The sequence below is a fragment of the Escherichia sp. MOD1-EC6475 genome (assembly GCF_003046645.1).
Taxonomy (GTDB): domain Bacteria; phylum Pseudomonadota; class Gammaproteobacteria; order Enterobacterales; family Enterobacteriaceae; genus Escherichia; species Escherichia ruysiae.
Genome location: NZ_PZKQ01000086.1, coordinates 1 through 44,915, shown reverse-complemented (window position 1 = coordinate 44,915; position 44,915 = coordinate 1). Strand labels below are relative to the sequence as shown.

Annotated in this window: 43 protein-coding genes, 1 tRNA gene and 2 pseudogenes; 23 read left to right on the top strand and 23 right to left on the bottom strand. The window is 51.0% G+C overall.

From position 1 onward, the window contains the following. A pseudogene (locus A7589_RS21770) lies at window positions 1–568 on the top strand (N-acetylneuraminate epimerase); the annotation flags it as partial. Window positions 569–603: 35 nt separating this feature from the next. Then, window positions 604–1,209: pseudogene (locus A7589_RS23750) on the top strand (sialate O-acetylesterase); the annotation flags it as partial. 284 nt (window positions 1,210–1,493) lie between these two features. Here A7589_RS23750 and A7589_RS23745 read toward each other — a convergent pair. From A7589_RS23745 to rlmE, 7 genes are all read right to left on the bottom strand, one after another. Continuing rightward, complete coding sequence (locus A7589_RS23745) at window positions 1,494–1,637, bottom strand: hypothetical protein (RefSeq protein ID WP_423779530.1); 144 nt, start codon at window positions 1,635–1,637, stop codon at window positions 1,494–1,496. Between the two features lie 217 nt (window positions 1,638–1,854). Next, window positions 1,855–1,941 (bottom strand) — tRNA-Leu (locus tag A7589_RS21760). Between the two features lie 12 nt (window positions 1,942–1,953). Then, a complete protein-coding gene (gene secG, locus A7589_RS21755; RefSeq protein ID WP_010355251.1) occupies window positions 1,954–2,292 on the bottom strand; it encodes a preprotein translocase subunit SecG in 339 nt (112 codons plus the stop codon). Window positions 2,293–2,519: 227 nt separating this feature from the next. Beyond that, complete coding sequence (gene glmM, locus A7589_RS21750) at window positions 2,520–3,857, bottom strand: phosphoglucosamine mutase (protein WP_000071137.1); 1,338 nt, start codon at window positions 3,855–3,857, stop codon at window positions 2,520–2,522. Then, window positions 3,850–4,698, bottom strand: a complete 849-nt coding sequence (folP, locus tag A7589_RS21745; RefSeq protein ID WP_000764705.1) for a dihydropteroate synthase — start codon at window positions 4,696–4,698, stop codon at window positions 3,850–3,852. Before folP ends, glmM begins: the two co-directional genes overlap by 8 nt. An 89-nt stretch (window positions 4,699–4,787) precedes the next feature. Then, a complete protein-coding gene (gene ftsH / locus A7589_RS21740; RefSeq protein ID WP_001107477.1) occupies window positions 4,788–6,722 on the bottom strand; it encodes an ATP-dependent zinc metalloprotease FtsH in 1,935 nt (644 codons plus the stop codon). 99 nt (window positions 6,723–6,821) lie between these two features. Then, on the bottom strand, window positions 6,822–7,451 hold the full coding sequence (gene rlmE / locus A7589_RS21735) for a 23S rRNA (uridine(2552)-2'-O)-methyltransferase RlmE (protein WP_000145975.1): 630 nt from the start codon (window positions 7,449–7,451) through the stop codon (window positions 6,822–6,824). Between the two features lie 126 nt (window positions 7,452–7,577). On the opposite strand from rlmE, the gene yhbY reads away from it, so the two are divergent. Further along, window positions 7,578–7,871 carry a ribosome assembly RNA-binding protein YhbY gene (gene yhbY / locus A7589_RS21730; protein WP_001054420.1) on the top strand — a complete coding sequence of 98 codons (294 nt, stop codon included), beginning with the start codon at window positions 7,578–7,580 and terminating at the stop codon, window positions 7,869–7,871. 155 nt (window positions 7,872–8,026) lie between these two features. On the opposite strand, the gene greA is transcribed toward yhbY, so the two are convergent. Next, complete coding sequence (greA, locus tag A7589_RS21725; RefSeq protein WP_001148001.1) at window positions 8,027–8,503, bottom strand: transcription elongation factor GreA; 477 nt, start codon at window positions 8,501–8,503, stop codon at window positions 8,027–8,029. A gap of 246 nt (window positions 8,504–8,749) precedes the next feature. Here greA and dacB point away from each other — a divergent pair, with 246 nt between their 5' ends. After that, the gene (gene dacB / locus A7589_RS21720; RefSeq protein ID WP_001212644.1) at window positions 8,750–10,183 is read left to right on the top strand and encodes a serine-type D-Ala-D-Ala carboxypeptidase; all 1,434 of its coding nucleotides are present in this window, start codon (window positions 8,750–8,752) and stop codon (window positions 10,181–10,183) included. A 174-nt stretch (window positions 10,184–10,357) separates the two neighbouring features. Here the strand turns inward: dacB and cgtA are convergent, their stop codons facing one another. From cgtA to rplU, 4 genes are all read right to left on the bottom strand, one after another. Further along, the gene (cgtA, locus tag A7589_RS21715) at window positions 10,358–11,530 is read right to left on the bottom strand and encodes an Obg family GTPase CgtA (protein WP_000673561.1); all 1,173 of its coding nucleotides are present in this window, start codon (window positions 11,528–11,530) and stop codon (window positions 10,358–10,360) included. A gap of 15 nt (window positions 11,531–11,545) precedes the next feature. Continuing rightward, on the bottom strand, window positions 11,546–12,511 hold the full coding sequence (locus tag A7589_RS21710) for a DMT family transporter (protein WP_000813012.1): 966 nt from the start codon (window positions 12,509–12,511) through the stop codon (window positions 11,546–11,548). A gap of 126 nt (window positions 12,512–12,637) precedes the next feature. Then, window positions 12,638–12,895, bottom strand: a complete 258-nt coding sequence (rpmA, locus tag A7589_RS21705; protein ID WP_000940596.1) for a 50S ribosomal protein L27 — start codon at window positions 12,893–12,895, stop codon at window positions 12,638–12,640. A gap of 20 nt (window positions 12,896–12,915) precedes the next feature. Further along, window positions 12,916–13,227 carry a 50S ribosomal protein L21 gene (rplU, locus tag A7589_RS21700; protein WP_000271401.1) on the bottom strand — a complete coding sequence of 104 codons (312 nt, stop codon included), beginning with the start codon at window positions 13,225–13,227 and terminating at the stop codon, window positions 12,916–12,918. A gap of 258 nt (window positions 13,228–13,485) precedes the next feature. Here rplU and ispB point away from each other — a divergent pair, with 258 nt between their 5' ends. Together ispB and sfsB are read left to right on the top strand one after the other, a co-directional pair. Beyond that, entirely contained in the window at window positions 13,486–14,457 is a 972-nt protein-coding gene (gene ispB / locus A7589_RS21695) for an octaprenyl diphosphate synthase (protein ID WP_108189006.1), read from the top strand. A gap of 226 nt (window positions 14,458–14,683) precedes the next feature. Then, window positions 14,684–14,962 carry a DNA-binding transcriptional regulator SfsB gene (gene sfsB / locus A7589_RS21690; RefSeq protein ID WP_000445413.1) on the top strand — a complete coding sequence of 93 codons (279 nt, stop codon included), beginning with the start codon at window positions 14,684–14,686 and terminating at the stop codon, window positions 14,960–14,962. Window positions 14,963–15,009: 47 nt separating this feature from the next. Here the strand turns inward: sfsB and murA are convergent, their stop codons facing one another. The 7 genes from murA to mlaF form a co-directional block, all read right to left on the bottom strand. Continuing rightward, window positions 15,010–16,269 (bottom strand): UDP-N-acetylglucosamine 1-carboxyvinyltransferase, encoded by a 1,260-nt coding sequence (gene murA / locus A7589_RS21685; RefSeq protein ID WP_016159477.1) that lies wholly within the window; start codon window positions 16,267–16,269, stop codon window positions 15,010–15,012. A gap of 54 nt (window positions 16,270–16,323) precedes the next feature. Beyond that, entirely contained in the window at window positions 16,324–16,578 is a 255-nt protein-coding gene (ibaG, locus tag A7589_RS21680; RefSeq protein ID WP_010346509.1) for a BolA family iron metabolism protein IbaG, read from the bottom strand. Between the two features lie 159 nt (window positions 16,579–16,737). After that, window positions 16,738–17,031, bottom strand: coding sequence for a lipid asymmetry maintenance protein MlaB (gene mlaB / locus A7589_RS21675; RefSeq protein WP_000004491.1), 294 nt, complete (start codon window positions 17,029–17,031; stop codon window positions 16,738–16,740). Further along, window positions 17,031–17,666 carry a phospholipid-binding protein MlaC gene (mlaC, locus tag A7589_RS21670; RefSeq protein ID WP_000476484.1) on the bottom strand — a complete coding sequence of 212 codons (636 nt, stop codon included), beginning with the start codon at window positions 17,664–17,666 and terminating at the stop codon, window positions 17,031–17,033. The genes mlaB and mlaC overlap by 1 nt, the downstream gene beginning before the upstream one ends. Before the next feature lie 18 nt (window positions 17,667–17,684). Next, window positions 17,685–18,236: an outer membrane lipid asymmetry maintenance protein MlaD gene (gene mlaD / locus A7589_RS21665; RefSeq protein WP_016159478.1), complete on the bottom strand. Its 552-nt coding sequence runs from the start codon at window positions 18,234–18,236 to the stop codon at window positions 17,685–17,687. 4 nt (window positions 18,237–18,240) lie between these two features. Continuing rightward, window positions 18,241–19,023, bottom strand: a complete 783-nt coding sequence (gene mlaE / locus A7589_RS21660; protein WP_000925792.1) for a lipid asymmetry maintenance ABC transporter permease subunit MlaE — start codon at window positions 19,021–19,023, stop codon at window positions 18,241–18,243. A 7-nt stretch (window positions 19,024–19,030) separates the two neighbouring features. Then, window positions 19,031–19,840 (bottom strand): phospholipid ABC transporter ATP-binding protein MlaF, encoded by an 810-nt coding sequence (mlaF, locus tag A7589_RS21655; protein WP_000438245.1) that lies wholly within the window; start codon window positions 19,838–19,840, stop codon window positions 19,031–19,033. Between the two features lie 208 nt (window positions 19,841–20,048). Here mlaF and A7589_RS21650 point away from each other — a divergent pair, with 208 nt between their 5' ends. The 12 genes from A7589_RS21650 to yrbL all read left to right on the top strand — a co-directional run bounded on the left by A7589_RS21650 (window position 20,049) and on the right by yrbL (window position 28,867). Next, window positions 20,049–21,026, top strand: coding sequence for a calcium/sodium antiporter (locus A7589_RS21650; protein WP_000922893.1), 978 nt, complete (start codon window positions 20,049–20,051; stop codon window positions 21,024–21,026). Window positions 21,027–21,039: 13 nt separating this feature from the next. After that, complete coding sequence (gene kdsD, locus A7589_RS21645) at window positions 21,040–22,026, top strand: arabinose-5-phosphate isomerase KdsD (protein ID WP_108189005.1); 987 nt, start codon at window positions 21,040–21,042, stop codon at window positions 22,024–22,026. Between the two features lie 20 nt (window positions 22,027–22,046). Continuing rightward, window positions 22,047–22,613 (top strand): 3-deoxy-manno-octulosonate-8-phosphatase KdsC, encoded by a 567-nt coding sequence (gene kdsC / locus A7589_RS21640; protein WP_001030166.1) that lies wholly within the window; start codon window positions 22,047–22,049, stop codon window positions 22,611–22,613. Beyond that, window positions 22,610–23,185: an LPS export ABC transporter periplasmic protein LptC gene (gene lptC, locus A7589_RS21635; RefSeq protein ID WP_000030542.1), complete on the top strand. Its 576-nt coding sequence runs from the start codon at window positions 22,610–22,612 to the stop codon at window positions 23,183–23,185. Before kdsC ends, lptC begins: the two co-directional genes overlap by 4 nt. Beyond that, the gene (lptA, locus tag A7589_RS21630; RefSeq protein WP_000669785.1) at window positions 23,154–23,711 is read left to right on the top strand and encodes a lipopolysaccharide ABC transporter substrate-binding protein LptA; all 558 of its coding nucleotides are present in this window, start codon (window positions 23,154–23,156) and stop codon (window positions 23,709–23,711) included. Before lptC ends, lptA begins: the two co-directional genes overlap by 32 nt. Window positions 23,712–23,717: 6 nt before the next feature. Next, window positions 23,718–24,443, top strand: coding sequence for an LPS export ABC transporter ATP-binding protein (lptB, locus tag A7589_RS21625; protein ID WP_000224099.1), 726 nt, complete (start codon window positions 23,718–23,720; stop codon window positions 24,441–24,443). A gap of 47 nt (window positions 24,444–24,490) precedes the next feature. After that, window positions 24,491–25,924 carry an RNA polymerase factor sigma-54 gene (gene rpoN / locus A7589_RS21620; protein ID WP_021550129.1) on the top strand — a complete coding sequence of 478 codons (1,434 nt, stop codon included), beginning with the start codon at window positions 24,491–24,493 and terminating at the stop codon, window positions 25,922–25,924. A gap of 22 nt (window positions 25,925–25,946) precedes the next feature. Beyond that, complete coding sequence (gene hpf / locus A7589_RS21615) at window positions 25,947–26,234, top strand: ribosome hibernation promoting factor (RefSeq protein ID WP_001176602.1); 288 nt, start codon at window positions 25,947–25,949, stop codon at window positions 26,232–26,234. Window positions 26,235–26,351: 117 nt separating this feature from the next. Further along, window positions 26,352–26,843, top strand: a complete 492-nt coding sequence (gene ptsN / locus A7589_RS21610) for a PTS IIA-like nitrogen regulatory protein PtsN (RefSeq protein ID WP_000183676.1) — start codon at window positions 26,352–26,354, stop codon at window positions 26,841–26,843. Window positions 26,844–26,888: 45 nt separating this feature from the next. After that, window positions 26,889–27,743 (top strand): RNase adapter RapZ, encoded by an 855-nt coding sequence (gene rapZ / locus A7589_RS21605; protein ID WP_000243741.1) that lies wholly within the window; start codon window positions 26,889–26,891, stop codon window positions 27,741–27,743. Further along, complete coding sequence (gene npr, locus A7589_RS21600) at window positions 27,740–28,012, top strand: PTS phosphocarrier protein NPr (protein ID WP_000216792.1); 273 nt, start codon at window positions 27,740–27,742, stop codon at window positions 28,010–28,012. Before rapZ ends, npr begins: the two co-directional genes overlap by 4 nt. Window positions 28,013–28,234: 222 nt before the next feature. Further along, complete coding sequence (gene yrbL, locus A7589_RS21595; RefSeq protein ID WP_000620403.1) at window positions 28,235–28,867, top strand: PhoP regulatory network protein YrbL; 633 nt, start codon at window positions 28,235–28,237, stop codon at window positions 28,865–28,867. Here yrbL and mtgA read toward each other — a convergent pair. The 4 genes from mtgA to mnmL form a co-directional block, all read right to left on the bottom strand. Beyond that, window positions 28,864–29,592 (bottom strand): monofunctional biosynthetic peptidoglycan transglycosylase, encoded by a 729-nt coding sequence (gene mtgA / locus A7589_RS21590; protein WP_000047058.1) that lies wholly within the window; start codon window positions 29,590–29,592, stop codon window positions 28,864–28,866. The two genes, yrbL and mtgA, sit on opposite strands and share 4 nt — an antisense overlap. Continuing rightward, on the bottom strand, window positions 29,589–30,242 hold the full coding sequence (gene elbB, locus A7589_RS21585) for an isoprenoid biosynthesis glyoxalase ElbB (protein WP_010358121.1): 654 nt from the start codon (window positions 30,240–30,242) through the stop codon (window positions 29,589–29,591). The genes mtgA and elbB overlap by 4 nt, the downstream gene beginning before the upstream one ends. A gap of 229 nt (window positions 30,243–30,471) precedes the next feature. Continuing rightward, entirely contained in the window at window positions 30,472–32,808 is a 2,337-nt protein-coding gene (gene arcB / locus A7589_RS21580) for an aerobic respiration two-component sensor histidine kinase ArcB (RefSeq protein ID WP_108189004.1), read from the bottom strand. A 95-nt stretch (window positions 32,809–32,903) separates the two neighbouring features. Continuing rightward, window positions 32,904–33,833 carry a tRNA modification radical SAM protein MnmL/YtqA gene (gene mnmL, locus A7589_RS21575; RefSeq protein ID WP_105282885.1) on the bottom strand — a complete coding sequence of 310 codons (930 nt, stop codon included), beginning with the start codon at window positions 33,831–33,833 and terminating at the stop codon, window positions 32,904–32,906. Window positions 33,834–34,508: 675 nt separating this feature from the next. Between mnmL and gltB the strand changes: the two genes are divergently transcribed. The 5 genes from gltB to A7589_RS21545 all read left to right on the top strand — a co-directional run bounded on the left by gltB (window position 34,509) and on the right by A7589_RS21545 (window position 44,843). After that, window positions 34,509–38,969 carry a glutamate synthase large subunit gene (gltB, locus tag A7589_RS21565; RefSeq protein WP_105282884.1) on the top strand — a complete coding sequence of 1,487 codons (4,461 nt, stop codon included), beginning with the start codon at window positions 34,509–34,511 and terminating at the stop codon, window positions 38,967–38,969. A 12-nt stretch (window positions 38,970–38,981) separates the two neighbouring features. Next, window positions 38,982–40,400: a glutamate synthase subunit GltD gene (gltD, locus tag A7589_RS21560; RefSeq protein ID WP_000081650.1), complete on the top strand. Its 1,419-nt coding sequence runs from the start codon at window positions 38,982–38,984 to the stop codon at window positions 40,398–40,400. 451 nt (window positions 40,401–40,851) lie between these two features. Next, entirely contained in the window at window positions 40,852–41,619 is a 768-nt protein-coding gene (locus A7589_RS21555; protein ID WP_108189003.1) for a DUF1120 domain-containing protein, read from the top strand. A 144-nt stretch (window positions 41,620–41,763) separates the two neighbouring features. Then, window positions 41,764–42,435 carry a fimbria/pilus chaperone family protein gene (locus tag A7589_RS21550; RefSeq protein WP_000477084.1) on the top strand — a complete coding sequence of 224 codons (672 nt, stop codon included), beginning with the start codon at window positions 41,764–41,766 and terminating at the stop codon, window positions 42,433–42,435. A gap of 20 nt (window positions 42,436–42,455) precedes the next feature. After that, window positions 42,456–44,843, top strand: a complete 2,388-nt coding sequence (locus A7589_RS21545; protein WP_000914829.1) for a fimbrial biogenesis usher protein — start codon at window positions 42,456–42,458, stop codon at window positions 44,841–44,843. Window positions 44,844–44,915 lie beyond the last annotated feature (72 nt).

Sequence of the window (44,915 nt, the reverse complement as noted above, 5' to 3'; positions counted from 1 at the left end):
AGTTGGAGTCATTACCAATAAGTTCCTGTTGTCTTTTGATCCCTCTACACAGCAATGGAGTTACGCTGGCGAATCTCCTTGGTACGGCACGGCTGGTGCGGCGGTAGTAAATAATGGTGATAAAACCTGGCTTATTAATGGCGAAGCAAAACCAGGGCTGCGAACTGATGCTGTATTTGAGCTTGATTTCACCGGCAATGGCATAAAATGGAATAAACTTTCTCCCGTCTCCTCACTGGATGGCGTAGCTGGCGGTTTTGCAGGTATTAGCAATGACTCTCTTATATTTGCCGGAGGAGCCGGATTCAAAGGTTCACGGGAAAATTACCAGAACGGTAAGAACTATGCGCATGAAGGTCTGAAAAAATCGTATAGCGCCGATATTCATCTTTGGCATAACGGGAAATGGGAGAAATCTGGCGAACTGTCGCAAGGTCGGGCCTACGGAGTATCATTGCCCTGGAATAATAATTTATTGATTATTGGCGGTGAAACTACGGGTGGCAAAGCTGTGGCGGACTCAGTGTTGCTCTCTGTGAAAGATAATAAAGTTACTGTGCAAAACTAACTTTTCAGGGCTCCAGCAAAGGAGCCCTGCGCTCAATGGCTCATCACCCGTTGTCATTTCAATTACGCATATATATGAACACGATAACATCGCCCGATTATTACTATGTTCTTACCGTTGCCGGTCAATCTAATGCCATGGCATATGGCGAAGGACTCCCGTTACCAGACAGTGAAGATGCGCCTCACTCCAGAATAAAACAACTGGCAAGATTTACACAGACGCATCCCGGTGGCCCGTCATGTCAATTTAATGACATTATTCCACTGACTCACTGCCCACACGATGTTCAGGATATGCGGGATTATCACCATCCTCTGGCAACGAATCATCAAACACAATACGGTACAGTTGGACAGGCACTGCATATTGCGCGGAAATTACTGCCCTTCATTCCTGATAATGCTGGCGTTCTCATCGTTCCTTGTTGCCGTGGCGGATCGGCTTTTACCGCAGGCTGCGAAGGGACATATTCAGAACAACACGGAGCCAGCTATGATGCATGTCGTTGGGGAACGGATACTCCGCTGTATCAGGATTTAGTCAACAGAACGCGAGCTGCTCTGGCGAAGAATCCGCTGAATAAATTCCTCGGCGTATGCTGGATGCAGGGCGAATTTGACTTAATGACGAGTGACTACGCGTTACACCCTCAATATTTTAATAATATGGTTGAAGCTTTTCGGAAGGATTTAAAGCAGTACCGTTCTCAGCTTCTGAATACTAACACTTCCGCTGCTCCGTGGTTCTGCGGCGATACCACCTGGTACTGGAAAGAAAATTATCCTCATGCGTACGAAACTCTTTATGGCAATTATAAAAAGAATGTCTTAGCCAATATTATTTTTGTCGGCTTCCAGCAACAAGACGAACGAGGGCTGACGAACGAGCCTGATGAAGATCCGGATGATTTAAGCACGGGATATTACGGTTCAGCGTACCGAACACCAGAAAACTGGACAACGGCGCTACGAAGCAGCCATTTTAGCTCGGCAGCCCGCCGGGGGATTATTTCCGACAAATTTGCTGACGTTATTTTGCGGTTTTGGCGTGAAGAGTGAGCACTCACAAATTTGAGTTATGCGCATCCATCAATGCTCTGGACTCTGTTGGTAATCTTCCGCCCCTTCAAACTGTATCTACAACAATTATGTAATCACAACCTATGCAACATAGGGCGATTGCGCTTGTAGAAAACAATGATGCAGAAAACATTGTTTAACGCTATTCAGGACGGATCACAGATACAAAAAAAGACGCTTTTCAGCGTCTTTCTTTCGGAATATTGGTACTGAGGATGGGACTCGAACCCACAAGCCCGTTAGGGCACTACCACCTCAAGGTAGCGTGTCTACCAATTCCACCACCTCAGCACAGATACTATCTTAGTTCGGGATATCGCTGGTCGGCTTAGCCGGAGCAGCTGGCTGAGTTTGTTCGGTTTTCACCGGGGCACTCAGATTTTCCCATTCGCTACCTTTATTGGTTTTGTTGCTGTTGATGTTGATGTTACCCAGCACCAGACTGATGATGAAGAACAACGTTGCCAGCACAGCCGTCATACGGGTCATGAAGTTACCAGAACCACTTGAACCAAACAGCGTAGCGGAAGCGCCTGCTCCGAAGGAGGCTCCCATATCAGCGCCTTTACCTTGCTGCAGCATGATCAGACCAACAAGGCCAATTGCTACAATAAGGAAAACTACTAAAAGAGCTTCGTACATAATCAACCTGTTCCTTGCGGAGTTACCGCGTACCAATGCTTCAACCAATAAAGCGAGAAAATTTAATCTTTCCCACTGAAGCGGGTGTGAATACTAACCAAAGCGAATGACCTTCGCAAGGGCAATTTTATTGCATTGTATCAACTGCGGAAAAAAACAGCAAAATCGATGTACATAAGAAAAACAAAGGCGACAATCGCCGCCTTTTTAGCCTGTTAGTTATCGCATTAAACCGCTTTTACCGCATCAGCAATACGGTGTGCAAACTCGGTGACCTGCGCTTCGTCTTCACCTTCGACCATCACGCGAATTAACGGCTCGGTGCCGGATTTACGCAACAGCACACGCCCACGGCTACCCAGCGCCGCTTCAACTTCGGCGGTCACGGCTTTAACTGACTCATGCTCCAGCGGATCGCCGCTGCCTGCGGTATAACGCACGTTAACCAGAATCTGCGGGAACATTTTCATGCCACTGCAAAGGTCGTGCAGGCTCATATGGTTACGCGCCATCGCCGCCAGCACCTGCAAACCAGCAACAATGCCGTCACCGGTAGTGGTTTTATCCAGCAGGATCACATGACCGGAGTTCTCTGCACCGATACGCCAGCCTTTTTCCTGCATTTTTTCCAGTACGTAGCGGTCGCCCACTTTCGCACGCGCAAATGGAATGCCTAACTGTTTCAGCGCCAGTTCCAGCCCCATGTTGCTCATCAATGTACCCACCGCGCCACCACGCAGCTGACCCTGACGAAGGCCTTCACGCGCGATGATATACATGATCTGATCGCCATCGACTTTATTGCCTTCATGGTCAACCATAATCACGCGGTCGCCGTCGCCGTCAAACGCAATGCCGAGATCCGCTTTTTCAGCCAATACGCGTGCCTGTAGCGCACGAACATCAGTTGCCCCCACTTCGGCATTGATGTTTACGCCGTTCGGCTCACAACCGATGGCGATTACGTTCGCTCCCAGCTCGCGCAGCACGTTCGGCGCGATGTGATAAGTCGCGCCATTGGCGCAATCCACCACAATCTTCAGTTCACTGAGGCTAAGTTCGTTCGGGAATGTGGCTTTGCAAAATTCGATATAGCGACCCGCAGCATCAACGATACGGCTGGCTTTACCCAGTTCTGCCGAATCAACGCAGCTGATCTCTTTTTCCATTTCCGCTTCGATGGCCTCTTCTACCGCATCCGGTAGTTTGGTGCCGTCGATAGAGAAGAATTTAATGCCGTTATCGTAGAACGGGTTATGCGATGCGGAAATCACTATCCCGGCCTCTGCGCGGAAGGTACGCGTCAGATAAGCCACTGCCGGTGTTGGCATCGGGCCAGTAAAAAGCGCGGAAAGTCCCGCTGCCGCCAGGCCGGCTTCCAGCGCCGACTCCAGCATATAGCCAGAAATACGCGTGTCTTTACCAATAATGATCTTACGGGAGCCGTGGCGCGCCAGTACTTTACCCGCAGCCCAGCCCAGTTTAAGCACAAAATCAGGGGTGATCGGCGCATCCCCAACACGACCACGAATCCCGTCGGTCCCGAAATATTTACGATTACTCATAGCGTTTGTTTTCCTTTGCAGACAGAGTGGCTTCCACCACTCGCATCGCTTCTACGGTTTCTTTGACGTCATGAACACGAATGATGTGCGCGCCCTGCATCGCAGCAATAACTGCACAGGCCAGACTACCGCTCAGGCGTTCGGACGGCCCCACGTTCAGCAGTTGTCCAATCATCGATTTTCGTGACATACCCACCAACAGCGGCAGGTTGAAATGGTGAAATTCAGCCAGACGCGCCAATAATGAATAGTTATGGTGGAGATTTTTACCGAAACCGAATCCCGGGTCGAGCAACAATTTCTCTTTTGCGATACCCGCCTGCTCACAACGTGCTATTTGCTCAATAAAGTAGCGATTAACTTCGGCAAAGACATCGTCATACTTCGGGGCTTCCTGCATGGTCTTTGGATTTCCCTGCATATGCATCAGGCATACGGGTAAACCAGTTTCCGCAGCCGCTTCCAGAGCGCCAGGTTCGGAAAGGGAGCGGATATCGTTAATGATGTGAGCGCCCACTTTCGCCGATTCACGGATAACTTCCGGTTTGGAGGTATCCACAGAGATCCAGACTTCGAATCGTTGCGCAATTGCCTCAACCACCGGAATAACACGTTGCAACTCTTCTTCAACACTCACTTCCGCTGCACCTGGACGAGTGGACTCTCCACCAACGTCGATAATCGTCGCGCCAGCGTTGATCATCAGATTCGCATGTTTCACTGCATCAATCAGTGAGTTATGCGTACCGCCATCAGAAAAAGAATCTGGCGTGACGTTGAGGATCCCCATCACGTGAGGATGGCTAAGATCCAGTGAAGTGTCCTGGGCAAAGAGTTTCATGGTGTTATCCCTGGTATGAATTGATAAGAAAAAACCCCGGAGCACGCCCCGGGGTTTTCGGTACAAATACAGTCATCTGATACGGGAACTTACTTGTCGCCTAACTGCTCTGACATGGTGTTACCCGGATTTGGCGTACGTGGTTCATCAACCGGACGTGGCGCCTTTGGTGTGCCATTATTGTCAGAATTGTTAGATGCTCCCGACTCATCCCAACCCGCAGGCGGGCGTACATCGCGACGAGCCATCAAGTCATCAATCTGCGGTGCATCTATGGTCTCATATTTCATGAGTGCATCTTTCATCGCATGAAGGATATCCAGGTTGTCGTTCAACAATTGACGCGCACGATTGTAGTTACGTTCAATCAGTGACTTCACTTCCTGGTCGATGATACGCGCGGTTTCATCGGACATATGTTTTGCTTTCGCCACGCTACGACCGAGGAAAACTTCACCTTCTTCTTCCGCATACAGCAGCGGACCGAGTTTTTCAGAGAAGCCCCACTGGGTCACCATGTTACGCGCCAGGTTAGTCGCAACTTTAATATCGTTCGACGCACCGGTAGAAACATGTTCTGGTCCGTAGATGATCTCTTCTGCCAGACGACCGCCGTACAGGGTACTAATCTGGCTTTCCAGTTTCTGTCGGCTGGCGCTGATTGCGTCGCCTTCAGGCAGGAAGAAGGTCACACCCAGCGCACGACCGCGCGGGATAATCGTTACTTTGTGCACCGGATCGTGTTCCGGCACCAGGCGACCGATAATCGCATGACCAGCTTCGTGGTAAGCAGTCGATTCTTTCTGCGCTTCCGTCATCACCATGGAGCGACGTTCCGCACCCATCATGATTTTGTCTTTCGCTTTCTCGAACTCAACCATCGAAACGACACGTTTATTGCCACGCGCGGCGAACAGTGCAGCTTCGTTCACCAGGTTCGCCAGGTCTGCACCGGAGAAGCCTGGTGTGCCACGAGCAATAATTGCCGCATCAACATCTGGCGCCAACGGTACGCGACGCATATGAACTTTCAGGATTTGCTCACGACCACGCACATCTGGCAGACCAACCACAACCTGACGGTCGAAACGACCAGGACGCAGCAGTGCCGGGTCGAGAACGTCCGGACGGTTAGTCGCCGCGATAACGATGATACCTTCGTTACCTTCGAAGCCGTCCATCTCAACCAGCATCTGGTTCAGAGTCTGTTCACGTTCATCATGACCACCACCCAGACCAGCGCCACGCTGGCGGCCTACGGCGTCGATTTCATCGATGAAGATGATGCACGGTGCCGCTTTCTTCGCCTGTTCGAACATGTCACGCACACGAGATGCACCAACACCGACGAACATTTCTACGAAGTCAGAACCGGAGATGGTAAAGAACGGAACTTTCGCTTCACCTGCAATAGCTTTCGCCAGCAGCGTTTTACCCGTACCCGGAGGACCGACCATCAGGACGCCTTTCGGGATCTTACCGCCCAGTTTCTGGAAGCGGCTCGGCTCACGCAGATACTCAACCAGTTCGGCAACTTCTTCTTTTGCTTCGTCGCAACCCGCAACATCAGCAAAGGTCGTTTTGATCTGATCTTCCGTCAACATGCGCGCTTTGCTCTTACCGAACGACATCGCGCCTTTACCGCCGCCGCCCTGCATTTGACGCATGAAGAAGATCCAGACACCAATCAGCAACAGCATCGGGAACCATGAAATGAAGATAGAAGCCAACAGGCTTGGCTCTTCAGGCGGTTCACCGACAACCTTGACGTTCTTGGTCAGCAGGTTATCCAGTAGTTTCGGATCCTGAACCGGAATGTAAGTGGTATAACGGTTACTATCTTTCTTGGTAACGTTGATTTCACGTCCGTTGATACGCGCTTCACGAACCTGGTCGTTATTGACCTCTTGTAGGAAGGTAGAGTAATCCACCTTACGGCCATTAGACTCGCTGGGCCCAAAGCTCTGGAATACTGACATCAGCACAACGGCAATGACCAGCCAGAGTATTAGGTTTTTCGCCATGTCACTCAAGGGATTAACCTCTTATTACAACTGTGTTAAAAACAGCGTCAGGATACTCTATATCCAGCATCTTTCAAACTTTCGTCTGAAATCTCCCGGTTAGGGTTTACGCCCGGTCGCTACAATATACACTTCCCGCGAACGTGCACGAGAAGAGTCCGGCTTACGAACTTTGACCTTCGTAAACAGGGAGCGAATTTCCCTTAGATACTCATCGAAACCTTCGCCCTGGAACACCTTCACTACAAAACTGCCACCCGGCGCTAACACATCACGACACATTTCTAGCGCCAGTTCCACCAGATACATGGCACGGGGGATATCCACCGCCGGTGTTCCGCTCATGTTTGGTGCCATATCGGACATGACAACCTGAACTTTGCTGTCGCCTACGCGTTCCAGCAGTGCTTTCATCACCAGTTCATCACGAAAATCGCCCTGAAGAAAGTCCACACCAACGATAGGATCCATAGGTAAAAGATCGCAAGCGATGATGCGGCCTTTACCGCCAATTTGGGTGACCACATATTGTGACCAACCACCCGGAGCAGCACCAAGGTCGACAACCGTCATTCCCGGTTTAAAGAGTTTGTCACTTTGCTGTATTTCATCAAGTTTAAACCAGGCACGGGAACGTAACCCCTTTTTCTGTGCCTGTTGAACATATTTATCGCTAAAGTGTTCCTGAAGCCAGCGGCTGGAGCTGGCAGAACGCTTCTTACCTGTCATTTAACTTTCCCATTGGGATGACTCATCGTAACCAATTGCGTAAATTTTTACGCGCCTGTTTGGTGATATATGGGAGATGGCGGTAGAATGACCCGTTTTCAATCCCAACGTAAGCAAAAAAATACGATGAATCTGAGTACTAAACAAAAACAACACCTGAAAGGTCTGGCACATCCGCTCAAGCCAGTTGTTCTGCTTGGCAGTAATGGTTTGACCGAAGGGGTGCTGGCCGAGATTGAACAAGCGTTAGAGCACCATGAACTCATCAAGGTGAAAATCGCCACAGAAGATCGCGAAACTAAAACCTTGATCGTGGAAGCTATCGTGCGCGAAACCGGCGCCTGTAATGTACAGGTCATCGGTAAAACGCTGGTGCTTTATCGCCCAACTAAAGAACGTAAAATCTCGCTGCCACGCTAAGATTATCCTAAAGTTACACACATTTTCTGTGTAAAACGAGGGATTTTCCGCAGGCAGGAGAGCAAAATGCCACGCTCTGTTCGTTGATAAAAGGCCGCATAGCGGCCTTTTTCCTTTCTTTACAATACATCAACATTTTGAGTATTGGGTAATTCTTACAGGTATTCTACCTTAATTACTTCAAATTCCACTTCGCCGCCTGGCGTTTTGATGACCACAACATCATCTTCTTCTTTGCCGATCAGGCCACGAGCGATAGGCGAGTTTACAGAAATCAGGTTTTGTTTAAAGTCAGCTTCGTCATCGCCTACGATGCGATAAGTCTGTTCTTCATCAGAATCCAGATTCAACACCGTTACGGTAGCACCAAAAATAACGCGACCATTGTTTGGCATTTTGGTGACATCAATCACCTGCGCGTTCGACAGCTTGGCTTCGATGTCTTTGATACGGCCTTCGCAGAAGCCCTGCTGTTCACGCGCTGCGTGGTATTCAGCATTCTCTTTCAGGTCGCCATGTTCACGCGCTTCCGCGATAGCAGCAATGATTTCAGGACGGCGCACAGATTTCAGAAAATCCAGCTCTTCGCGTAGTTTCTCAGCGCCGCGTAAGGTCATCGGAATAGCTTGCATTTGTTATACCTCTTGAATATTCCTGATGGGGCGAGTCTCCACCCACCCCGGCTGTTCGGTCAGCCCGGCATAACTCCTCACCAGGCCAGAAGCAAAAAAATACCGACCCGGAAACAGGTTCCAGGTCAGCTACAATTCACATTTTGATGGTCATTTTACCCTGAAGTTCCCGAAGGGTCATCGTTTACTTTATAGGGCGTTGCGCCGTAGTATGACGGCTCGATTCCAGGTTGTTAGCGCGAGATTATGCGATTTTCCAGATTTATCATCGGATTGACCAGCTGTATAGCGTTCAGTGTCCAGGCCGCAAATGTTGATGAGTACATTACTCAGCTTCCCGCTGGTGCCAACCTTGCCCTGATGGTGCAAAGAGTCGGCGCGTCTGCTCCCACGATTGATTACCACAGTCAGCAGATGGCGCTGCCCGCCAGTACGCAAAAAGTAATCACTGCGCTGGCGGCGTTGATTCAACTCGGCCCCGATTTTCGTTTTACCACTACGCTTGAAACCAAAGGCAATGTGGAAAACGGAGTGCTTAAAGGCGATTTAGTGGCGCGATTTGGTGCCGATCCTACGCTAAAACGTCAGGATATTCGCAATATGGTCGCGACTCTGAAAAAATCTGGTGTCACACAAATCGATGGCAATGTACTCATAGATACCTCCATTTTTGCCAGTCATGATAAAGCTCCCGGCTGGCCATGGAATGACATGACACAATGCTTTAGCGCCCCTCCCGCCGCTGCCATTGTTGACCGCAATTGCTTCTCCGTCTCGCTCTACAGCGCCCAAAAACCCGGTGATATGGCTTTTATACGCGTGGCATCTTATTACCCCGTTACGATGTTCAGCCAGGTACGCACTCTCCCCCGTGGTTCTGCCGAAGCGCAATACTGTGAGCTGGATGTCGTGCCAGGCGACCTGAACCGCTTTACGCTGACTGGATGCCTGCCACAACGTTCCGAGCCGCTCCCGTTAGCCTTTGCGGTGCAAGATGGTGCCAGCTATGCCGGTGCAATTCTGAAAGATGAGTTAAAACAGGCAGGTATCACCTGGAGCGGAACACTGCTGCGCCAGACTCAGGTTAACGAACCTGGAACGGTGGTTGCCAGTAAACAATCGGCTCCTTTGCATGATCTGCTTAAGATTATGCTGAAAAAATCAGACAACATGATCGCCGATGCGGTTTTCCGCATGATAGGCCATGCGCGCTTCAATGTGCCTGGAACATGGCGAGCCGGGTCGGACGCCGTGCGTCAGATCCTGCGCCAGCAAGCCGGTGTCGATATTGGCAACACGATTATTGCCGACGGCTCGGGACTTTCACGCCATAACCTGATTGCGCCTGCCACCATGATGCAGGTGCTGCAATATATCGCCCAACACGACAACGAGCTTAACTTTATCTCTATGCTGCCGCTGGCGGGCTATGACGGCTCTTTGCAGTACCGTGCAGGTCTGCATCAGGCAGGCGTGGATGGCAAAGTCTCAGCGAAAACAGGGTCATTGCAAGGGGTGTATAACCTGGCAGGATTCATCACCACGGCGAGTGGGCAACGAATGGCGTTCGTACAATATCTTTCTGGCTATGCGGTAGAACCGGCGGATCAGCGTAATCGCCGTATTCCGTTAGTGCGATTTGAAAGCCGCTTGTATAAAGATATTTATCAGAACAATTAGTCAAAAAGAAACCCCGGCGCATGGTCGGGGTTTCAGATTATTGACAAAGTGCGCTTTGTTTATGCCGGATGCGGCGTTAATGCCTGATTCGGCCTACAAAATTGATATATTGCAATTCTCTTGTAGGCTGATAAGGCGTAGCGCATCAGGCTATTTGGCGTTTGTCATCAGTAATTAACGCTTGTAAATGAACTCAACGCCTTCTTCGTCGTCTTCGTCCCAGTCGTCATCCCAGTCTTCATCATCCTCTTCAGCAATTTCTTCAAGCTGCTGACGGTGATAATCATCCCACATGAATTCGACTTTCTCTGGCTGTTTCGCTTCTTCGGCCTGCACGACCGGGTTTTCAATGATAAAGGTCATCACATCCCAGCAGAGATCTTTAACGCCCAGTCCGCTTGCCGCAGAGATCAGATAATATTTATCTTCCCAGCCCAGCGCCTCAGCGATCGCTTTCGCTTTCTCTTCGGCTTCCGCTTTATCCAGCAGATCGATCTTGTTGAAGACTAACCAACGCGGTTTCGCCGCCAGATCCTGACTGTATTTTTCCAGCTCGCTGATAATAATACGCGCGTTTTCAACCGGATCGGTGCCGTCAATCGGATCGATATCGATAAGGTGCAACAGGACGCGGCAACGTTCCAGGTGCTTCAGGAAGCGAATCCCCAGACCTGCGCCTTCCGCAGCGCCTTCAATCAGCCCTGGAATATCGGCAACAACGAAGCTCTTTTCGTTGTCCATTCGAACCACACCCAGACTTGGCACCAGAGTGGTAAACGGATAGTCCGCTACTTTCGGTTTAGCCGCCGAGACAGCGCGAATAAATGTCGATTTACCCGCATTTGGCATCCCCAGCATACCGACGTCAGCCAGCAGCATTAGTTCAAGCAGCAGCTCGCGCTTATCGCCCGGCGTACCGTTAGTTTTCTGCCGTGGTGTACGGTTAACGGACGATTTGAAACGGGTATTGCCCAGACCGTGCCAGCCGCCCTTGGCAACCAGCAGACGCTGACCGTGTTTGGTCATATCGCCCATGGTTTCGCCGGTGCCCTGATCGATAACACGCGTACCTACAGGCACTTTAATCGTCACGTCTTTACCACGCTTACCGGTGCAGTCGCGGCTTGCGCCATTCTGACCACGCTCGGCGCGGAAAGATTTCTCAAAACGATAATCGATAAGCGTATTCAGGTTCTCGTCGGCTTCCATCCATACGTCACCGCCGTCACCACCGTCGCCGCCATCCGGGCCGCCTTTCGGAATATATTTTTCGCGGCGGAAGCTCACGCAACCATTACCGCCATCACCTGCAACGACCAGAATCGATGCTTCATCAACAAACTTCATTTTATTCTCCGTAAATCATTCGCCTGCGCGGGGTTGCGATACCACCGTTGTATGCTTACGTAATCCGCCCCAAATACGATGACCAATGGCGGAATACATCGCGCCCGCAACCACGACAAACGCACCGAGATAACCTAAAAGGTTTAACATCGGTCTGGCGAAGAAATCGGGCCAGGCCAGTGATAAAAGATCTGAAAAAAACAGCGTAAACAGTGGGGTGAGCGTGATGATCGCGCTCACCTGCGCTGCCTGCCAGCGAGCCATCGCTTCCGCCAGGGCGCCATATCCTACCAACGTATTCAGTCCGCAAAAAATTAAACATGCGAGCTGCCAGTGGCTAAGCTGCGCTATCACTCCAGGCTTTGCCAGAGGGAAGAGCGCAATTGTACATAAAGTGTACAGTAAAAACAGGATCTGCGGTGAGGCCAGCCGACGTAATAAAACCTTTTGCGCCACGCCATAACTCACCCAAACCGTCGCCGCACCGACCCCAAAGATAACTCCCCAGGTGTAATCGGTGAGCTTTGTAAATATCTCGACCAGACTGGTGTTAAAGAACATCACCAGGCCGCTCAGGAGCATCAATGCTCCCACAACCTGGGTGCTGCGCATTTTCTCTTTCAGGATAAATACGCTGGCAACCATCATGCCAACCGGCGAGAGTTGCCCAATCACCTGCGAGGCGGTCGGACTCAGATATTGCAAGGATGAGCTGAACAGGATGAAATTCCCAAACAGCCCGGCAGTCGCCACCGCCAGTAATATCACCCAGCGTGGCTTACGAAACACATGTAATGGCGGCAGCTTCTTCTTCACCGCAAGAATGGCACCAAGGCCAATACTCGCCATCAAGAAACGGTAAAACACAATTGTCGGAGGTTCCATCACCTCCAGCACCTGCTTCATTGCGATTGGCAACGCCCCCCAGCAAATTGCTGTGGTGAGCGCCAAAAGAATGCCAATGCCTGCCTGCTGCTTCATACCGTAATCCCTGCAAAACGCATTTGCGGATTAACGCCGCACGATGCGCATTTTTACCGGCTATCGAATGTAAAAAGCCCCGCAACGTGTTGCGGGGCTTTCATCCGTTACCGGGACGCGAAAAACTTATTCAGCTTCGATGCTGATAAATTTACGGTTTTTCGGGCCTTTAACTTCGAATTTCACTTTACCGTCTGCTTTAGCAAACAGAGTGTGGTCACGACCGCAACCTACGTTAGTGCCAGCGTGGAATTTGGTGCCACGTTGACGAACGATGATGCTACCCGCCAGAACGGATTCGCCACCGAAACGCTTAACGCCCAGGCGTTTAGCTTCTGAATCGCGACCGTTACGTGTGGAGCCGCCAGCCTTTTTATGTGCCATTTGAAATCTCTCCTCAGGTCTTAGGCGCTGATGCCAGTAATTTTCACATCAGTGAACCACTGACGATGGCCCTGCTGCTTACGATAGTGTTTACGACGACGAAACTTAACGATTTTAACTTTCTCGCCACGACCGTGAGCAACAACTTCAGCTTTGATTACGCCGCCATCAACGAAAGGAACGCCGATTTTGACTTCTTCACCGTTTGCGATCATCAGAACTTCTGCGAACTCAACAGTTTCGCCAGTTGCGATGTCCAGCTTTTCCAGGCGAACGGTCTGACCTTCGCTTACTCGGTGTTGTTTACCACCACTTTGGAAAACCGCGTACATATAAAACTCCGCTTCCGCGCACACCTTTTCAATGATTCAGAGTGCGCTATAAATATTCACAATAGGGCGCGAATATTACGCAAAACGCACGCCTTTGACAAGTGCTACAGTCAATACACGAAGAAAAAAAACACAACTTGTACGGTAACGTTTATCTGTGCCATTTTTTCAGTACAATCACCCTATATTCCTAACCATAAACCCTAAGTTGCCTTTGTTCACAGTAAGGTAATCGGGGCGAAAAGCCCGGCTTTTGCGATGAATTTAGAAAAAATCAATGAGTTAACCGCGCAAGATATGGCGGGTGTTAATGCGGCAATCCTTGAGCAGCTTAATTCCGACGTCCAACTGATCAATCAGTTAGGTTATTACATCGTCAGCGGCGGCGGTAAACGTATTCGTCCGATGATTGCTGTACTGGCTGCACGAGCTGTTGGCTATGAGGGAAATGCGCATGTCACCATTGCCGCCCTGATCGAGTTTATCCACACAGCGACTCTGCTACACGACGACGTTGTGGATGAATCAGATATGCGCCGTGGTAAAGCTACCGCTAACGCCGCGTTTGGCAATGCTGCCAGCGTGCTGGTAGGCGATTTTATTTACACCCGCGCGTTCCAGATGATGACCAGCCTCGGCTCGCTCAAAGTGCTGGAAGTGATGTCAGAAGCCGTAAACGTCATCGCAGAAGGTGAAGTTCTGCAACTGATGAACGTTAACGATCCGGATATCACCGAAGAAAACTACATGCGCGTTATCTACAGCAAAACTGCACGTCTGTTTGAGGCTGCTGCGCAGTGTTCCGGGATTCTGGCAGGATGTACGCCGGAAGAGGAAAAAGGCCTGCAGAATTATGGTCGTTACCTCGGCACCGCTTTTCAGCTCATCGACGATTTGCTCGATTACAGCGCCGATGGTGAACAGTTAGGTAAAAACGTCGGGGACGATCTAAACGAAGGTAAACCGACGCTGCCGCTGCTACATGCGATGCATAATGGTACACCGGAGCAGGCGCAAATGATCCGTTCAGCTATTGAGCAAGGCAATGGGCGTCATCTTCTGGAACCGGTTCTGGAAGCAATGAACGCGTGTGGATCTCTTGAATGGACGCGTCAGCGTGCCGAGGAAGAGGCAGACAAAGCCATCGAAGCGTTACAGATACTCCCGGATACCCCGTGGCGAGAGGCGTTAATCGGCCTTGCACACATCGCGGTTCAACGCGATCGTTAATTCCTTCCCTTTATCCCGCGCATTGCGCGGGATAACTCCAGTAAGTTCCATAAAAATACTTATTCAGTGTAATACCATCTTAATAATCAGGTTATTGTCTTTATATATTCTGAATCTTCACGCTATTTACATGAACTTTTTAGAGCAATTCGCCATCAGGAGTATAGTGATGCCCGACAGAACACATGTTCTGAATGAAAGCGACTAACTTAAGGAGTGAGGAAAGATGGAGAGTAATTTCATTGACTGGCATCCCGCTGACATCATTGCGGGTTTGCGCAAGAAGGGAACGTCAATGGCGGCGGAATCTCGCAGAAATGGTTTGAGTTCCTCGACGCTGGCAAATGCATTATCGCGCCCGTGGCCAAAGGGAGAGATGATTATTGCGAAGGCCCTGGGTACTGACCCATGGGTTATATGGCCATCACGCTACCATGATCCGCAGACACATGAGTTTATCGACAGAACGCAGTTAATGCGCAGCTACACTAAACCGAAAAAATGAGTGGTCTGGCGGTAGCCCCGCGAACGGGGCTGCCAGCTTTCAGACGATTACTCGCCTTTCACACGCTCGATATTCGCACCTAATGCACGCAATTTGTCTTCAATGCGTTCGTAGCCGCGATCGATGTGATAAATACGATCAACAACCGTAGTCCCTTCCGCAATACAGCCAGCCAGTACCAGACTTGCTGATGCACGCAGATCGGTTGCCATAACCTGTGCGCCGGAAAGTTTTTCGACACCGTGACAAATAACGGTATTGCTTTCAATCTCGGCTTGCGCGCCCATACGGCTCAGTTCTGGCACGTGCATAAAGCGGTTTTCAAAGACCGTTTCGGTGATGAATCCGGTGCCTTCTGCCACCAGGTTCAGCAGCGTGAACTGAGCCTGCATATCGGTCGGGAAAGCCGGATGAGGCGCGGTACGCACATTAACAGCCTTCGGACGGTTGCCATGCATATCCAGGCTAATCCAGTCCTCACCTACTTCAATGTCCGCTCCAGCGTCACGCAGTTTCGCCAGCACAGCGTCAAGAGTATCTGGCTGGGCGTTACGGCAGATAATTTTGCCGCGAGAGATTGCCGCTGCCACCAGGAACGTGCCGGTTTCGATGCGATCCGGCAGCACGCGATAGACACCGCCGCCTAGACGTTCCACACCTTCGATGACGATACGATCGGTGCCCTGACCGCTAATTTTCGCGCCCAGCGTAATCAGGAAGTTCGCGGTATCGACAATTTCCGGTTCACGCGCTGCGTTTTCAATAATCGTGGTGCCTTCCGCCAGGGTTGCAGCACACATGATGGTCACGGTTGCGCCGACGCTGACTTTATCCATCACGATATGCGCGCCTTTCAGACGCCCATCGACGGAAGCTTTTACGTAACCTTCTTCCAGTTTGATCGTTGCGCCTAATTGCTCAAGCCCGGAAATATGCAAATCAACCGGACGCGCACCAATCGTACAACCACCAGGTAGAGAAACCTGTCCCTGACCGAAACGTGCCACCAGCGGCCCCAGCGCCCAGATAGAGGCTCGCATGGTTTTGACCAAATCATAAGGTGCGCAGAATACATTAACGTCGCGGGCGTCAATATGCACAGACCCATTACGTTCTACTTTCGCACCCAGCTGGCTTAGCAGCTTCATTGATGTATCAACGTCTTTCAGTTTCGGGACGTTCTGGATCTCTACCGGTTCTTCCGCCAGTAGTGCGGCAAAAAGGATAGGCAGAGCAGCATTTTTAGCGCCGGAAATTGTGACTTCGCCCTGGAGCTTTGTTGGCCCCTGAACACGAAATTTATCCATTTAGTTTGTTCTCAGTTAACAATTCATATCCGCTACCGGCAAATCGCCCATAGCTCAAAAGCCGTTCAGTTTGCGATCTCGCGCCCACTCCGTAGGGGTATACGCTTTGATCGACACAGCATGAATGCGGTTATCCGCAATATATTCCATCAGCGGACCATAAACCGTCTGCTGTTTTTTAACCCGGCTCATGCCGTCAAACATCTCACCCACGGCAATAACCTGAAAGTGGCTGCCATCGCCGGAAACGTGGACTTCCTGGAGGGAGAGAGCGTTCATCAGCACGCTCTGAATTTCATTATTTTCCATGGGATCTTCATTCATCAGTTAATAAACCAGCAAAACATCTTAGAGCAAAGTTGCGCTGGCATAAATAAGCAAAAAGCCTTGCTGATAAATCAAACAAGGCTCGACTTGCAGGCGGATTTGCCGGACAGGCGGTTAACGCCTTATCCAGCCTGAAAAAATTTAACGAGGCAGGACATCAGACGGCAAATTATACAACTTTGCCAGGGTATACACCTTATCGTTTACCCCCTGAAGCGTCACGCTGTTGCCCTGCTTTTTCGCCAGATCGATAAGGTGGAGCAGCAGCGCCAGTCCACCAGTATCAACGCGGGACACGCGGCTAAGATCGATGCAGGTAATTCCCTTCACCGCTTCTTCACGCACTTCCCAAAGCGGTAGCAGTACGTCTTGATCCAACTCTCCGGTTAATACCAGAGTGTTGCCCGTCTGCACCCAGCTCAGTGACTCGCTCATTATTTTTTCTCTTCCAGAGTGATTTTCTGTTGAGAAATTGATTTCAGTTGCGCGGTCAGGCCGTCGATACCTTTGGTACGCAGTAGTGTCCCCCACTCGTTTTGTTTGGTGGTGATCATGCTGACGCCTTCTGCAATCATGTCGTAAGCCTGCCAGTTGCCAGTCTGGGAGTTTTTACGCCACTGGAAGTCCAGACGTACCGGCGGGCGACCATTCGGGTCAATAATGGTAACGCGAATAGGCACAATGGTTTTATCGCCCAGCGGCTGTTCTGGCGCAATCTGGTAAGTCTGTCCGTGATACATCGCCAGCGCCTGACCGTAAGCCTGCTTCAGGTACTCACGGAAAGCGGCAAAGTATGCATCACGTTGGGCTGGGGTCGCGCTCTTGTAGTACTGACCCAGTACCAGTGCACCAGCGTATTTCACCTGCACATACGGCAGCAGTTCCTGATCGACGATAGTACGCAGGTAATCCGGGTTGGCACGGATTTGCGGTTGCTCATTCTTCAGGCGATCGAACGTTTTCTGCGCCGCCTCGTCCATCAGCTTATACGGATTGGTCTGGTCTGCCGCAGTTGCCGCACTCAGCGGTGCAATCACCAGCAAAGCGACCATCATTAAACGTTTAAACATGCGTCGGTTCTCCTGAAATTATTTCGTTGTACCCACAGGTTCAGTGGTTTCATTATTACCTGGCGCAGCAGCTGGCGCATCGCCACTATTCTTATTGTCATCGCCTTTACTGCCGTAAAGGAACTGACCAATGAGATCTTCCAGCACCATCGCAGACTTGGTGTCCTGAATCGAATCGCCATCCTTCAGGATAGCAGTACCCAGTTCGGGGTCTTCAAAACCGACGTTTAACGCCAGATATTGCTCTCCAAGCAGGCCGGAAGTACGAATACTCAGCGAACTTGTGTCAGGAATGTGGTTATAACGTTGTTCAATTTCCAGCGTCACGCGCGGCAGATAGGTTTTCGGATCCAGCGTAATATCTGCCACCCGACCGACGACAACGCCGCCAATGCTGACCGGAGAGCGCGCTTTCAGGCCGCCAATGTTATCGAACGTCGCATAAAGCGTGTAGGTCGGTTCAGTACGTATGGACGTCACGTTTGCCGCCTTCAGGCAGACAAACAGCGCCGCCAGCAGTGCTGCTAATAAAAAGATACCCACCCAAATTTCATTTTTTTTCGTTTGCATGAACTCAATTCCCAAACATCAATGCGGTCAGCACAAAATCCAGCCCCAGAACAGCCAGAGACGAGTGGACAACGGTGCGAGTGGTTGCCCGGCTAATCCCGGCAGAAGTCGGGATGGCGTCGTAGCCGTTAAACAACGAAATCCACGTCACCGTAATGGCGAACACCACGCTCTTAATCAGACAGTTGACCAGATCCATACGCCAGTCGACGGCGTTTTGCATTGCCGACCAGAAGAATCCGCTATCAATACCTTTCCAGCTAACGCCGACCAGCGATCCGCCCCAGATCCCCACGGCGACGAAAATAATCGTCAGCAATGGCAATGAAATAACCCCAGCCCAGAAACGCGGAGAAATAACCCGACGCAGCGGATCGACCGCCATCATCTCCATGCTGGAGAGCTGCTCTGTGGCGCGCATCAAGCCAATTTCTGCGGTTAGCGCCGAACCGGCACGCCCGGCAAACAGTAACGCAGCAACCACCGGTCCCAGTTCACGCAGCAGCGATAACGCCACCAGCATACCCAGACTGGTTTCCGCACTATAGGTGGTCAGAACCAGATAACCTTGCAGACCCAGCACCATTCCGATGAACACGCCAGAAACCACAATAATCAGCATCGACAGGACGCCGACATTATAGAGCTGACGCACCAGCAGCGGCGCATGTTTACGAAATTCCGGTTTGCCTACCAGCGCATTGAATAACATTAACCCGGCCCGCCCGAACGTTCTCAGGGTTTTAATCCCTTTATGTCCAAGCGAGGCCAGCGCATTTAACAGCATGAGTGGCTTAACTCCCTGGTAAAAGATCAGCGTGATAATCGCCGGCAGGATAGCGGAACGGAACAGGTCCGTCAGCTATCCCGTCCAGAAACTGACGTACGCGCGGATCAGGATTCGCCTGCAACGCCTGGGCGCTACCGTGAGCGACAATTTTTTTATCCGCCAGAATCCAGGCGTGATCAGCAATACTTAAGACTTCCGGCACATCATGAGAAACTACCACGCAAGTCACGCCCAACGCGCTGTTCAGCTCAGAAATCAGCTTCACCAGTACGCCCATAGTGATCGGATCCTGCCCAACAAACGGTTCATCAAACATGATGAGATCCGGCTCCAGGGCAATCGCACGCGCCAGTGCAGCGCGACGAGCCATCCCGCCGGAAAGTTCAGAAGGCATAAGTTTCGCCGCTCCACGCAGCCCTACGGCTTCCAGCTTCATCATCACCGTGCTATGCAACAATGGCGCGGGGAGCTGGGTATGTTCGCGCAGTGGATAGGCCACGTTGTCAAATACGTTCATATCTGTGAACAACGCCCCGGACTGAAACAACATGCTCATCCGTTTGCGCACAGTGTACAGGCGCGAACGAGACATCGCCGGAATATTCTCGCCATCAAAAAGGATCTCACCGTGATCTGGTGCGATTTGCCCGCCAATCAGACGGAGTAGCGTCGTTTTACCGATGCCCGATGGCCCCATGATTGCCGTGATCTTCCCTCGCGGCACGGTCAGGGAAATATTATCGAAGATGCAGCGATTGCCACGCGTAAAACTGACATCGCGCATATCGACTAAATTCGCCACAGACTGCTCCATAATTCACCCTTCGTCTTGCGTTGATTTTCTAAGCATGGCGCTCAATTTAACCTTGAACCCAACATATTTACAGAATATTACCCGCCGTGGTTAGCTAAAGCTGGCATTTGTTTTACTTTTTAGCCGCATAAAGTCAAAATTAAGAATCCGTTACGGCTTTCTGAGAATCTTCAGCGACCGGCGAGTATACCTGAAGAAAGGACGTTAGATGCTTTTAGCTACGGCACTGTTAATTGTTGGTTTACTTTTGGTCGTATACAGTGCCGATCGTCTGGTATTTGCCGCTTCCATTCTTTGCCGCACTTTTGGCATCCCTCCGCTGATCATTGGCATGACTGTGGTCAGTATTGGCACGTCACTTCCAGAAATTATTGTTTCGCTTGCCGCGTCGCTGCACGAACAACGCGATTTAGCCGTCGGCACGGCGCTTGGCTCAAACATTATCAATATCTTGCTGATCCTAGGTCTGACCGCACTGGTGCGCCCTTTTACCGTCCATTCCGATGTTCTGCGCCGCGAGTTACCATTAATGTTATTCGTCAGCGTGGTAGCCGGTTCCGTACTCTATGACGGACAACTTAGTCGCAGCGATGGTATCTTTCTCCTTTTTCTGGCTGTGCTATGGCTGCTGTTCATTGTTAAACTTGCACATCAGGCCGAACGTCAGGGAACCGATAGCCTGACCAGAGAGCAGCTTGCAGAGCTACCGCGTGAAGGCGGTTTACCCGTCGCATTTTTATGGCTTGGCATTGCGCTGATCATCATGCCAGTGGCTACGCGGATGGTGATTGATAACGCCACCGTACTGGCGAATTACTTTGCCATCAGCGAATTAACTATTGGTCTGACGGCAATCGCTATCGGCACTAGTCTGCCGGAACTGGCAACCGCGATAGCCGGTGTTCGCAAAGGTGAAAACGACATCGCCATCGGTAATATCATTGGCGCGAATATTTTTAATATCGTCATCGTACTGGGTCTGCCGGCGCTGATTACGCCAGGGGAGGTTAACCCACTGGCGTACAGCCGTGACTACAGCGTGATGTTGCTGGTAAGCATTATTTTTGCGTTGCTGTGCTGGCGACGCTCCCCGCAACCGGGCCGTGGCGTAGGGGTATTATTAACAGGCGGATTTATCGTATGGCTGGCGATGTTGTACTGGTTATCGCCAATACTCGTTGAATAACTGGAAACGCATTATGTCGCACGTAGAGTTGCAACCGGGTTTTGACTTTCAGCAAGCAGGTAAAGAAGTCCTGGCGATTGAACGTGAATGCCTGGCGAAGCTTGATCAATACATCAATAAGAATTTCGCGCTCGCTTGCGAAAAGATGTTTTGGTGTAAAGGCAAAGTCGTGGTTATGGGGATGGGCAAATCGGGACACATTGGACGCAAAATGGCCGCGACCTTTGCCAGCACCGGTACTCCGTCATTTTTCGTCCATCCTGGCGAAGCCGCGCATGGTGATTTAGGCATGGTCACCCCGCAGGATGTGGTAATTGCTATCTCTAACTCTGGTGAATCCAGCGAAATCAATGCCTTGATTCCGGTGCTTAAGCGTCTTCATGTGCCGTTAATCTGCATTACCGGTCGCCCGGAGAGCAGCATGGCGCGCGCCGCAGACGTGCATCTGTGTGTTAAAGTAGCGAAAGAAGCCTGTCCGTTGGGGCTGGCACCGACCAGCAGCACCACCGCCACGCTGGTAATGGGCGATGCGCTCGCCGTTGCTCTGTTAAAAGCGCGCGGCTTTACCGCCGAAGATTTTGCGCTCTCACATCCCGGCGGCGCACTGGGTCGTAAACTTCTGCTGCGCGTAAACGATATTATGCATACGGGTGATGAGATCCCGCATGTTAAAAAAACCGCCAGCCTGCGCGATGCATTACTGGAAGTTACCCGCAAAAATCTTGGTATGACCGTCATTTGCGATGACAATATGATGATTGAAGGCATCTTTACCGACGGTGATTTACGCCGTGTCTTCGATATGGGCGTGGATGTCCGTCAATTAAGTATTGCCGATGTGATGACGCCGGGGGGAATTCGCGTACGCCCTGGCATTCTGGCCGTTGAGGCACTGAACTTAATGCAGTCCCGCCATATCACCTCCGTAATGGTTGCCGATGGCGACCATTTACTCGGTGTGTTACATATGCATGATTTACTGCGTGCTGGCGTAGTGTAAAGATTCAAGGATAAACAACAATGAATAAAGCAGGTGCGTCACTTGAGACCTGTTACGGCCCTGTCAGTGCCGACGTTATGGCAAAAGCAGAAAATATTCGTCTGCTGATCCTTGACGTCGATGGCGTGCTGTCAGATGGCCTGATTTATATGGGCAACAACGGCGAAGAACTTAAAGCGTTCAATGTTCGTGATGGTTATGGCATTCGTTGTGCGCTCACCTCTGATATTGAAGTCGCCATCATTACCGGGCGAAAGGCTAAACTGGTAGAAGATCGCTGTGCCACATTGGGGATTACTCACTTGTATCAGGGGCAGTCGAATAAACTTATCGCCTTTAGCGATCTGCTGGAAAAACTGGCGATCGCCCCGGAAAACGTGGCTTACGTTGGGGATGATCTCATCGACTGGCCGGTAATGGAAAAAGTGGGCCTAAGCGTAGCCGTGGCCGATGCGCACCCGCTGTTGCTTCCGCGCGCCGATTACGTGACTCGCATTACTGGCGGTCGTGGCGCAGTGCGTGAAGTTTGCGACTTATTACTCCTGGCGCAGGGCAAACTGGATGAAGCCAAAGGGCAATCGATATGAGTAAAGCCAGACGTTGGGTTATCATTGTGCTATCACTGGCGGTTCTGGTGATGATCGGTATTAACATGACCGAGAAAGACGATACCGCCCAGGTGGTCGTCAACAACAACGATCCCACCTATAAAAGCGAGCATACGGACACGCTCGTCTATAACCCAGAAGGGGCGCTAAGCTATCGATTGATTGCTCAACACGTTGAATATTATTCCGATCAGGCCGTTTCGTGGTTTACGCAACCGGTACTTACTACGTTTGATAAGGATAAAATCCCGACATGGTCCGTAAAAGCGGATAAAGCCAAGCTGACCAATGATCGGATGCTCTATTTATATGGGCACGTTGAAGTCAACGCACTCGTGCCGGACTCTCAACTTCGCAGAATCACGACGGATAACGCGCAGATCAATCTGGTGACGCAGGATGTTACCTCTGAAGACCTCGTCACGTTATACGGAACAACATTTAACTCCAGCGGTCTGAAAATGCGCGGCAACTTACGCAGCAAGAACGCCGAGCTGATTGAAAAGGTTAGAACATCCTATGAAATTCAAAACAAACAAACTCAGCCTTAATCTTGTGCTTGCCAGCTCACTTCTGGCCGCCAGTATTCCGGCATTTGCCGTTACCGGAGACACTGACCAGCCGATTCACATTGAATCGGATCAGCAATCTCTTGATATGCAAGGCAACGTGGTCACCTTCACGGGTAACGTCATTGTTACCCAGGGCACCATCAAAATTAATGCCGATAAAGTGGTCGTTACCCGTCCGGGCGGCGAGCAGGGCAAAGAAGTGATCGATGGCTACGGTAAGCCAGCGACGTTCTATCAGATGCAGGACAACGGTAAACCTGTCGAAGGTCACGCTTCCCAGATGCATTACGAACTGGCGAAAGATTTTGTCGTTCTGACCGGTAATGCTTATCTGCAGCAGGTCGATAGCAATATAAAGGGCGATAAAATCACTTATCTGGTGAAAGAGCAGAAAATGCAGGCTTTCAGCGATAAAGGTAAGCGCGTAACCACCGTTCTGGTGCCGTCGCAGTTGCAGGATAAAAACAACAAAGGCCAGACCCCGGCACAGAAGAAAGGTAATTAATTCGTTATGGCAACATTAACAGCAAAGAACCTTGCAAAAGCCTACAAGGGTCGCCGCGTGGTGGAAGACGTCAGTCTGACCGTCAACTCCGGGGAAATTGTTGGTCTGCTGGGGCCAAACGGTGCCGGTAAGACTACCACTTTCTACATGGTTGTTGGCATTGTGCCGCGCGATGCAGGCAACATCATTATTGATGATGACGATATCAGTCTGCTGCCATTACACGCGCGCGCGCGCCGTGGTATCGGCTATCTGCCGCAGGAAGCCTCCATTTTCCGCCGCCTCAGCGTTTACGATAACCTGATGGCGGTACTGCAAATTCGTGACGACTTGTCTGCTGAACAACGTGAAGACCGCGCGAACGAGCTGATGGAAGAGTTTCACATTGAGCACCTGCGTGACAGCATGGGGCAATCGCTCTCCGGTGGTGAACGTCGCCGTGTAGAAATTGCCCGCGCACTGGCTGCGAATCCGAAATTTATTCTGCTTGATGAACCGTTTGCCGGGGTTGACCCGATCTCGGTTATCGACATCAAACGCATCATTGAGCACCTGCGCGACAGCGGCCTGGGTGTGCTGATCACTGACCATAACGTGCGTGAAACACTGGCAGTTTGTGAACGCGCTTATATCGTCAGTCAGGGGCATTTGATCGCCCACGGCACACCTACAGAAATCTTACAAGACGAACATGTTAAGCGTGTATACCTTGGGGAAGACTTCAGACTCTGATAGGGTAGAAGCTCGCGACGTTTTAGCAGGAGAGTACGATTCTGAACATGAAGCAAGGTTTGCAACTCAGGCTTAGTCAGCAACTGGCGATGACGCCTCAGCTACAACAGGCAATTCGTCTGTTGCAGCTGTCCACGCTGGAACTTCAACAGGAGCTGCAGCAGGCGCTGGAGAGTAATCCACTGCTTGAGCAAATCGACACTCATGATGAAATCGACACTCACGAAACGCCAGACAGCGAAACGCTGGACACCGCTGACGCGCTCGAACAAAAAGAGATGCCGGAAGAACTGCCGCTCGATGCCAGTTGGGACACCATCTATACAGCCGGTACGCCGTCCGGCACCAGCGGTGACTACATTGACGACGAACTGCCAGTCTATCAAGGCGAAACGACGCAGACCTTGCAGGATTATCTGATGTGGCAGGTCGAACTGACGCCGTTTTCCGACACTGACCGCGCTATCGCCACCTCCATCGTTGATGCCGTTGATGATACCGGTTATCTCACCGTCCCACTGGAAGATATTCTCGAAAGCATGGGCGATGAAGAGATCGACATCGATGAAGTTGAAGCGGTCCTCAAGCGGATCCAACGGTTTGACCCGGTCGGTGTAGCGGCGAAAGATCTGCGCGACTGCCTGCTGATCCAACTCTCCCAATTCGACAAAACGACGCCGTGGCTGGAAGAAGCTCGACTGATCATTAGCGATCACCTTGATCTACTGGCGAATCACGACTTCCGCACACTAATGCGCGTAACTCGTCTAAAAGAAGATGTGCTGAAAGAAGCCGTCAATCTGATCCAGTCACTCGACCCTCGCCCCGGTCAGTCGATCCAGACCGGCGAACCGGAATATGTCATTCCAGATGTGTTGGTGCGTAAGCATAACGACCACTGGACGGTGGAACTCAACAGCGACAGTATTCCGCGTCTGCAAATCAACCAGCACTATGCCTCGATGTGTAATAACACACGTAACGATGGCGACAGCCAGTTTATCCGCAGCAATCTGCAGGATGCCAAATGGTTGATTAAGAGTCTGGAAAGTCGTAACGATACGCTACTGCGCGTGAGTCGCTGTATTGTTGAACAGCAGCAAGCCTTCTTTGAGCAAGGCGAAGAATATATGAAACCGATGGTACTGGCCGATATCGCCCAGGCCGTCGAAATGCATGAATCGACGATATCTCGCGTGACCACGCAAAAGTACCTGCATAGTCCACGAGGCATTTTTGAACTGAAGTATTTTTTCTCCAGTCACGTCAATACCGAGGGCGGCGGCGAAGCCTCGTCCACGGCGATTCGTGCGCTGGTGAAGAAATTAATCGCGGCGGAAAACCCAGCGAAACCGTTGAGCGACAGCAAGTTAACCTCTTTGCTGTCGGAACAAGGTATCATGGTGGCACGCCGCACTGTTGCGAAATACCGAGAGTCTTTATCCATTCCGCCGTCAAACCAGCGTAAACAGCTCGTTTGACCCAACCGATAAGGAAGACACTATGCAGCTCAACATTACCGGAAATAACGTCGAGATCACCGAGGCCCTGCGCGAATTTGTCACATCAAAATTTGCCAAACTTGAGCAATATTTTGACCGAATCAACCAGGTCTATGTTGTTCTGAAAGTGGAGAAAGTCACCCATACCTCAGATGCAACACTGCATGTAAACGGTGGCGAGATTCATGCCAGCGCGGAAGGTCAGGACATGTACGCTGCCATTGATGGCTTAATTGATAAGCTGGCACGCCAGTTGACCAAGCATAAAGATAAATTGAAACAACACTAATTGTCCGGGCAATTAGCAAGTGCATGGCGGCCTGTTGTGCGACACAACGGGCCATTTGTACGGTTAATGCTCCGAGCCTGTTCCACTGTTTGAGTGGTCAGGTTCTTAGGTGAAATTATGACAAATAATGATACAACTCTACAGCTTAGCAGTGTTCTTAACAGGGAATGTACGCGAAGCCGCGTCCACTGTCAGAGCAAAAAACGTGCACTGGAAATTATCAGCGAACTGGCTGCGAAACAACTCAGCCTGCCGCCTCAGGTGGTTTTTGAAGCTATTCTGACGCGGGAAAAAATGGGCAGTACCGGTATCGGTAATGGCATTGCCATTCCGCATGGCAAACTGGAAGAAGATACTCTGCGTGCCGTTGGTGTTTTCGTTCAGCTCGAAACGCCTATAGCTTTCGATGCCATCGACAACCAACCGGTGGACTTACTTTTTGCCCTGCTGGTGCCGGCTGACCAAACCAAAACGCACCTGCATACTCTTTCGCTGGTGGCGAAACGTCTGGCGGACAAAACCATCTGCCGCCGTTTACGCGCAGCCCAGAGTGATGAAGAGCTGTATCAAATCATTACGGATACCGAAGGTACTCCGGATGAAGCGTAGTTATTCTGTAATGTCTCTTTTAGACGTTGTGAGGAGAAACAGTACATGGTACTGATGATCGTCAGCGGACGTTCAGGCTCAGGTAAATCTGTCGCCCTTCGTGCGCTGGAAGATATGGGTTTTTACTGCGTGGATAACCTTCCCGTAGTGCTGTTACCCGATCTGGCTCGCACGCTCGCCGATCGCGAGATTTCTGCCGCCGTCAGCATTGATGTTCGTAATATGCCGGAGTCACCAGAAATATTCGAACAGGCGATGAGTAACCTGCCTGATGCTTTCTCACCGCAACTGCTGTTCCTGGATGCCGATCGTAACACCCTGATTCGTCGTTACAGTGATACGCGCCGCCTGCATCCGCTCTCCAGCAAGAACCTGTCGCTGGAAAGTGCTATCGACAAAGAAAGCGATCTGCTGGAGCCACTGCGTTCGCGGGCAGATTTGATTGTCGATACCTCAGAAATGTCCGTTCATGAACTGGCAGAAATGTTGCGTACCCGTTTGCTGGGTAAACGCGAGCGTGAACTGACGATGGTCTTTGAGTCCTTCGGCTTCAAACACGGCATTCCTATTGATGCAGATTACGTCTTTGATGTGCGCTTCCTGCCGAACCCGCACTGGGACCCGAAACTGCGTCCAATGACAGGTCTTGATAAACCTGTCGCCGCGTTCCTCGACCGCCACACAGAAGTACACAATTTTATCTACCAGACGCGAAGCTACCTTGAGCTATGGTTACCTATGCTGGAAACCAACAACCGTAGCTACCTGACGGTCGCCATTGGTTGTACCGGCGGGAAGCACCGTTCGGTGTATATTGCAGAACAGCTGGCAGACTACTTCCGCTCGCGCGGTAAAAACGTCCAGTCACGCCATCGTACGCTGGAAAAACGTAAACCATGACCGTCAAGCAAACTGTTGAAATCACAAACAAGCTGGGCATGCATGCCCGGCCTGCCATGAAACTCTTTGAATTAATGCAGGGTTTTGACGCTGAAGTGCTGTTACGTAATGACGAAGGCACCGAGGCTGAAGCGAACAGCGTTATTGCGCTACTGATGCTGGACTCCGCCAAAGGACGGCAGATTGAAGTCGAAGCGACCGGTCCACAGGAAGTGGAAGCACTGGCCGCCGTTATCGCCCTCTTTAACTCTGGTTTCGATGAAGATTAATCTTCATAACCCTGACGCTTAATTCCCCCGGATACACACCTTCAGCCCTTAAGGGTGAAAAATGTACAAGCGGAAAATGTCCTCATTTTTCGCGGCTTGTACATTTTGTGCTCTTTTCTGTGCGTACAAAACCTTAAGAAAACCTTAAAAAGCCTTGTTTAGGTTTTGTTTAAGTTAAGCCCTCATACTGGAGACTGTCAGAAAATATTTCCAGGAGATGGCATGATTCGCTTATCTGAACAAAGTCCCCTGGGCACCGGAAGACATCGGAAATGTTACGCGCATCCGGAAGATGCCCAACGCTGTATCAAGATTGTCTATCACCGTGGCGACGGTGGTGATAAAGAGATCCGCCGTGAGTTAAAGTACTACGCGCATCTTGGTCGTCGGTTAAAAGACTGGAGCGGTATTCCACGCTATCACGGTACGGTTGAAACTGATTGCGGGACCGGTTATGTCTACGATGTCATTGCCGATTTTGATGGCAAACCGTCTATTACATTGACCGAATTTGCTGAACAATGCCGTTACGAAGAAGATATCGCGCAACTGCGCCAGTTACTGAAACAGCTGAAGCGTTATTTGCAGGATAACCGCATCGTGACAATGTCGCTGAAGCCGCAGAATATTCTTTGTCACCGCATCAGCGAGTCAGAAATTATTCCCGTCGTCTGTGACAACATTGGTGAAAGCACGTGGATTCCGTTAGCGACCTGGTCGAAGTGGTGTTGTTTACGTAAACAAGAGCGATTGTGGCAACGTTTTATCGCTCAACCCGCGTTATCGGTTGCCCTGAAGAAAGACGCACAACTCAGTGAGAACAAGAAACTCTCCCTCACCTCGCGCGAAGCTTAATCCAGTTGATGTTGCCGCATAAAAGATTCACCGCCCAACTGATGCATCTGCCGTAAAATCCACGCCTGACGGCTACGCACGTAGCCTGAGGGTGCGGAAGCTTTAAAGCGTAGTGGGTTCGGAAGTACTGCTGCCAGTAAGGCAGCCTCCGACTGAGTGAGTTTGCTCGCGGGTTTATGGAAATAGCGTTGCGCTGCGGCTTCAACACCAAACACACCATCGCCAAATTCGGCAATATTCAGATAAACCGTCAGGATGCGTTTTTTGCTCCAGACCGTTTCTATCCCCAATGTCAGACCTGCTTCCAGCCCTTTACGTATCCAGCTACGTCCATCCCATAAAAAGAGGTTTTTGGCTGTCTGCTGGGAAAGCGTTGATGCGCCGCGAATACGATTTTCATTGCGCTCGTTGTGCGCCAGAGCTTTCTCAATGGAAGCGACATCAAAGCCCCAGTGCTCAGGGAATTTCTGATCTTCTGCGGCAATCACCGCCAGCCCCATCCACGGCGATATTTGATCCATACTGACCCAGTCAGAATGTGCCACGTAACGAAAATTGCCGTGCAGCCATGCACTGACCTGTCGCTCGACCATTACCGCTGAGAACGGAACGGGCGCTATGCTAAACAACGCGATGCCCCCGCCCCATAAAACGGCGAGGACAACCACTAACCGCAGAAGAAAACGACGAACGAAACCGAACGCCGTTAAGCGGCTTTTACTCATTCAGCCAGAACCAGCACGCGAGAAACCAGCTTATCAATGCCGTTCGCTGCTTCCGCAATGTTCTGTGCCAACATATAAGCCGGTGTAGTGACAATCTTATTGTCTTCATCAACAACGATATCATCGACCGGACATGGCACATGCTCCGCGCCCATCGCTTCCAGCACTTCTGCGGTATCGATATCAGTACCGATGGTCAAACGCAGCGGGAAATCGAAAATTTTCGGCAGCATCGCCGGGGCAATACACATAAAACCAAGCGGTTTACCGGCCTGATGCATCGCTTGCGCCAACGCCTTTAATTCACGATCAACGGTGCATTCACTGCCAAGGCTGGCAAAATTGCTTAAATTCTTCGCCGCACCAAAGCCACCCGGCACAATCAACGCATCCAGTTCGGCAGCATCGGCCTGAGCCAGAGGACGGATCTCACCACGCGCAATACGCGCGGCTTCAATCAGCACATTGCGCGATTCCGCCATCGCCTCGCCGGTTAAATGGTTGATAACGTCAACCTGCTGCTTATCCGGCGCAAAGCAGACCGCCTGCGCACCGCTGCGTGAAATAGCTAACAACGTCAACACCGCTTCATGAATTTCAGAACCGTCATAGACGCCGCACCCGCTCAGAACTACGCCAATTTTCTTCATTGTGATCATCCTTTCGCAACTGACTGAAACACATTAATCTTTTTAATAAAAATGCTACGCATCACACATTTAACTGATTCATGTAACAAATCATTTAAGATTTGCTATCTTAACTGCGTGCGGCCTGAAAAACAGTGCTGTGCCCTTGTAACTCATCATAATAATTTACGGCGCAGCCAAGATTTCCCTGGTGTTGGCGCAGTATTCGCGCACCCCGGTCTAGCCGGGGTCATTTTTTAGTGGCTTTTGCCACCCACGCTTTCAGCACGTCTACGTCGTGACGCCACTCTTCTTTCATCTCTTCAATCCATTCACCTACGTTATCTTCCCACGCAGGAAGGTCGGGAGACTGAATTTGCTGACCCAGCTGTTGTAGATGGCGTAACCCCACTGAACCTGCCGCGCCTTTAATTTTATGCCCTTCCTCGACGATGCCTTTTTTATCCTGCGCCGTCAGGTTCGACTCCAGTACACTCACATAGCCCGGCATCATTTTCTCAAACACCGCCAGTCCATCGGTAATCAATTTCGGCCCTACAAGTTCGAGATACTGTTCCAGCATGGGTATATCGAGTAATGCTTCAGATTTGCTGTTCTCTTCTGTCGTCACCGTGCTCTCCTCATCATCCTGGGTATCCCAGAATTTCTTGATCATCGCGGTTAGCGCCGGTACGGAAAGCGGCTTACTCAGCACATCATCCATTCCAGCATTGAGGTACTCTTGTTTATCTTTCAGCACATTGGCGGTTAAAGCCACCAGCGGCGGTAAATCTTCGCGCGGATAACGCTTCGTCAGTTCACGAGAGATATCCAGCCCGGTCATATCTGGCAACTGAATATCCAGCAACACCAGGTCGTATTCTCCCGGCTTAAACATCTCCAGCGCCGCCTTGCCGGTCATTGCTACATCAACGCTGTTACCCAATTTTTCCAGCACAGAACGCGCGACAATAACGTTCAGTTCAATGTCTTCCACCAGCAGCACATTCAGCGCCGGTAAAGGCATATCGTCTTCGTCAAACGCGTCATCGACCTCTTCTGCCACCGACGGTGCGTGGATCGTCAACCTAAAGGTTGAACCCTTGCCCTGTTCGCTGGTGACGGTGATATCGCCGCCCATATTTTTCGCCAGCCGACGAGAAACCGCCAGGCCAATGCCGGTGCCGGTGGCAGGTTTACCACCGTGACTGTCTTTCACCTGATAATACATGGCAAAAATTTTATCCAGCTCATCCTGCGGAATACCGATGCCGGAGTCTTCCACTTCAAAATGCAGCATGTCGCCTTCATCGTAGCGCACGCGCACGGTAACCTGCCCTTGCTGGGTGAATTTGACGGCGTTACTGATGAGATTCCACAGGATCTGCCGTAAACGCGTACCGTCGGTAATGATCTGATGCGGTAATGGTAGCATCGGTTCCAGAATAAAACGCAGCCCTTTTTGTTGCGCCTGCAATGCGGAGAGATTTTCCAGATCGGCAAGGAAACTGGTGAAATCAACCGGCTGGTTATCAAGCTGAACTTTACGCCGCTCCATCTTATCCATGTCGATAATATCGTTAAAAATATTCCCCAAAGTGACGGCGGAAACATGGATGGTTTTGAGATATTTTTCCTGCTCAGCAGTGAGTTCCGTATCCAGCAGAATGCGGCTTAAACCAACGATACCGTTCAGCGGTGTACGCAATTCGTGACTGATGGTGGAGATAAAAGTCGTTTTGTCGCGGCTGGCACGTTCGAGCGCATCCTGATACCGCTTACGCTCGGTAATGTCACGACCAAACCCCATCAAACCGTGGCGTTTACCCACGCGGTCGTAGTACGGCACTTTACGGATTTCAAAGCAGGCTTTGCGTCCGTCGGGATAATCCAGCCATTGCTCATAGGTCAGTGACACATTATGACGGAACACTTTTTCATCGGTCTCAATGACTTTCGCGGCGGCTTCCGGTGAGTAAACATCAGCAGGTTTCAGATGAACCAGTTGTTTTTCGCTCTTCCCGGTTAGCAATTCCATTGCGCGGTTACAGCCGGAAAACTCTTTATCTTCGTTACGGTAAAAAACCAGGTCTGGAGAGGCGTCAAGGAAGGAACGTAAGAAAGAGGATTGCTGTTCGAGCTGAATTTGTGTCTCTTCACGCTCTTTGATTTCAATTTTCAGCTGACCGAAGGTTTCCTGCAATTCAGCTTCCGCTTTTTCACGAACGGCAATTTCCTGATTAAGCTGGGTAATATTGTCTTTTAACTGAACGTTGAGGCTCAGATCGCGCTCACGCATCTCCTCCAGTTTTTGCACCAACCGTGACAGACGTTGTCGTGACTCCTCCAGTTGCTCTACAACCACCGAAAGAAAGTAGACCGCCCACGGCGTAATCAGCAGACCAAAGAAGATAGAACGAATAACATCAATGCTTTCGACCTGACCATGCAGCACCATGGTCACCGCCATTTGTACCACAATGGCGAGAACGACAAGGGCCAGCGCCAGCAACATTGAGAAGCGCACCAGACCTAACTTCATCATCAGGTCAACATAATACTGCGCCAGCAGACGAATTTGCTTCATTAGGGAATTCCTTCACGACAACCTGCCCCAATAATACCCAATTCTGACAGTTACGTTATAAATTGTGTGAGAAATGCGGAATTCCCCTCAATGGCCTACGCCGTTGGAGGTAGCCACGGACGTCCCAGCGCCGATCCTTGTACGCCATGTTCATTCAGATAACGATCCAGCTCGACCATTCCCGTCCAGCGATTTTCACACCACAGCGGAGCAAGTAGCGTCGGGCGACGGGCGCTGGCGGAAATTCGGTGGTAGATAACCTCCGGTGGCGTATGGCGAATCATTTCTCCGGCCGTCAGCGTGTAATCGTCCAGTTCAATACCGTTCAAACGCCCCGCTTCCCAGGCTTTCGCCATAATACTGCCTTTCACGATATGCAGGGGATGAAGCTTTATGCCGTCCACGCCGGTTTCAACCACTCGCTCCAGCGTTTGCAAACATTCCGCGTGCCCTTCGCCAGGCAGGCCGACAATTAAATGAGAACACACCTTCAGTCCACGCTGACGCGCCAGCTGAGTCGTGCGCTGATAGCAGGCAAAATCATGTCCGCGATTGATGCGATGCAGCGTTTTGTCATGCGCGGTTTGCAGCCCCAGCTCCAGCCACACTTCGTAGCCCTGGTCTTTATATTCACAAAGCAGATCCAACACCGCATCCGGCACGCAGTCCGGGCGCGTACCAACACACAAACCGACAATATTGGCCTGGCTCACCGCCTGTTGATACATGGAACGCAGCACCTGAACTTCCGCAAAGGTGCTGGTATAAGCCTGAAAGTAGGCCAGATAGCGTTTCGCGCGGTTAACCAGATTCGCCTGATGCGCCAGTTGTTCGGCAATGGAGCGATGCTGCTGTGCTTCGTCGGCAAACGAAGCAACATTACAGAATGTGCATCCGCCGCGTCCGATGGTTCCGTCACGATTCGGGCAGCTAAAACCGCCATGCAGCGTCAGTTTATGCACCTTTTGCCCGTAACGACGGGTAAGATCCCCACCAAACATATTGACTAATTTCTGTAACTGCATAATCTGATAGACCGCGCCTTGAAAAGAGGCCAAAGCCTGCCATTTTTAGCTCAATTCGGCGATGACCTGGATCAATCGCCCCGGCCTGCTTATATCAACTGCATAATAAATCACAATTACTGAAATTTAATGCAATAACACATAAATTACTTTTGCTTATCTTGCGTCGGATTTTTTTATCCGCTAATGGATTTTAAACAAAAACAGTAGCATGAAATGCCTTTTCCTCTTAAGGCAGTATAAAACACTGCTTCAAACGTCAATTCAAGGCAGGATAAGGGTTAACACGCCGCTATAGTAGTCAGGCACTCAACGTTTTCCTTTTTCCCCTCCCATTAATAAAGAACAACAAATTCAGTTTAAATTCAATAAATTAACAAAGAATTTTGCGCTAAAGCACATTTCCAGACCAATAAGCTTGCCATTTGACCTGTATCAGCTTTCCCGATAAGTTGGAAATCCGCTGGAAGCTTTCTGGATGAGCAGCCTGCTCATCATATTTATGCAGTAATTGAGTTCCCCTCTTCACCGTATTAACTGATGCGAAAAGGACAAAAAAGGGGGCGAATGCGAGGTAAGCGTATGAAACGCAAACCCCGTCGCCATGCTCTTTCTGTGCCCGTGCGCAGCGGTTCGGTAGTGGGGTTCCCGCAGAGCCTGGGGGAGGTTCACGATATGTTGTACGATAAATCCCTTGAGAGGGATAACTGTGGTTTCGGCCTGATCGCCCACATAGAAGGCGAACCTAGCCACAAGGTAGTGCGTACTGCAATACACGCACTGGCCCGTATGCAGCACCGTGGCGCGATTCTCGCTGATGGTAAAACCGGTGACGGTTGCGGTCTGCTGTTACAAAAACCGGATCGCTTTTTTCGCATCGTTGCGCAGGAACGCGGCTGGCGTTTAGCGAAAAACTACGCCGTCGGGATGATCTTCCTGAATAAAGATCCTGAACTCGCCGCCGCCGCACGCCGCATCGTTGAAGAAGAGCTACAACGCGAAACCTTGTCGATTGTCGGCTGGCGTGATGTCCCTACCAACGAAGGTGTACTGGGTGAAATCGCCCTCTCCTCGCTGCCGCGCATTGAGCAAATTTTTGTGAACGCCCCGGCAGGCTGGCGTCCGCGCGATATGGAGCGCCGTCTGTTTATCGCCCGTCGCCGCATTGAAAAACGTCTCGAGGCCGATAAAGACTTCTACGTCTGTAGCCTGTCGAATCTGGTCAACATCTATAAAGGTCTGTGTATGCCGGCGGATTTGCCGCGCTTTTACCTGGATCTTGCTGATCTGCGTCTGGAATCAGCTATCTGCCTGTTCCATCAACGCTTCTCCACCAACACCGTGCCGCGCTGGCCGCTGGCGCAGCCGTTCCGCTATCTGGCGCACAACGGCGAAATCAACACTATCACCGGTAACCGTCAGTGGGCGCGCGCCCGTACCTATAAATTCCAGACGCCGCTGATCCCGGATTTGCACGACGCCGCACCGTTCGTCAACGAAACGGGTTCTGACTCCAGTTCAATGGATAACATGCTGGAACTGCTGCTGGCGGGCGGGATGGATATCATCCGCGCCATGCGTCTGTTAGTGCCACCCGCCTGGCAGAACAACCCGGATATGGATCCGGAACTGCGCGCGTTCTTCGATTTTAACTCCATGCATATGGAGCCGTGGGATGGCCCGGCGGGCATCGTGATGTCTGACGGTCGCTTCGCTGCCTGTAACCTCGACCGTAACGGTCTGCGTCCGGCGCGCTACGTCATCACCAAAGATAAACTCATCACCTGCGCCTCTGAAGTCGGCATCTGGGATTACCAACCTGACGAAGTAGTCGAAAAAGGCCGCGTCGGGCCAGGCGAACTGATGGTGATCGACACCCGCAGTGGGCGTATTCTGCACTCGGCAGAAACCGATGACGACCTGAAAAGCCGCCATCCATATAAAGAGTGGATGGAGAAAAACGTTCGCCGCCTGGTGCCGTTTGAAGACTTGCCCGATGAAGAAGTAGGTAGCCGCGAACTGGACGACGACACGCTTGCCAGTTACCAGAAACAGTTTAACTACAGCGCGGAAGAACTGGACTCTGTGATCCGTGTGCTGGGCGAAAACGGCCAGGAAGCGGTCGGTTCGATGGGCGACGACACCCCATTCGCCGTACTCTCCAGCCAGCCGCGCATTATTTACGACTACTTCCGCCAGCAGTTTGCCCAAGTCACTAACCCGCCAATCGACCCGCTGCGTGAAGCGCATGTTATGTCGCTCGCCACCAGCATCGGTCGTGAAATGAACGTCTTCTGTGAAGCAGAAGGCCAGGCGCACCGTTTAAGCTTTAAATCGCCGATTCTGCTCTACTCCGATTTCAAACAACTTACGACGATGAAAGAGGAGCACTACCGCGCAGATACGCTGGATATCACCTTTGACGTCACCAAAACCACGCTCGAAGCGACGGTCAAAGAGCTGTGCGATAAAGCCGAAAAAATGGTACGTAGCGGCACCGTGCTGCTGGTGCTTTCCGACCGGAATATCGCTAAAGATCGCCTGCCAGTTCCGGCCCCGATGGCGGTTGGCGCGATCCAGACCCGTCTGGTCGATCAAAGCCTGCGTTGCGACGCCAACATCATCGTCGAAACCGCCAGCGCCCGCGACCCGCACCACTTCGCCGTGTTGCTGGGCTTCGGCGCGACGGCTATTTATCCGTACCTTGCCTATGAAACGCTGGGTCGCCTGGTTGACACCCACGCGATTGCCAAAAATTATCGTACCGTGATGCTCAACTACCGTAACGGCATCAACAAAGGCTTGTACAAAATCATGTCCAAGATGGGCATCTCAACCATCGCCTCTTACCGCTGCTCGAAACTGTTTGAGGCGGTCGGTCTGCACGATGACGTTGTGAGCCTGTGCTTCCAGGGCGCGGTCAGCCGCATTGGCGGAGCAGGCTTTGAAGACTTCCAGCAGGATCTGCTGAATCTGTCAAAACGAGCCTGGCTGGCGCGTAAACCCATCAGCCAGGGCGGCCTGCTGAAATACGTGCACGGCGGCGAATACCACGCCTACAACCCGGACGTCGTGCGCACGCTGCAACAGGCGGTACAGAGCGGCGAGTACAGCGACTATCAGGAATACGCGAAGCTGGTTAATGAGCGTCCAGCAACCACGCTGCGCGATCTGCTGGCAATTACGCCGGGTGAAAACGCGGTCAACATTGCTGATGTTGAACCGGCAAGCGAACTGTTTAAACGCTTCGATACCGCTGCGATGTCTATCGGCGCGTTAAGCCCGGAAGCCCACGAGGCGCTGGCGGAAGCGATGAACAGCATCGGCGGTAACTCGAACTCCGGTGAAGGCGGTGAAGATCCGGCGCGCTACGGCACCAACAAAGTGTCGCGCATCAAGCAGGTGGCTTCCGGTCGCTTTGGGGTTACTCCGGCGTATCTGGTCAATGCCGACGTCATTCAGATTAAAGTCGCCCAGGGCGCGAAGCCGGGCGAAGGCGGTCAGTTGCCGGGCGACAAAGTCACTCCTTACATTGCCAAACTGCGCTATTCGGTGCCGGGCGTGACGCTGATCTCCCCGCCGCCGCACCACGATATCTACTCTATCGAAGACTTAGCGCAGCTCATTTTCGACCTTAAGCAGGTTAACCCGAAAGCGATGATCTCCGTGAAGCTGGTTTCCGAACCGGGCGTTGGCACCATCGCCACCGGTGTGGCGAAAGCTTATGCCGATTTAATCACCATCGCAGGCTATGACGGTGGCACCGGCGCAAGCCCGCTGTCGTCAGTGAAATACGCAGGCTGCCCGTGGGAACTGGGGCTTGTTGAAACACAACAGGCGCTGGTTGCCAACGGCTTGCGTCATAAAATCCGTTTGCAGGTCGATGGCGGTCTGAAAACGGGTGTCGATATCATCAAGGCGGCGATTCTTGGCGCAGAAAGCTTCGGCTTCGGCACTGGCCCAATGGTCGCGCTCGGCTGTAAATATCTGCGTATTTGCCACCTGAACAACTGCGCCACGGGTGTAGCAACTCAGGATGACAAACTGCGTAAGAATCACTATCACGGCCTGCCGTTCAAGGTGACGAATTACTTTGAATTTATCGCCCGTGAAACCCGCGAGCTGATGGCACAGCTGGGCGTAACGCGTCTGGTGGATCTGATTGGTCGCACCGACCTGCTGAAAGAGCTGGACGGTTTCACCGCCAAACAGCAGAAGCTGGCGCTGTCGAAGCTGCTGGAAACCGCCGAACCGCATGCAGGTAAGGCGCTCTACTGCACCGAAAACAACCCGCCGTTTGATAACGGCCTGCTGAATGCGCAGTTGCTGCAACAGGCGAAACCGTTTGTCGATGAGCGCCAGAGCAAAACCTTCTGGTTCGATATTCGTAACACCGACCGTTCTGTCGGCGCATCGCTTTCAGGTTATATCGCCCAGACGCACGGCGATCAGGGACTGGCTGCCGATCCGATTAAAGCGTACTTCAACGGCACCGCAGGCCAGAGTTTCGGCGTGTGGAACGCGGGCGGCGTGGAGCTGTATCTGACGGGTGATGCCAACGACTATGTCGGTAAAGGCATGGCGGGCGGCTTAATCGCCATTCGTCCTCCGGTTGGCTCGGCCTTCCGCAGCCATGAGGCGAGCATTATCGGCAACACCTGCCTGTATGGTGCGACCGGTGGTCGTCTGTATGCCGCAGGCCGCGCGGGTGAACGTTTTGGCGTGCGTAACTCCGGTGCTATTACCGTGGTAGAAGGTATTGGCGACAACGGCTGTGAATATATGACGGGCGGTATCGTCTGTATTCTGGGTAAAACTGGCGTTAACTTCGGCGCGGGCATGACCGGCGGCTTCGCTTACGTTCTCGACGAAAGTGGTGATTTCCGCAAACGCGTTAACCCGGAACTGGTGGAGGTCTTAAGCGTGGACTCTCTGGCGATCCATGAAGAGCATCTGCGTGGTCTTATCACCGAGCATGTGCAGCATACTGGTTCCCAGCGTGGCGAAGAAATTCTGGCTAACTGGTCAACCTTCGCCACTAAATTCGCGCTGGTTAAACCGAAGTCCAGTGATGTAAAAGCACTGCTGGGTCACCGTAGTCGTAGCGCAGCAGAGTTGCGCGTGCAGGCGCAGTAAGGGGTAGCAACAATGAGTCAGAATGTTTATCAATTTATCGACCTGCAGCGCGTTGATCCGCCAAAGAAACCGCTGAAGATCCGCAAAATTGAGTTTGTTGAAATTTACGAGCCGTTTTCCGAAGGCCAGGCCAAAGCACAGGCTGATCGCTGCCTGTCATGCGGCAACCCATACTGCGAGTGGAAATGCCCGGTACACAACTACATCCCGAACTGGCTGAAGCTCGCCAACGAGGGACGTATTTTTGAAGCGGCAGAACTGTCGCATCAAACAAATACCCTGCCGGAAGTGTGCGGACGTGTCTGCCCGCAGGATCGTCTGTGCGAAGGTTCCTGTACCCTGAACGATGAGTTCGGCGCAGTGACCATCGGTAATATTGAGCGTTATATCAATGATAAAGCGTTCGAAATGGGCTGGCGCCCGGATATGTCCGGCGTGAAGCAAACCGATAAAAAAGTGGCGATTATCGGCGCAGGTCCGGCGGGTCTGGCGTGTGCGGATGTCCTGACGCGCAACGGTGTAAAAGCTGTCGTCTTCGACCGTCACCCGGAAATCGGCGGGCTGCTGACTTTCGGCATTCCGGCCTTCAAGCTGGAAAAAGAGGTGATGACGCGCCGCCGTGAAATCTTCACCGGCATGGGTATTGAATTCAGACTCAATACCGAAGTGGGCCGTGACGTACAGCTTGACGATCTACTGAAAGATTACGATGCCGTGTTCCTTGGCGTCGGGACTTATCAGTCAATGCGTGGCGGGCTGGAAAACGAAGACGCCGATGGTGTGTACGCGGCGCTGCCGTTCCTTATCGCCAACACCAAACAGTTGATGGGCTTTGGCGAAACCCACGACGAACCTTTCGTCAGCATGGAAGGCAAGCGCGTGGTGGTGCTTGGCGGCGGCGATACCGCGATGGACTGTGTGCGGACTTCCGTGCGTCAGGGAGCAAAGCACGTTATCTGCGCCTATCGTCGTGATGAAGAGAACATGCCAGGTTCCCGTCGCGAAGTGAAAAACGCGCGGGAAGAAGGCGTTGAGTTCAAATTCAACGTCCAGCCGCTGGGTATTGAAGTGAATGGCAACGGTAAAGTCAGCGGCGTGAAAATGGTGCGCACCGAAATGGGCGAACCGGACGCTAAAGGCCGTCGCCGCGCGGAGATCGTGGCAGGGTCAGAACATATTGTTCCGGCAGATGCGGTGATCATGGCGTTTGGTTTCCGCCCACACAGCATGGAATGGCTGGCAGAACACAGCGTTGAGCTGGATTCGCAGGGTCGGATCATTGCCCCGGAAGGTAACGAAAACGCCTTTCAGACCAGTAACCCGAAAATCTTTGCCGGTGGTGACATCGTGCGTGGTTCGGATCTGGTGGTGACTGCCATCGCCGAAGGTCGTAAAGCGGCTGACGGGATCATGAACTGGCTGGAAGTGTAATCCCCTAATTTTCTACTAACGTGTTGTAGTTCGCCAGGCTCTGTCTGGCGAATCTTGCCCATTAACAACCTTAGTATTTCTGCGCTATTCGCTGCTCTCCCTCTTTTTTGCTGAAGTAGTACCAGGATAGCGACTTAAACATATAAAAAAAATAAATATAATCATGCGGTATATTCATTATATTTATTTTTATATTTTCCTATTTTTCCCGTTAGTTATATTTATTAAATGAATATTGAAGATTATTTTTCACCATAAAAAAAATACATAAGTCACAATATAACCATATTAACATTCATCTGTAGAATATAATTTGTTTATTAATTATTTCCAGATGCGCAATTTATTTACAATCATAAACAACCGGGTACACTTATCCGGTTTTTGTTCTTTAAATATTGAAGAACAAATTAAATCACTCATTAAGAATCGTCACCAAGGAAGTGTTCACATGCTTTTCAAAAAGTCTCTCACTACTGCCGCTATTTGTGCGGCTCTTGCTGTTACGTCATTTAATGTAATGGCAGCTGATACCACCGTGACCTCAGATGCCACCTTAACGGTTGTCGGAGAATTTAACCCAGGTGCATGTACCCCTGAATTCACTGGTGGCGGCATCATTGACTACGGTAAACATCCAAACATGGCGCTGAATCCAACCGGTGTCACCAACCCCCTCGTTCAGTTAGGCCGTAAAACCACAACTCTGACCATCAAATGTACAGCGCCAACGCTGTTTGGTATTACCAGCTTCGATAACCGCCTGAACTCTCGCATCGGCTTAAGCAGCACTGCGTATATTGCCAACGCTTTTGGTAAAAAAATGAATGCAACTGCCACTTCCAATGGTTTTGGTCTCGGATTAGCGCCAAACGGGCAGAAAATTGGTTCATTCTGTATCGGTATCGATACCATGGCGGGTGTAGTTACTGCGAGTGACGATACTGGTGATCTGAACGTTGATGTTATTCAGACCGGTGACTTTACGCAGACTACTCCCGTCTGGATTAAGAGTGATACTGGCTCCATCGTTTCGACTAACGGTGCAAAAAACCGTGCCTATTCTGTGGCGAAAACGGGTGAGTTAACGCCTGTTGCGATCACTATGGCCCAGTTCCCACTGCTGATTGACGCCGCTGTACAGGATAATACCGTTCTGGGTACGACTGAAGTGATTAAACTGGACGGTAACGTGACTCTGCAGGTGCTGTACCTCTAATCGTTAGCGATTCATTTTAGCGTTATTAAAAACAGCAGCATCGGTATTTTGCCGGTCTGCTGTTATTTATCACTTTCTTAGTCAGAAAGTAATAAAGATAAAAGGAATAACCCGATCTGGTTTCGGTATTTACAGGAGTTTTCTATGTTTAAATCTTTATTATCGGCTCTCGTATTACTCTCTTTTCAAACGCTGGCTGCCGGCATGGTGCCAGAAACATCAGTATTACTGGTTGATGAAAAGAAAGGCGAGGCGACGATGAATGTCACCAATACAGATTCTTATCCCGCACTGCTCTACACCACCATTGTCGATCTCCCGGATAGCCAAAAAACGATTCGTTTAATTCCAACCCAACCGGTTATTCGCGTGGAAGCAGGTCAAATTCAGCAAGTCCGTTTCTTGTTGCAAACATCCGCGCCCCTGAAAGCGGAAGAACTCAAACGCGTTACCTTTGAAGGTATTCCACCAAAAGACGTCGATAAAAACCAAGTTTCCTTAACAATACGTCAGGACTTACCGGTGTTGATTCACCCAGCCTCGCTCGCCGTAGAAACAGAAGCCTGGAAATATCTCGAATGGCGTAAAAACGGTAATCAAATAGAAATCAGCAACCCCAGTGATTACGTCGTGCGTATGACCTTGCAATTCAAAACATTGCCCTCAGGAAAACCAGGTAATTTAAGCAAAACATACCTGTTGCCACACACCTCAACCACAGCCACTCTGCCAGACGCCACTGACAAACAAGTGGAATTTTACCCTGCCAGCCGATACGGCTATCGCGGTAATAAATATCTGACAGACTTGAAATAACTTACTTCAGGTATCCAGGGATGTTGAAGAAATCGTTACTGGCATATTCTATCGGCCTACTCACAACGCTGCCTGCCAACGCCAGCGATCTCGAACTCGCTGCCGTAGACTTCGACCGGAATACACTTAAATCGCTGGGGATTGATCCGGCTGTTTCGCACTATTTTTCTCGTTCTGCACGCTTTATGCCGGGTGAGTATTCGCTCATGCTCAACGTTAATGGGGACGAAATTGGCAACATCATCGTACGCATTGATAACAACGGTGATGCCTGTCTTGATAAAAATGTGCTGGAATTTGCCGGGTTAAAAATCCCCGCCAGTAGCGATGAGAATGGCTGCTATGACTATCCCCAAAGTTACCCCGGTACGAAAATTACCCCGCTGACCAACCAGGATAAGTTGCAGATAACAGTGCCTCCACAGGCGCGTATTCCTCTAGGCCAGGATGTGACATCGGCTACCACCGGTGGACATGGCGCACTGTTAAATTATTCGCTTCTCTCCAGCCGTTCTGAGTTTGGCAATGACAGCTCTGATTTTTCCCAGGCGGTGCTGGAAGGCGGTATCAACATCAATGACTGGATGTTAAGAAGCCACCAATTTATTACGCAATCTGACGGTAACTTCAGCAACCAGAACTCCACGACCTACCTTGAGCATACATTCGTGGGGAGCAAGATGTTAATGCGTGCGGGTGAAGTTAACGTGAATAACACGTTACTTGAAGGTGCAAGAATTTATGGTATTGAATTATCGCCAGATAGCGCCTTACAGCATACCGGCAGCGGCGTACAAGTAACCGGAATCGCGAATACATTTCAGGCGCGAGTGGAAATACGCCAACAGGGCGTTCTGCTACTCTCGACTCTGGTTCCGGCGGGTGCGTTTACCATTTCGGATGTTCCCGTTCGCACGATGAACAGCGACCTTCAGGTCAACGTGATTGAAACTACCGGAGGGGAACACACCTTCTCCGTTCCTGCGACGTTGTTTAATAACCAAATAGTTAACGGTCAGGGCTATCGCATTTCACTGGGTCGCGTTGACAGTAGTTATGACGACTCTCCTTGGGTATTAAGCGCATCTGATAGCTGGAATCTCACAACCTGGAGTAATTTCGGCGGAGGAGCAATTGTGGCAGATAGCTACCAGGCTATTGCCGCGCGTACAGATATCATCCCCTTGCCTGACCTGTCGCTGGGAAGCCAAATAAGCTCGGCTTGGGATAACAACCATTCGCTGCACGGGCAAAAATATCAACTGGATGTAAACTACAACTTACCCTACGCATTAGGAGTAAACAGTAGTATCAGCTACCAGGATCACAACTATCGCACCCTGTCTGAATCCACCGATAACGATGGTGAAAGCGACTGGACAAAAAGCACCCTGTCACTGGGAATTAGCTGGTCAGATCCGACACTTGGCGGTGTTAACGTTAGTGGCTATAAAACGCAAAGTTACGATGGCAGAAGCGATTCGACTAACCTTAGTGTCAACTGGAACAAAAGCTTTAAACACGCCACTGTTTCCGTTAACTGGCAGCATCAATTGGATGCCTCTGAAGATAATGAAGACGATGGCGACCTTTTCTACGTGAATATCAGTATTCCGTTTGGTCGTTCCAGCAGTACCACATTGTATACACGCCACGATGACCATCGCACATACTACGGCGGGGGAGTCTCTGGTGCTATCTCAGATGAAACCTCTTACTATGTCAGTGCCGAGCGTAATCAGGACGAACAGCAGAACACGATTAATGGCAGCCTGAATACCAATCTTCACTATACCCAACTCAGCCTGGCTGCAAGTGCGAACAACGAAGATAATCGTTCCTATAACGGTATGCTTTCTGGCGGTATTGCCCTGCACAGCCAGGGAGTCACGCTCTCTCCGTGGGCAATTGATGATACTTACGCCATTGCCAGACTCGATAACGCCGTATCAGGGGTCAAAATATCAACCCCAACAGGCTCAGTCTGGACGGATATCGGCGGCAAGGCGGTGATCCCCTCACTTCAGCCGTGGCGTAAAGCAACAATAGAAATTGATACCACCAGTTTGCCAAAAAATGTCGACGTCGGTAATGGCACAAAAATGCTGAAACAGAGCCGTGGGGCTGTGGGTAAAGTGGGCTTTAACACCCTCACACAACGGCGGGCACTGCTCACTATTGCTTATCCCGATGGTAAAAAACTGCCACAAGGAATGGCGATTCAGGACAGTGACGGCAACTACCTGACTACGTCCGTTGACGAGGGTACGGTGTTCCTCAACAACGTGAAGCCAGAGATGACAATAATCGCAGTAGATGGCAATCGCTCCTGTCGGATCTCGCTCTTCTTACCCGCAGAAGCACCTGACGATATCTTCTACGAAACAGCAACAGGAGTCTGCCAATGAAACGGATAATCGCAGGATGTCTGCTATTGACGTGCGCCATGCCGGTTCTGGCAGTGGATTTGCCCCTATATT

Coding starts and splice junctions, on each gene's coding strand:
- secG (WP_010355251.1), bottom strand. CDS start 2,292: ATGTACGAAGCTCTTTTAGTAGTTTTCCTTATTGTAGCAATTGGCCTT.
- glmM (WP_000071137.1), bottom strand. CDS start 3,857: ATGAGTAATCGTAAATATTTCGGGACCGACGGGATTCGTGGTCGTGTT.
- folP (WP_000764705.1), bottom strand. CDS start 4,698: ATGAAACTCTTTGCCCAGGACACTTCACTGGATCTTAGCCATCCTCAC.
- ftsH (WP_001107477.1), bottom strand. CDS start 6,722: ATGGCGAAAAACCTAATACTCTGGCTGGTCATTGCCGTTGTGCTGATG.
- rlmE (WP_000145975.1), bottom strand. CDS start 7,451: ATGACAGGTAAGAAGCGTTCTGCCAGCTCCAGCCGCTGGCTTCAGGAA.
- yhbY (WP_001054420.1), top strand. CDS start 7,578: ATGAATCTGAGTACTAAACAAAAACAACACCTGAAAGGTCTGGCACAT.
- greA (WP_001148001.1), bottom strand. CDS start 8,503: ATGCAAGCTATTCCGATGACCTTACGCGGCGCTGAGAAACTACGCGAA.
- dacB (WP_001212644.1), top strand. CDS start 8,750: ATGCGATTTTCCAGATTTATCATCGGATTGACCAGCTGTATAGCGTTC.
- cgtA (WP_000673561.1), bottom strand. CDS start 11,530: ATGAAGTTTGTTGATGAAGCATCGATTCTGGTCGTTGCAGGTGATGGC.
- A7589_RS21710 (WP_000813012.1), bottom strand. CDS start 12,511: ATGAAGCAGCAGGCAGGCATTGGCATTCTTTTGGCGCTCACCACAGCA.
- rpmA (WP_000940596.1), bottom strand. CDS start 12,895: ATGGCACATAAAAAGGCTGGCGGCTCCACACGTAACGGTCGCGATTCA.
- rplU (WP_000271401.1), bottom strand. CDS start 13,227: ATGTACGCGGTTTTCCAAAGTGGTGGTAAACAACACCGAGTAAGCGAA.
- ispB (WP_108189006.1), top strand. CDS start 13,486: ATGAATTTAGAAAAAATCAATGAGTTAACCGCGCAAGATATGGCGGGT.
- sfsB (WP_000445413.1), top strand. CDS start 14,684: ATGGAGAGTAATTTCATTGACTGGCATCCCGCTGACATCATTGCGGGT.
- murA (WP_016159477.1), bottom strand. CDS start 16,269: ATGGATAAATTTCGTGTTCAGGGGCCAACAAAGCTCCAGGGCGAAGTC.
- ibaG (WP_010346509.1), bottom strand. CDS start 16,578: ATGGAAAATAATGAAATTCAGAGCGTGCTGATGAACGCTCTCTCCCTC.
- mlaB (WP_000004491.1), bottom strand. CDS start 17,031: ATGAGCGAGTCACTGAGCTGGGTGCAGACGGGCAACACTCTGGTATTA.
- mlaC (WP_000476484.1), bottom strand. CDS start 17,666: ATGTTTAAACGTTTAATGATGGTCGCTTTGCTGGTGATTGCACCGCTG.
- mlaD (WP_016159478.1), bottom strand. CDS start 18,236: ATGCAAACGAAAAAAAATGAAATTTGGGTGGGTATCTTTTTATTAGCA.
- mlaE (WP_000925792.1), bottom strand. CDS start 19,023: ATGCTGTTAAATGCGCTGGCCTCGCTTGGACATAAAGGGATTAAAACC.
- mlaF (WP_000438245.1), bottom strand. CDS start 19,840: ATGGAGCAGTCTGTGGCGAATTTAGTCGATATGCGCGATGTCAGTTTT.
- A7589_RS21650 (WP_000922893.1), top strand. CDS start 20,049: ATGCTTTTAGCTACGGCACTGTTAATTGTTGGTTTACTTTTGGTCGTA.
- kdsD (WP_108189005.1), top strand. CDS start 21,040: ATGTCGCACGTAGAGTTGCAACCGGGTTTTGACTTTCAGCAAGCAGGT.
- kdsC (WP_001030166.1), top strand. CDS start 22,047: ATGAATAAAGCAGGTGCGTCACTTGAGACCTGTTACGGCCCTGTCAGT.
- lptC (WP_000030542.1), top strand. CDS start 22,610: ATGAGTAAAGCCAGACGTTGGGTTATCATTGTGCTATCACTGGCGGTT.
- lptA (WP_000669785.1), top strand. CDS start 23,154: ATGAAATTCAAAACAAACAAACTCAGCCTTAATCTTGTGCTTGCCAGC.
- lptB (WP_000224099.1), top strand. CDS start 23,718: ATGGCAACATTAACAGCAAAGAACCTTGCAAAAGCCTACAAGGGTCGC.
- rpoN (WP_021550129.1), top strand. CDS start 24,491: ATGAAGCAAGGTTTGCAACTCAGGCTTAGTCAGCAACTGGCGATGACG.
- hpf (WP_001176602.1), top strand. CDS start 25,947: ATGCAGCTCAACATTACCGGAAATAACGTCGAGATCACCGAGGCCCTG.
- ptsN (WP_000183676.1), top strand. CDS start 26,352: ATGACAAATAATGATACAACTCTACAGCTTAGCAGTGTTCTTAACAGG.
- rapZ (WP_000243741.1), top strand. CDS start 26,889: ATGGTACTGATGATCGTCAGCGGACGTTCAGGCTCAGGTAAATCTGTC.
- npr (WP_000216792.1), top strand. CDS start 27,740: ATGACCGTCAAGCAAACTGTTGAAATCACAAACAAGCTGGGCATGCAT.
- yrbL (WP_000620403.1), top strand. CDS start 28,235: ATGATTCGCTTATCTGAACAAAGTCCCCTGGGCACCGGAAGACATCGG.
- mtgA (WP_000047058.1), bottom strand. CDS start 29,592: ATGAGTAAAAGCCGCTTAACGGCGTTCGGTTTCGTTCGTCGTTTTCTT.
- elbB (WP_010358121.1), bottom strand. CDS start 30,242: ATGAAGAAAATTGGCGTAGTTCTGAGCGGGTGCGGCGTCTATGACGGT.
- arcB (WP_108189004.1), bottom strand. CDS start 32,808: ATGAAGCAAATTCGTCTGCTGGCGCAGTATTATGTTGACCTGATGATG.
- mnmL (WP_105282885.1), bottom strand. CDS start 33,833: ATGCAGTTACAGAAATTAGTCAATATGTTTGGTGGGGATCTTACCCGT.
- gltB (WP_105282884.1), top strand. CDS start 34,509: ATGTTGTACGATAAATCCCTTGAGAGGGATAACTGTGGTTTCGGCCTG.
- gltD (WP_000081650.1), top strand. CDS start 38,982: ATGAGTCAGAATGTTTATCAATTTATCGACCTGCAGCGCGTTGATCCG.
- A7589_RS21555 (WP_108189003.1), top strand. CDS start 40,852: ATGCTTTTCAAAAAGTCTCTCACTACTGCCGCTATTTGTGCGGCTCTT.
- A7589_RS21550 (WP_000477084.1), top strand. CDS start 41,764: ATGTTTAAATCTTTATTATCGGCTCTCGTATTACTCTCTTTTCAAACG.
- A7589_RS21545 (WP_000914829.1), top strand. CDS start 42,456: ATGTTGAAGAAATCGTTACTGGCATATTCTATCGGCCTACTCACAACG.